Source organism: Thauera aminoaromatica S2, assembly GCF_000310185.1.
In the GTDB taxonomy this organism is placed as follows: Bacteria; Pseudomonadota; Gammaproteobacteria; order Burkholderiales; family Rhodocyclaceae; genus Thauera; species Thauera aminoaromatica.
In genome coordinates, this window is sequence record NZ_AMXD01000006.1 from 1 (window position 1) to 57,671 (window position 57,671).

The following is a 57,671-nucleotide window of genomic DNA, read 5'->3' on the forward strand; positions in this document are numbered from 1 at the left end:
TCGCTTCCGGACCTTCCCGGCTGCAGATCCAACCGGCCAGGATAGTTGTCGTCGACCGGTCAGGTTAATTGTCGCCGGCCACGGTGGCGGTGACCTCGATGAGTCTCACGTCTGCCAGCTTGGCTGGATCCAGCAACACGGGGCGTTCATCTTCAATGCACCGGTCATCCCATGTTGCACGCCTACTGCCTTGCATTAGCGGGAACCAAGCACCTTTGCCCACCGTTTCGTCGGTTGCGTCATCGTGATTGATCTGGTTCGCTCGCTGAGCCGAGAGCCTGAAGTTGTCCCAAGAGAATGCGAGCCAAGGGTAGCCGTCGTCGCTATCGGTGTCGGAGCGCTTGGCCTGCTTTTTCGGACGATAGTGGTCAACGTCCATGAAGGAGTGGACGCAGTCACTCTCGGAGTACCAGCACTTGCCGTAGGACATCTTGGACAGGTAGCGAGCGAACGCACGCCAGATGCGCTTCTTCTTCTCAATGAATGCAGCACGTTGTTCAGCAGGCAACGCCTCCAGCTCCGCTTGTGCTCGCTCGGCGACGCGCAACACCTTCTCCGGAATGAGTTTCGGGTCTCGGCGCACGAAGATCACGACTTCGCCTCCGACACCATTAGTTGCTGAATTAGTGTCTTCATTGCGCGCTGCCGCGCTTCAATGTCAGCCGCGGTGAGCGGCGGCCGGTCGGCGTAGCGCACGTCGTGCCAGGCCCGCAGGAAGTCTTGGTAAAGCGGCTCACGATCCTCATTCAAGAAGCCCAGGCGCGCCAGTTGATCGTTCAGCTCAATCAGCCTTCGCTGCTGACCATCGTCCCGCTTGGGCGCTTGCACAAGCTCATTGCGCTCGTCCACCAGGCGCTGAGTTTCGACGTCTAGGCTGGTCGCCAGACCGAAGATCTCGGTCAGCGTGGCCGTGAAGCCCATGCCTCGCGGGTCGGCGTAGGGCGCGGCTGCGGTCACGCGGCCATCGTCGGTTTGGGCAATCACTCGCACCTCGTCTCGCGACAACGCCGAGATCGTCAGCGGGTTGTGGGAGGTCAGCACGATGTGGCAGTGGTCCTTCTCGGCCGCGATGCCCGTCCAGTCCTCGATCAGCTTCAGATAGCTGTGCTGCCAGTGTGGGTTGAGGTGCGTGTCGGGCTCGTCCAGCAGGAAAAGCGCGCGCTTGCCGCGTGAGACGCGGATGAGGCCCAGAACCATTAGCAGCTGCCGTTCGCCGTCGGACAGGTCGGCAAAGCCCACGTCGCCGCTGGTGTCGTTGCTGCGCGTAACCCAAACCTGGATCTCGCGCACCAGGTCGGAGATGTCCATCGCCTCCAGAGCGTAAAACATCTCGCGCTCGTTCTTGAATTGCTCGGCCAGCTGCTGCAGCCGCGCCAGCGATGGCAGGAAGGCAGCGAACTGTGGCTCCACCTGCTTCTTGTCGCGGTAGTCGTCCACTGCGTTGCCTTCCAGCGCAAACGGGTGAAAGGCCAGTTCCTTGAAGCGGCGCGCGGCGCGGCCAGCGGGTCCGCCGGCGCCCCACAGGTCGTCGGCGCTGGTCTTCCGGCCCTTGGCGAACCAGGGTTCGCGGAACAGTGCCAGCAGCGAGTGAAAGCCGGTGATGCCCAGGCGACCGGCCAGCTCGGCGGTGACCTTGGGGTCTGGAAAGGCGAACAGCGCCAGCATTGCCAGCACGCCATGGATGGGTCGGCAGTAGAAGAGGCGTCGGGCTTCCTGTGCCTTGGCGACCTTCGCTTCGTTGTCCTCGAGCTTGATGTCGTCGTAGTAGCGCCGCTGGTGGCTGTCGAACAACGCCTCCAGTCGGCGGCTGCCGCCGGAGTAGTAGCCGAACACCAGGTCCGGAAACCACTCCGTCTTGCGCTTCTCGAACTCGGTGCGCTTAACCTCCTGCCCGTTGACCCGAATCGCGGGTTCGTCGGGAAAGTTGCTCAGGCACACGCTGGGCGGATTCGGGACCGCCGGCCCCTGCGGCTGGATGCGGTAGGTCACCCGGTAGTGAAAGCGCGGCTCGTTGCGCCGCAGGTCCACCCAGCGGAAGACCTGGGTGATGGCCTCGATGAGGTTGGACTTGCCGGCGCCGTTCTGGCCGATCAGCACCGTGGTGAGCTGGCGCTCATCGAAGTCCAGCTCCAGCCCGCGAAGGTTCTTGAAGCCGTCGATGCTGACCTTATCCAGCCGCATGCCCGGGCTCCAGCGTGGTCTGGTTGTCCTTCACGTGGCCTTGCGCCACCTCCCAAGCGAGTTGCTTGTAGAAGTCGGCGACGGGCAACTCGGCCACCTTGAACAGTGCTTCGGCGCTGGCGGGCGTGCCGATGCGGTGCAGGTGCGCGGCCAGGTAGGGCTGACCCGTCACGTCGTCGTCCTGGCGGCTCTTGGTCATGGCGGCGGTTTCCTTCGGGGCACGGGGTGGGCGGCCGCGGCGCGGTGTGGTTGCCGAGGCGGCATGCGGGGGCGCTGCGCGTTGGGCGGCAATACGGGCCAGCAAGACGCTGGCCGGCTCGTCGGTGGGATCTTGCGGAACCAAGTCGCCGCGGAAGGCTTTGGCGAGAGTGAGCGAGGGAAGCTTCCGTGTCTTGCCTGTTGCCGCAGCGACGCGAGAATCGATGGTGTCGGCAAAAGCGAACAGTTCTCCAACTCGATGAACGATCTGAGCTTGTTCGGGCCCTTCTGGCAGGCGTAGTGGAATTCCGCGCACCTTGGACAAGTTCAGATTTGGCTGCGCGCCGCCTTCCGCAAGCGCGCGCGTTTGCTCGTACTGCGACAAGAGTGCAAGCTTGACGAAGGCGGCGTTGGCTTGCTGCTCATCGACAGTTATCGCAGCGCAGGCCTGATTGATGGTCGCGTCAATTCGAAGCTCGCTGACTTGCCCACGAGTCTTCCCTTCACCGTACATAGCAATGATCAGTGTCCCGGGGCGGTAGACCCTGAGCCTGTGTGCATCGATTGCCGCTTTAGTCACGTACTGGTCGGCAGAGTCGATGTAAGGGCGACTCGTGGCCGCGCTTGTCACCCAAGGGGTCCCGGTCTCTGCGTAGAAGTTGCTGTTTGATCGAAGAGGGGTGGATCCAGTCCCAACTTCCGCGACGTCAGCAATCGTCCTCGCCGACCAAGTATCTAAGCCCACTCCTTGTTCGGCCCGCCAGACTTCAGTCAGGTCGCCAGAAAGCGCAGACGAGAGAACCAGCTTTCGAAACCGCTTGAGCAACGCCGGAATGGCCTCCAGGCGGTCCTGACAGGCCTGGATACGCGCCAGCAGGGCCTCGAGTTGGTCGGCGATGCGGGCCTGTTCTGCCAGCGGCGCAACGAGGACAGGATACTTGGCTACGCGACTTGGCTGGGCGCGGGTCAGGGAGCCGCCTACGCCGGAGACCTCGCTGCACAAGAGCGACCGGAATGACGGTTCGCTGAAGTAGTGCTTCGCGAACCGCGGCACCATGGCGTCAGATCGGAACCCGATCCACTCTGACGAGGCAATTTGCTCGTGATCGCGACGGGTACCGACTGTCCAAACACGATTAATGCGGGGGTTGATCTTGCAGACCAGGACGTCACCAGGCCTGACGGTCTGCTTCGTCGAGCCGATCGCACGTCCCGGTAGCTGCTCGGGGTGCTTTGTTGGGAAGCTCGGCACGCTGTAGAGCTCAAAGACTTCGTCTGGCCGTGTCGCGGGGTTTACCGTGCTGCCGCTAAACGAGTTGAGTTCACCGAATGACGCGACGTCCCAGCCTGCGGGAAGATCGCTGGCCTGTGGAGCGGAATCGATCATGCGATTGCCCCTTCGCCATCTTCCGCCGAATCATCTGCAACTACGGCCTCCAAAACTGCGTCCGGGTCCTCGCCCAGCTCCTCAAGCAGTGAGCGCAACTCAGAGACCGCGGCGTTCAGCTCTTTGAGCGCAAGGCCAGCTAAGAGCGAGGGGTCGTCTCGCGACTGGTCTGTTGAGGCAGCGCCGCTGTCCTTCAGCCAACTGATATCCAGGCTGTCGCCCCGCTGTGCGATCTGCTCGCGCGTGAAGCGGCGCCAGCGCCCGGCCTCGCCGGTATCCTGGCGCGCGGCCAGCGCCGCCGGTCCGCCGCGCGGGTCGCTGCCGAACACATCTTCGAACTTGTCCCGCGGCTGGCTGGCCGGGACATCGGGCGGCGTGCGGAAGTAGTCGCGCGTGAAGGGCGTGCGCTTGCCGAAGGCGGGCATGTTGGCCCGCATGTCATACACCCACACTTCCTTGGTGTTGCCCTTGTCGGTATCGCCGCGGGTGAAGAACAGCACGTTGGTCTTCACGCCCTGGGCGTAGAAGATGCCGGTGGGCAGGCGCAGGATGGTGTGCAGGTTGCACTTGTCCATCAGGTCGCGCCGGATGTCGGCGCCGATGTTGCTCTCGAACAGCACGTTGTCGGGCAGCACCACGGCGGCCCGGCCGCCAGGCTTGAGGGCGCGGTAGATGTGCTGCAGGAAGGCGAACTGCTTGTTGCTGGTCTCGAAGGTGAGGTCGCCGCGCGTGGGCAGACCGCCGCCCTTCTTTGTGCCGAAGGGCGGATTGCTGAGGATGAGCGTGGCCGGAGGCAGGCCTTTGTGGTCATCGCTCAGTGTGTCGCCATAGGTCACGCCGCCTTCGATGCCATGCAGCAGCATGTTCATCAGCGCCAGGCGGTGCGTGTCCTGCACCAGCTCCATGCCGTGGAAGGTCTGGTGCCGGTACTTGCGCTGCGCCTCGTCGCTGAGGCTGTCGAAGTCGTTGTGCTGGCGCAGGTAGTTGTTGGCCGCGATCAGAAAGCCGCAGGTGCCGGCTGCAGGGTCCTGGATCACGTCGCCCAGCTGCGGCTTCATCACGCTGACGATGCTGTCGATCAGGTGGCGCGGGGTGAAGTACTGGCCGGCGCCGCTCTTCTTCTCGCCGGCGTTGCGCTCCAGAAGGTCTTCGTACAGGTCGCCCAGGTCGTCGCGGTCGACGCTGTACCAGTCCAGGCGGTCGATGTCGGTCACCAGCTTGCTCAGCGTGGCCGGCTTGGTGATGAAGGTGTTGGCGTTGGCGTAGATCTCCTGCACGGCACCGCGGCCATGCAAGCCGTAGTCCAGCAGCATCTCTTTGTAGAGGTCGAGCCGGTCCGGCGCCGAGGCACCGAGCAGATCGTCCCAGCGGGTGCCGGCTTGCTCTTCCTTGGGGGAGCCCTGCTTCTTGTCTTTGGCCTTCCAGATCCTGAGCCGCTCCTCCTGGCCTGTCTCCTTCATCATCTTCAGGAACAGCAGGTAGGTCAGCTCGCTCAGGTACTGGTGGTAGGTGACGCCGTCGTCGCGCAGCACGTGGCAAAGCGACCAGAGCTTGGCGCCGATGTCGAGTGCGGCAGTGGGGTTGGACATGGATCGAGAGTTCAAGAAGGAGGGTCAGCGGTTGGCAGCTTCGGGCGGCAAGGCCCAGAGCGCGTCGTTGAAGGCGTCGAGCACGGGCTGAAGTTGGCCGTTGAAGACCTTGTCCAGCCGGTTAAAGCCTCCACCTTCGCGCTTGAAGATCAAGTCGGGGTCGTCGATGGCGGAGCGGTCCACCAGCACATTGGCCTTGGTCTGCGCAGCGATGCGCTTGAGCCAGTCGCGCTGCGGTGTGCTCCAGGGCTTGCCTGCAGGCGGATGCGCCAGCAGATGCTGCAAGGCCCGGTCGACGCGCTCCACATAGGGGACCAGGGCATCGCCGATGGCTGCCTGGCGGATGTAGCCCACGATGCGCGCCGCGATGTCCTGGTTGGTCAGCTCGCGCCAGGCCGAGGCGAGGCTGGTTTCGGTGAAGCCGGCCTGGTCCAGCGCCAAGACCAGTTCGCGCAGCTGCGCGCGGGTCAACTCGCGTGGCCGTGTCAGCACGGTCACCAGCGCCGGAATCTGGTTGCCCTGCGTCTTGATGAACTCGCTGAAGGCGCGGATGTAGTCGTCGGGCTTCTTGCCCTTGCCGTAGCCGCGCTCGGCACGGTCGAAGGCATCGGTGTGCTCTGAAATGAACATCTCGCGCTCGGGGCCATCGCTTCGGCGGTCGAGCAGCTCGCCCAGTTCCGGGTTCTGCACGAACCACGCCGCCACATCGGCCAGTGGCATCGCCTTCAGCTTCTGGACGAAGGCCTGCACCGACATACCCGCCTTGGCCTCGAAGTCCTGCCGGTTCTTGTCGGTGAGGTGGCGCTTCTTGGCCTGCAGCTTGGCCAGGAACTGGTCGCGCACCAGTTCGGTGGCCGATTCATCCTTCAGTGTGGCCAGCTCCTGCGAAAGCTGAGTGAAGGTGATCTTCGGGTTTACGACGACGGGTTTCATGGCCGTCATGTCGCCAATGGCCTCGAAGATGCGGACCGCATCGAACACGCGGAAAGCGTCCTTCACGTCGGTGCCGCCAAAGTTACAGAGCCGCGTCGCGCGGCCCAGCATCTGGTCGAACAGGATGCGGCTGTTCACTTGGCGCAGGAACACCAGGTTGCAGATCTCGGGCACATCGACGCCCGTGGTCAGCAGGTCGACGGTGACAGCGACATTCGGCAGGCGCTCGTTCTTGTAGCGGCGGATCAGCTGCAAGGGCTTGTCGGCCGCGCCGGTGATCTTGATGACGGCGTCGTCCTCGACCGCGCCGTACTGCGCGGCGAAGGCCTTCTTCAACAAGTCCACCACCATGTCGGCGTGGCTGTCGCTGACGCAGAAGATCAAGGTCTTGCGGCGGGAGGCCGGGTCCAGTTCTTGTGCCAGGTAGGTGCAGACCACCTCGTTGAAGGGACGCGTGATGACCTTGCGGTTGAAGTCATCGACCTTGAGCTTGATCTCGTCGGGCGTCTTGAACAGCTCGATCTGCTGGCGGGCGGTGTTGTAGACCTTGACCTCTTCGCCGGCCTTCCACGCAATGCCCTGCCCGGAGAGCAGGGTATGCACCTGGATTGGTGGCTCGTAGTCCACCAGATAGCCGTCGACCACGGCTTCGCGGTAGCCGTAGGCGAAGACGGGCGTACCGAAGATTTGCGTGGTGTGAAGGGCGGGTGTGGCGGTGAGGCCGACCTTCACCGCGTCGAAGTAGTCCAGCACACGTCGGTACTTGGACACGTAGTCGTCGTAGCCACGGAAGCTCAGCTCGGTGTCTGACAGCTCACGGTCCAGCAGGTAGCCGCGGTGGCACTCGTCGACGATGATGCAGTCGTACTGGTCGATGGGCGGCGGCGGCGTGCCGTCGCTGGGGTACAGCACACGCTGCACCATGCCTTGCACGGTGGCCAGGTGCACGGCGGTGTCGTCGTCGGGCGCCTGGACCTCCAGCTCCTTGATGCCGAAGATGTCGGCAAAGGTCTGCAGGCGTTCCATGCGCGTGTCCTTGAACGCGTTGGCGGCCTGCTCGCCCAGGGCCGAGCGGTCGACGAGGAACAGGATGCGCCTGAAGCGTTTGGCCTTGAGCAGGCGGTAGATCAGTGCGATGCAGGTCTTGGTCTTGCCGGTGCCCGTGGCCATGGCCAGCAGGATGGCGCGCTGCCCATCGCGGATGCTGGCTTCGGTGGCCAGGATGGCGCGCTGCTGGTAGGGCCGAAGCGGGAAGCCGAAATCAAACGGCGCATTGGCGAGTTCGGTGTGCGCGCGGTCGTCGTCACGCTGTAGCAGGGCGTTGAGGCCTTCCGGCGTGTACCAGCCGTCGAGGGCGTGACCCAGGTTCGCGGGCCGACGCAGGTCGCAAAACCAGACGCCGCTTCGCTCCGCGAGCTGCCGCAAGTACGGGCGGCCGTTGGACGAAAACACAAAGGGAACTCGAAATTCCGCGTTGGCCCCAAAATTGCTCAGGGGCAGTTCCACCTCGGGCGATACCCGGAAGCCGCGGCTGTAGCGCTTGGCCTGCTGCAATGCGGCTGATACATCGATGTTCTTGCGCTTGGCCTCCACGATGGCCACCGGCATGAGGTCGATGAACAACGCATAGTCGGCTGGCCCGGTCTCGGTGGGCCATTCGGCGATGGCGAGGTTTTGACCGCGTTGGGGACGTATCCCCCTGGCAAATGTGATGCGAGCCGAATCGACCGTCCAGCCTGCGAGGGCAAGCTGTTGGTCGATGAGCCTGCGAGTGTCGCCTTCGCTGATCTGGATGACAGCGGCCGCCGAATCTGCTGCTGCCACGAACTTGGCAATGACTTGGGGCGGCGCGGCTGCAGCTTGGGCTTGGAGTACCTCCAGCCGCTGGAGCAGTTCGGCCTTTGCCGCTTCGGCCTCGGCAGCCATGGTTTCCCAGACAGCGCTGTCGTCCTCGGCTTGTCGGATCTGGACTTGAATCTGATCAAGCGCCTGAGCCGCATCTTTCTGTGCGGCGCGATACTGGCTCAGCTCGGCGCGAAGTGCATCGAGCTCGGTTTTCAGTTCTGCACTCTCGTTTGCCGGGGGCGCTGGCGGCTGGAACGGGCCTGACTTGAAGGCCGGGTCTTTGAAGGTCCGATGGAACCACACGCCGAGTTGCCAGCTAAGCCGAAGGCCCAGCAACGCCGTGCGATGGTCGCCACTCAAGCAATGGTTCGCGTCGTTACCTGCCTTGCGCACCTCGGCGAACAAGGCCCCAACTTCGCGTGGAACGATTCCCTTGTCCTGCAATCTCCGGAGCAGGTCGACCTGCTTCTCGTCAGGCGACGTATAGATTCCCACCTTCGACGCTGCGAGCTGCGCGAGCAGCTCCGTCAGTTGGCGAAGCTTCAGGAGGCAAGTGTTCGGGTCATCAGAAAAATAGCGCTCGGCGAGCATCCCTAGGCGCACCAATTGCTGGTCGTGCACCTTGAGATGTCCGAAATTCGATGGCATGTCGCCAAACATCGGTAGCCTTTCTCGGAGGCTGGCGTTACCTGCGAGATGCCGAGGAATGGCGCTGTCCGGGGGACGTGACCGGCGGCGTAACGATGCCGTGATCACGACAATAGCTGAGCACCATGACCTCCAACATAGACGCAACGCTGCGCCTCTCGACCTCCGCGGCCGTCGACAGCGCGGCTTTGACATCGGGCGGGACTCGGGCGCTGACCACCTCGGTCTTACTCACTGCCACGGCGGAACTCCTGTGTGAAAAACGCTAGCAGATTGCAAGGATAACCTATCCCCTTTCGCGATCGGCCCTGGGGTGTCCTGCTGCCCGTTTCATCGCCGGCGTCCCGAAGGGACTCAAATCCTCCAGCGAGGTCTTTCCAAGAATGACTATGCGCTGCATGGAAGCACATTCACGTCTTCGTGGCCGACTGCGGTCTTTGATAGGACAAGCCTGGTCGACGTCTTCCACGTCTGTTGCTCTCGTTCATCGGGTAGGTAGGCTGCCTTCGAGTCGCCAAACGGCTGAACGGGCGGTCACCGGCGTATTGTCGCCTGTTCCGACACGGCCCATCCGCTGCCGTGATGGGGGCGCTTCCAGTCGCCCCCATCACCACGTCCGAGTCACCACCCTCGCCGATAAGAATCGGGTTACTTGCTTACGCCACCAACCGCGGCGACGCCAGATTTCTACGAAAACTGAACGCCGCTAACAGCCCGATTGGGCGCGGCAGGCCGACGACAGCAACGGCCAAACAACCGCCATCCCGAGACCGCGCCGACCAGACCGGTCAACCTGGACGCCCGCGAGAATGAATGCCACGGATCGAACTCCGTCCTGACCTTCGTACCCTTCACCACCGTGATCAACACGAACGCCGGACCCGCGTCGCGTCACAAACATCCGCCTCGCCCCCGGGCGTTCTGCGGCCGTGGTCTTGTGAGGCTAACCCCTCACCCGAACAGCCGCCGATCCCACACCACCGCCTCCGGCGCACCCACCCTCACCCTGGAAAAATCCGGGTGCGCCGGGTTCACGACCGCATTGAACTCCAGCCGCGCCACCACCGACGGCACCACCAGCACCAGGCTTCGCCTCGACGCCAGCCCGTCGTCGCCGAACTGCCGCGCCGCGCCGCTATCTTCTGCATCCCAGCCGTCGGGCAAGCTCGCCTGCTCATGCCGCTCGACCAGCGCATCCTCGTCGGGCACCTCGGCGATCACGATCTGCTGCGTGCCGGGAATGCGTCCGATGCCGGCATGGGCGAGGATCTCGAGCATCGCGCAGGCGGAACTCAAAGAACCATAGATGGCGGGATGCCCCGGGCTGTTCCAGCGCCCGCCCAGCAGCGCGGCGCCGGTTCCGTCCCAGATCGGGTGACGCCGGTCGGCGATGCGGTAGACGCGCATCAGGCGGCGATGCCGTAGAAGAACCTCCACAGCAGGGTCTCGACCCGGCGCGCGCCCAGCTCGGTCATCGCGACCTCGAGCGGAGGCTGCCCGCCCAGCATCGCGTGCGGTGCGTGCAGGAAGGCGAGCGCGTCCTCGTCCGAGTTCCAGACGTGGCGGGCGGTGGCATAGACGCGGGCGAGGCGCTCGATCTTTTCGGATTCGGTGGGGCTGAGACGGTCGCGGCGGCGCTTGAAGGTGGCTTCGGGAACGACGCGGTGGAGCAGGATGCGGCGCTCGTCGGGGTTGCGCCCCAGGCGCTCGACGCCTGCCTTGAGGGCGGCCTTGGGGAGGCCTTCGGCGACTTGCTCGTCGAGTTCGGCAAACGAGTGCGGCGCCGGCGCGAGCGCCATCACTGCGGCGATCTGCTCAGGGGTGACGAGTTGCACGGCGGCGGCTCCGGTATCACATGACGACCTGAATATGGATCATGTGATACCGGATGTTCCGCGCAATTAAAGTCGAAAACTTCGCTTCAGCCCCGACGAGGACTCCATCGCCACCTCACGCAACGTTAGTCACGGGAAAAGTCGAAAACAAGAGCAAGCGGTGAGGCAGGCTTGCGCGGGTCTTGAACAATATAGTCGAAAACAGCCCTTTCGCAGTATCCGGAACCGCTGGCCGAGCACCCCAGTTTGCTTTCTTGGCCTGGCCGGGCGAACTCACCATGGACTTCCGCTTACGGTAGAGTAGAGATGTGGCGCGGTAGCAGTAGGTTCGGTTTGTCTGTTATCCGCCCCTTTCGTCTGGCGGTGCCCAAGTAACCTTGCCTTAACCCCGTTTCCACATCCCCCTCATCGAACCGGACGTGCAGATTTCCCGCATCCGGCTCTCAGACAAGACATCACGCCTTCGCCCACGCCTTGTTGCGCCCGCCCAGGCTGGCAAGACCGAAGTACCCGTAAAGGTGCGAGAGTGGATAATTCCCGCCCTTGCTTCGCCTGACCTTGTATTTGTTGCGCAACCACCGACGCAACCGCGTCGCCGTGTAGCTGTCGAGCGCACGATAGGCGCGGCTCACGGTCCCTACACTGAAGTAGTTCGCCCAGCCGCGCAGCGCACGGTTCAACTTGCCCACCAACTCCGTGGTCTCTTGCCAACCCGTTCTCAGATCGGTCAGCGCATGGATCTTCTCGACCATGCGCCGGATACTCTTCTTCGACGGCCACAGGGCAATCCGAGCCTTCCCTGTTTGCGCCGAGTACCGTCTTCCGAACGTGTAACCCAGAAAGTCGAACTCGCCTTCCGGGACCTTGCAGATTCGTGTCTTCTCCTCGTTCACCGTCAGCTTCAGTTTGCCCATGATCTGGCGCATTCGCTGCAAGGCTTCTTCCGCCTTGCCACGTTTGCATAGGATCACGAGGTCGTCGGCGTAGGTGACGATTCGACTGCCAAGGCTGCGCTCCAGCCCGAGCTTCTTCCACCCCAACACAAAACGCCGCATATACAGATTCGACAGCAACGGCGAGATTGGGGAACCTTGCGGGATGCCGCGCGCGTTGTCCTTGGCCTCGGTCGTACGCTTCTTCCTTCCTCGGGAATCAGTCTCTTCGACGGTACATTCCAGCCACATCTTGATCAGATGCAGCACACGCCGATCAACGATGCGTCGCGCAAGCGACAGCATCAGTTCGGCATGCGGAATGCTGCCAAAGTAGTCCGCGAGGTCGGCGTCAACGGCGTCCGTATGACCGCGGTACAGGCGTTCCTCTACCTCCTTCGCCGCCTGCTGGGCATTGCGGCCCTGCCGGTAAGCGTACTGCTCGGGAGGGAGATCGGCTTCGAAGATCGGCTCGAGCACCAGCATTGCTGCTGTCATGCAGACCCGATCCCGCAGGGTCGAGATTCCCAGTGGCCTGAGCTTGCCGTTGGCCTTCGGGATGAACACTCTCCGAATAGGGTCCGGTCGGTAGCTCTCCTCTTTGAGGGCAACCGCCAGTTCGTCCAGCCATCGCCGCACCCCATACGCTTCGACGTCGGCAAAGTCCTGACGATCCACGCCCGGCGCGCCCTTGTTTGAGCGGCACTGCGCATAGGCATGGGCCAGAATGTCTTGCCGGTAAATCTTGTCGTACAGGACGTAGAAACGATAGCCGGATTCCGACTTCGCTTTCGCGTGTAACGCCATCTGCAGTTTCTGAACACTGATCGGAGTTGATAGGTTGCCCAATCTCCACGTCCCTCACTACGTCTTGCGTTGATCTTGAATCAAGGCCCCTTCCCTCCACCGGCATTACCCGGCTTCCCCGGTACTACGGGCCTCTCCGCCACCCCAAGCCGCCCGGACCGTCTCTCACGAGCGTCCGGTTGGTCATCCCTGACCACGCCAAGGGGCTTCCCGTGTTGCGTGCGCTTTCCTTGTGTACATGCTGTCGCCACTACCCCGGCACAGCGACTGGCGGTCCTACCTTGCTCATCCGTCCAGCCGTATCAGCCTTCCCCGAAAGGGTCGTCGGGTCAGCCTGTGCATCGTCTTTTTCGAGGCTTACTCAGCGTTCACTCGCGTTACGGCCTGCACACTCGCGCTGCCACCGAATTTTGTGGCCCGCTTAACCGAAGGCTTCAGCCATTTCGTTACCTCCATGACTGCTCCGGTTGCTTCCGGCTGGAGCATTTCGCCGGGTGGGGCTTTCACCCACTGGAAAAGCGCCGCCTTTGCACGGCGCACACCCACAAGAGACACTCATGGCGTAGCTGGTCCTGTGGCAGGTCTCTGCGTGAAGCAGGCAGCCCAACGCACATAGGCCACGGGCCGCTACTGTTCAGCTTTGTTCGACGCCTGCCCCTTCCCCGTGCCGATGAAGGTTCGACCCGTGCCTGTGGGCAGGCGTTGGACAAAGCCCGGGGGAGGAAACCGCGAAACGAGGCGAGGCTGTTCAGTCGGGGCTCGGCGTTATGGGCATTTGAGCGCCGCCCAATCGCGCAGGTACGCGATGTGCGTGGTGCTGCGCCAGGCGCCGCGTGTTGCGTGAAGGCGTTGCCCGCCCTCGGTTGCGCGGGCGAGGTCCGCGCGGCGCGGCTTGTGATGTGAATGCCAGTGGCGGGCGCAGCGGGTCTTGACCAGGCCCGTCCGAACGGGTGCTGGCGGAAGGCTGCGGGCGTGGAAGCGATGCCCGATCATGAGGTCACCCCACGGAGTGGTGGCGCGCGGATCGTCGCACCCCGAGCAAAGGTTTCGATCACGCGCATCACCGATCCACAGCAGCGACACACGAAGCCGGTGGTGGGCGTGGTCGACAGCGCGGTGGCTTCCGGCGCCGAGGCGATGGTGCATGGCTCGTCTGGAGGCGTTGCGCCAAGCAGTTCCCGCGCACGTGCCAGGTGCTGCCGCCGTCCCGCGTTGGCGAGCAGTCCGTAGTGCCGGATGCGGTGGAAGCCGCACGGCAGCACGTGCAGCAGGAAACGGCGCATGAACTCCCCGGCGGTGAGCGTCATCGTCTTGTGGCGGGTGCGCCCCTCGGCGCGATAGTCCTTCCAGCGGAAGGAGACGCAGCCCCCGTCGAGGGAGACCAGGCGACGGTTCGAGATCGCCACTCGATGGGTGTAGCGCGACAGGTAGGCGAGCACCGCCTCGGGGCCGGCGAAGGGCCGCTTGGCATAGACGACCCATTCGCTCGTGCGCAGCGGCGCGAGCCAGCGCAGGAACGCGGCCATTTGTGCCAGCGGGGCGAACTCGCCGAAGAAGCTCAGCACGCCGGCGTGATGCGCCTTCGCCAGCTCTTCCAGGAAACGCCGCCGGAACAGCCGCGAGAGCACGCGGACCGGCAAGAAGAAGCCATGCCGGCAGGCAATCCAGCGTTGCCCGTCGGCCGACAGGCCGCCGCCGGGGACGATGCCGTGCACGTGCGGGTGGTGCGTCATCGCCGAACCCCACGTGTGCAGCACGAGCGTGGCGCCGATCGTCGCGCCGAGGTGCTTCGGATCGGCAGCGATGGTGAGCAGCGTCTCGGCGGCGACCTCGAACAGCAGCCGATAGACGAGCGCCTTGTTGGTGTAGGCGAATGCGCTGATCGGCGCCGGCAGCGTGAAAACCACGTGGTAATACTCGACCGGCAGCAGATCCGCCTGCCGGGCCTCGAGCCAACGCTGGGCGGCCCGCGCCTGACACTTCGGGCAGTGCCGGTTGCGGCACGAGTTGTAGCTGATGTCGATCTGCTCGCAGGCCTCACAGCGCAGCACATGCCCACCCAGCGCCGCAGTGCGGCACTGTTCGATGGCCGACATGACCTTCAACTGCCCGAGGCTCAAGTGATCGTGCTGGGCGAGACGCCACGCCGGCCCGAAGGCGCGGAAGATGTCCGCGACCTCCAGTGCGGAGCGGACCACGATGCGCCTACGCCGACTGCAAGGTCTCCAGCGGACTGACGACTTCGCGCAGCAGGTCGGTGGCGACCTGGGTGTAGATCACCGTGGTGTCGAGTTTCTTGTGGCCGAGCAGCGCCTGGATGATGCGGATGTCGACCTTCTGCTCGAGCAGGTGGGTCGCGAAGCAGTGGCGAAGCGTGTGCATCGACACCCGCTTGTCGATGCCGGCCGCCAGGGCGGCGGCCTGAACAGCGCGATTGAGTTGGCGCGGGCTCAGTGACTCGATCGGGTTGAGGCCCGGGAACAACCAGCCGCCATCGAGCATTTTGCCCTGCGCCCGGGCGACCCGCCACCACACGCGCAACCGCTCCAGCAGCAGGGGCGAGAGCATCGCGTAGCGATCCTTGCGGCCTTTGCCTTGCTCGACCCGCAGGGTCATGCGCCCGCTGTCGACGTCGCTGACCTTGAGCGAGACCACTTCGCTCGCTCGCAGTCCGGTCGCGTAGGCGAGCGACAGCGCCGTCTGGTGCTTGAGATTGTTGCAGGCGGCGATCAGGCGCGCGACCTCCTCGCGGCTGAGCACCACCGGCAAGCGCTGCGGCAGCCGGACCGGCTGCATTCGTGCCATCAACTCGCCGCGTTGAAGCGTGATATCGAAGAAGAACTTCAGCCCGCTGATGGCGGCGTTGAGCGACATCGGCGAGGTGCCGGTATCGACCAGGTGCAACTGGTAGTTGCGCAGGTCCTCCACCGTGGCGCTATCGGGCGCGCGCCCCAGATAGCGCGTGAACCGGCACACCGCACGGATGTACGCACTCTGCGTCTTGGGGGTGAGCTTGCGCATCCGCATGTCGTCGAGCATGCGCTGGCGCAAGGGGCTGACGGGACGAGTCGGGGTGTCCATGGCTTGCTCCTGTCGAAAATGAGGCCGATTGCCTCATCTCCCACCATGGCAAGCCTGCTGCCGATGGAAACCACGAACTTCGATGCTCGTCACGAGCGGTTCAGCACACCCCTACCGCGCGAGCGGTTTAGTCCCCTGGCCGTTATGAACAGCTATCCATAACGGTCATGGTAAGGCCAACGCTCGTCGTTCCGGCAGCTGACCGCACAAAGGTGGCGCCGCCATGCATTCGCGCGATCGCAGCTACGATCGCCAAGCCGAGCCCGTGGTTATGGTCGCGATGTTCGCGGGCCCCATCAACCCGATAAAAGCGGTCGAATAGACGAGGCAAATGCTCCGGGGGGATGACAGGGCCCGTGTTGCTGACAGACAGGCAAATGCGGCCATCTGCGTCCTGCTTGATATCGACCTCGATCACCGATCCGCGCTCTGCAAAACGGGTCGCATTGGCGAGCAGGTTCGAGAGCGCACGCCTAACCAACCCAGCATCGACTGTGCCCATGCCGTCACCGCGTAAGCGCGCAGTCACGCCGGCCTCCTGCATTGACGCTTCGTGGAATTCGATGACCTCGGACACCAGTTCGGCCAGGCTATCCACACGGTGGCGACGGGCGCGCTCCCCGCGATCGGCCCGGGACAAGAACAACATGTCATTGACCAGCCCCGCTAAAAGTTGAAGATCCTCGAGGTTCGATCCGAGCACATCGCGCAGTTCGGCGACATCGCGCTGACGACTCAGAGCTAGCTCGGTCTCACCAATCAAGGTCGCCAGCGGTGTGCGCAGCTCGTGAGCGACATCGGCGTTGAACCCTTCCAGTTGTTGATATGCGCGGTTCAATCGAACCAGGAGCGCGTTGAATTGTGTGACCAACGGCTGAAGCTCCTGTGCCTGGGCGGAGCCGTCAAGCGGCTGTCCAACGCTTTCCGGGCTTAGGGCCGCTGCTTGTCGAGCCAGGTCGCGAACAGGCAAGAGCGCTCTACGAACGAGCCATGCGCCGCCCACTGAGATGGCCGCCGCTCCACCAAGGGCGCTCGCGAGTAGCGTCCAGGCCAACTGCTCCAAAAGCAGCGCGTCGGCGCTGCTGTCGAGCATCAATTCGGCGCGCAGCATGGTTGTGGGCGACCATGGCACGGAGATTTCGAACTCATCCCGCCGCAGGATTGCGCCGGGGCTTGAACGCGCCGGAGTTGCGTACAGAAGAGCGTCAGATCCCTGGATCAGCCGTAACTCGAGGTTGGCATGGCCCACAAAGAAGTCGTCGAGCTTGTGACGCAGGCTCGGCAACGCGTCCCGCGTTGCAATCTCGCCGACGAGATGGCGCACTATGTCCCGCTTGTGCCGCAGTTCGTCCGTCTGCTTGTTGGAGAGATTTAGACTCGCGCCCACGTAAACGATCGAGCAGACCAAGCCGAGCCCCAGCGAGGCCAGCACGGCGAGCCACCACGATAACCAGCGGCTAAGCGAACGCGGATTGCGCATTCTCAGGGCTTCCGGTCCTCAAGGACGTATCCCATGCCGCGCACGGTATGCAACAACTTCTTCTCGAAAGCGTCGTCGATCTTGCCGCGCAACCGGCGCACCGCAACTTCGACCACGTTCGTATTGCTGTCGAAATTCATGTCCCACACCTGCGCTGCAAGCGCGGTACGGGAAAGGACCTGCCCTTGCCGGCGCAGCAGCAACGTCAGCAACGTGAACTCCTTGGCGGTCAGGTCGAGGCGCTGCCCGGATCGTGACGCCTTGCGCCGAACCAGGTCGAGTTCGAGGTCCGCCAAACGGAGCACCGTTGAATCCTGGCTATCCGAGCGCAAGGCACCGCGCCGCAACAAGGCCTGCACGCGAGCGAGCAACTCGGACAGAGCAAACGGCTTCACCAGGTAATCGTCGGCACCCGCCTGCAGGCCTCTGACCCGATCCTCGACCTCGTCCCGCGCGGTCAGCATCAGGACGGGTACGTGTTTGCCCCGACGCAGTTCTTGCAAGACGGCATAGCCATCCAGCCCCGGAAGCATGACGTCGAGGAGGACGAGGTCGTAATGCCCTTCGGTCGCGAGATAGCGGCCATCCGTGCCGCTGTGCGCGACATCCACGATGTAATTGCTTTCGGTGAGCGCCCTGCGTAGGTATTCGGCGAGCTTGGGTTCGTCTTCCACAACCAGAATCTTCATGCAGCGATTATCGCGGAGATGCCGAAACCATCACATTACGAAATCGTAATCTGGCAGTTCGCGATTCGACGAGGATGGACCCTTAAAGTCCGCGACGTGTTCGGTGCAAGGCGACGCCAAGCGGCTTATGCCGAACGCCACCTCTCACGTTGAACGAAGGAGTCTCGTCATGTCGAAAACCCGCACCACTGCCCTTTTTTCGCTTCTTGCTGCCGTCCTTGTCGTTCCTGCGGCTGCGCAAGCCAGCTCGCTGTGGCATCCCGCTCCCGGCGAGCAGGGGTTCACGTTCCATCCGGATCACTCCACGAGCACGAAAACCCGCGCCGAGGTGTTGCGCGAGCTCGAACAGGCAAAGGCCGATGGCAGCTATTTCTACCTGCAGCGTGGCCTCGCGGTGCCCTCGCGTGCTTCCGGACCCGGCAAGACCCGTGCAGAAGTCCTCAAGGAGCTGGTCGACATGACCCCGACAGAGCGCGCGTACATGAATGAACTGTACAGTGGCTCCTGAAGCCACCTATCGGCGCGAGACGTCGGGCCGTCCAGGCGTTTCGCCCAGCAGGTTCTCGTAAAGCGCCGTTTGGTCTGCCCATTGGTACCGTCGCTGTCGACGATAGCAAATCCTTATTGATAGAATCCGCGCCATGCGTCGTTGGCTTGCGATTTTCCTCTTGATCCTGCTGCCTGCCCAACTGAGTTGGGCGGCGGTGGGCGATTACTGCGCGCACGAATCCGGTGCCGCAGCCAATCATTTTGGTCATCACGCGCATCGTCACACCGAAGATGCAAAAGGCAAGGAAAAAGGGGGCTTGACGAAGGGCGCACACACAGACTGCGCATCGTGCCAGGTGGTGGGCTCTTCAGCAGTAACGAGTGAGCCCAGCGCGCTATTCACACAGCATCAGGCATCCCTCCCCATCGGCGTCACACCTGGGTGCTCACTTGCGGAGCATCCCGCAGAGCCCGAACGCCCTAAATGGGCCCGCCCAGCCTGATCGGCAGGGCGGTCGCCTTCATTCCCTCTTGATGTTCCTACCGCTTTGAGCGGTAGCGTCACGCGTCCATTGCGATCGGTCCGATCGCCCTCTGCCGATTCCCCGTGTCTTTACATCAACGGAGAATTGGATGTTTCAGCAACTTCGTCTCAAATGGCTGCCTGGGCTAATGCTCGGCCTTGCCGTCAATGGTGCCTGGGCGCAGCAGCCCGCCCCCCCGGCTCCAAGTACCGCCCTATCCCTCAAGCACGCTTTCGAGGCAGCATGGGCACGCCAGCCTGAAGCGCTGTCGCTCACGACTCAACAGGAAGCGGCGCAAGCGCGCCGCGACAGTGCCGACAGTTGGTTTGTCGAACCGCCCGCCCTAGAGGTAGCCGGAAAAACCGATCAGTTGGACAGCAATCGCGGGAGCCGTGAGTACGAGGTCGGCATCGCGGTTCCGATCTGGCTGTCGGGCGAACGTTCGAGCACTGCAGCCCTCGCCACTGCCGAAATAGCTGCCACGGCGAGCCGGGCTCGCGGCGCGCAGTTGCGCACCGCTGCAGCGGTACGCACAGCATATTGGGATTGGCAACGCGCGCGCGTAGATGTGACGCTGGCGAGGGCGGGTCTCGAGAACGCCCGCGAACTGGCCGCCGACGTGGCCAAGCGCATCAAGGCGGGTGATCTGGCGCGCGCAGATCAGCATCAGGCCGACGGTGTGCAAGCTACAGCTGAAGCCGCCGTCGCCGAGGCAGAAAGCGCCCTTGCAGATGCTGCACAGCAGTTGCGCACGCTCACTGGAATCGGGCCAGAACGCTCATCCGGCGGGGTGTCTGCGCCGGAGCCCGTCCCGTCCGCTGCGACACCGACACAGATTCTTGAGACGGCGCACCCTGCAGTGGCCGAGCTGCGTGATCGGGTCGACGTTGCGCGGCGCACGATGACCCTTGCCAGCGTTCAGGGCCGCGCGAATCCGGAGTTGAGTGTCACGACCACCCGCGAACGCGGCGCATCGGGTGAATCCTGGGAACAGACAGTCACGCTGGGCTTGCGCATTCCGCTTGGTTCCGGTTCGCGCAGCCGGTCCCGCGTTGCAAGCGCCAATGCAGAGGCCATCGAGGCCGAGGCGCAACTCCAGATCGAACTCGAACGTCTGCTGGCCGAAACAGAGATGGCGCACCAGCGCGTCGAATTGAGACGGCAGCAGGTCGCCGCTGCTGAACGGCGCTCCGACCTCGCACAGGCGTCACGCGGCTTCTTCGAGAAGGCGTTCCGCCTCGGTGAGGCCGATCTGCCGACCCGTCTGCGCATCGAATTCGAGGCGGCCGAGGCCGAACGCGAGCGCGCGCGCGCGCGTATTGATCTGGCAGCCGCCATCTCGGCCCAGCGCCAAGCGTTGGGCCTGCTTCCCGAATGAATAACAGGATCCCCAAAATGAAATCCACTCATACCCTCGCGGCATGGAGCCTCGCTGCCGTGCTTGCCGGGCTTGCCCCGCAAACGCTGGCCGGTGACGGACACGACCATGGAGAAGCGCCCGCGACCACAGCGGGCCCGGCATTGCCGCGATTTACCGCCGTCTCGGAACTCTTCGAGCTGGTCGGCGTAGTGAATGGCAAGAACGTCACCGTCTATCTTGACCACTTCGCTGACAACAGTCCGGTCAAGGACGCAAAGGTCGATCTGGAACTCGATGGGAAGGCCGTTGCGCTCTCGCCCCATGCCGACGGTGAGTTCGAGGCCACGCTCGAGGAGACGCTCAAGCCGGGTGTCGTCTCTGTCACGGCAACGGTGATTGCCGGTCAGGACGCCGATTTGCTCGCTGGTGAGCTCGACTTGCATGAGACCGCCGCCGAGGCGCACGAAGAGGTTGCCGAATTGGACATGAAACCCTACGCAATTGGGGCAGGCGCGGGGGGGCTTGTGCTAGGCCTCATCGGCTGGGTTGTGCTTCGCAAGGGGAATTCGCGTAATCGCTCGACTGGAGGTGCCGCATGAAGCTGAGCGTACTGTTTGCTGCGCTGGCGCTGGTATCGGCCAGTGCCTCGTGGAATGCCTTTGCTGGCGAAGGCCATGATCATGGCGATGAAGGTCCGGTTGTGGCAGGAGGCAATGGGCCACAACGGCAAGCCGATGGCAGTGTCTTTCTGCCCAAGCCGGCACAACGCCAGATCGGTGTTCGCACGTTGGTTACGGAAGCCGGCGAATTGCCGCGTACCACCGCGCTGGCCGGCAAGGTGGTCATGGACCCGAATGCCGGCGGAAAGGTGCAGGCCATGGTGGCTGGGCGCCTGGAGGCGGGCCCGCAGGGGTTGCCAAGCGTCGGTCAGGCCGTGAAGAAGGGGGACGTGCTGGCTTACGTCAGTCCTTCGACGGACCAGATCGAGCGGTCTAACCAGATGGCGCAATTGGCCGAGCTGCACGCGGCCAGGGCCCTTGTGGAAAAGCGCCTTGCGCGTCTGTCGGCGCGCGTCTAAAACTACCCAGCGGTGCGCGTTGAATTTTACCCAGGCACTTTAGTTGCCCGTCATGCAGCAACTGCTTTTCAGTTTAGTCGAGTTACCGTTCGTGAGTGTGCGCAGAGAAGCCCGCGAAGGGCGTAGCCCGAAGCGGGCTTCTCTGCGCGGGCGCCGGGATCAGAACGGCTCGTCCTCGGTGAGGGGGCCGCGCTTGCGCTGCTCGCGGTCCTTGATCCGCGACCGCGCGCTGGCCGAGCTCTGACGGAAGCGATAGGACTCGTTCCCGGTCTCGACGATATGGCAGTGATGGGTGAGCCGGTCGAGCAGTGCCGTGGTCATCTTTGCGTCGCCGAACACGCTGGCCCATTCACCGAAGCTCAGGTTGGTCGTGATCATCACGCTGGTGTGCTCGTACAGCTTCGAGAGCAGATGGAACAGCAGCGCTCCGCCGCTCTGGCTGAACGGCAGGTAACCCAGCTCATCGAGAATCACCAGGTCCATGCGCAGCAGCGAGAAGGCGAGCTTGCCGGCTTTGCCGGCCGCCTTCTCCTGCTCGAGCAGATTGACCAGATCAACGGTCGAGTAAAACCGCACCCGCTTGCCGTGCTGGGTGATCCCCGACACCCCCAGGGCCGTGGCCAAATGCGACTTGCCTGTGCCGGTGCCACCGATGAAGACGACGTTGTGAGCCTGCGCGGTGAAGTCGAGTGTGGCGAGTTCCTGAATCAACGCCCGCTCCACCTTCGACTGCTCGAAGTCGAACCCGGCCAGATCCCGATGCACCGGGAAGCGGGCCGCCTGCAGTTGATAGCGGATCGAGCGCAGGTGACGGTCGGTATGCTCGGCCTCGAGCAGGTGCTCGAGCAGCCAACCCGAACTCTGACACCCGAGATCACTCGTGGACACCAGCTCCGCCCAGGCGTCGGCCATCCCGTACAGGCGCAGGGCTTTCAGTTCGGCAAGCACATCACGCATGGCTCACCTCCGCACGCAGCCGGTCGTAACGCTGCGGGTCCGCCACCGGTGTTTCGCTCAGGGTCAGTACCGTGTCGACGGTCGGCGTGGCAGGGGCCGACTTCAGGCGATTGAGCACGTTCTCGATGTGCTCGGGGCTGGGGCGGCCCGCTTCGAGCGCCAACTCCACCGCCACGATGACCGCCCCCAGGCCATGCTGAGGCACGGCGGCGAGCACCTTCGCCATGACCCGATCTCCGCCTTCGCGCTTGAGCAGCAGTGCGCGCAGCGTCTGCAGTGGCGCGGGCATGTCGGCGAAGGGTGCGCCGTTCCTGAGCGCACCGGGCTTGCGCTCGATCAGCGGCAGATAGTGCTGCCAGTCGTAGCGCGCTTCGTTGCGCGTGAAGCTGCGCACGTGACGGGCCACGACGGTGTCGTGCGCGACGAGCTCGATCTGCTCGGGATACACCCGGATGCCGACCATCTGCCCCACCAACTCGCACGGCGCCGAATAGCGGCAGCGCTCGAACGTGACCAGGCAGGTGCTCGACACCTTGCCGAGCGTCTCCACGTAGCCGTCGAAGGGCGTGATCATCGGCATCAGGCTGGGCTGCTCCTGCTCGAGCATTTCCGCCAGGCTGAGGTCGTACTCCGGATGCTTGAGCTCATGCCACAGGCTGCGACACTTCGCCAGCAACCACAGGTTCAGCTCGGTGAAGGAACCAAAGCGCGTCTCGGCCGCCTCCTGCCAGATCCGCCGTCGGCTGTCCTGCACGTTCTTCTCGACGACGCCTTTCTCCCAACCGCTGGCGACGTTGCAGAAGTCCGGCTCGAACAGGTAGTGCGAGGCCATCGCCGCAAAGCGTGTATTGACCACCCGCGCCTTGCCTTTCTTCACCCGGTCGACGGCGGTCTTCATGTTGTCGTAGATCCCGCGCCGGGCTACGCCGCCGAGCGCGGCAAACGCCCGCGCGTGCGCATCGAACAGCATCTCGTGGCTCTGCGTCGGATACGCCTGCACGACAAAGGCACGGCTGTAGCACAGCTTCAGGTGCGCCACGAGCACCTTGCGCCACACCCCACCGATGACCAGATGCTCCTCGCTCCAGTCGAACTGGTGCGCCCCTCTCCCGGCTCGAACTGCAGCGGAACGAAGGCCTTCGCGACCGATGCACCGCCTTCGGCCTTCCAGCGCCGGATGAACTCGGTGACGCGGCTGTAATCGCCGTCGAACCCCTGCACCTGCAACTGCCCAAACAACTTCAGCGCCGTGCGCCGGTCCCGTTGCGGTCGCCGCGCATCGGTCTCCAACATCTTGACCAGCTGCGCCGCGTACGGCGCGATCTTGGTGTCGCCGACCCTGCGCTGGTACTTCGGGTCAACCCCTTCAGGCGCCTTCAGCCACTTGCGGATCGTCTTGCGCGTCAGCCCCGTGCGACGCTCGATCTCCGAGAGCGTGAGCCCCTCCCGGTAGTACAGCCTTCTGACCTTCCCCAGCAGATTCATGGTGATCATCTCCTCGGTTCCCCGCTCCTCGACGGAAGCGGCGGAGGTTAATCACCTGGGTACTTTTCAGCGCGCAGACCCCGCGAAATCTGGGTAGTTTTCAGTGCGCGTCAACAGTCAGCAGGACCACGCGATCGAACCGCTCGTGAGCGAGCAGCGCTGAAGCGATCGGACCGGGCCGCTCACGGTCATCAGCCTCGGCCGCTTGATGGTCCGCCGCCCCGATCCAGGCGAAGAGCCAGGATTCTTGCGTCATGGAGACATGATACGGTTACCGTACCTCCCAGGGAAATAATCTTCCCTTGAGAGAAGATCTCGCTCAGACTCAAGCAGAGTGAGCGGACGGAGAGAACGCCTCCCATCTCGTAGGAGAACGGCCCCGGGCCGACCGCCGACGCCCGCAAGGGCCGGGATCCCGACTGGGTTTTCGATAGCGAAGACTAATTATGCGAATATCCTGACAAAGCGCCGTACAAAGGTGATGACACTCATGACAAGAGCAACCTAGGTCTCGATCGAGAGTGATGAGTTCCGGTTCGCACTACCTGTCTCTGCCTGCAACCCGGTCAGGAAAGCATCGAGCAGCTCATGGCAGCGAATGCCGCGCACCTGGCGCGACTCGGGGATGCCGAAGTAGCTGCAGCTGAGGCCTGCGGAACATGCAAATTCAGAGAGCAGGGCGTCGTATTCGCTCGTCCGACTGCCCGACCCCATGCTCCCGAAAGTCACTAAGCAGGTGCTGTCTCCATGGGGGTGATGCCGCAGGAAGGCAATTGCGCGAGCCAGGCGATAACACCTCGGAGCAGGATAGCTGCGCTCGATGAATGCCAAACGCTTGCTCGGATCTTTCGGGATGAGTCCCATCGCCGGATGGGGAATCAGTTCCCCACAATCCTGAAGGTTCAGACCTTCCCGCTCTTCGTCCTCGCCGTGCGGGGGTGAGTCAACAGGATCATGAGGCTGCCTGGCATTCTGTAGATCCAGCTGATCCCGTCGCTGTTCTTCAGCCGCCAGCCTCCTCTCGCGTAACTGCTGCGCCAGGCGGGCCTGGTCGACATGGAAAACCCATCGCCGGATAGCGTCATCGGCCTTCAGTGCCAGCTCGAGTGACACAAGCGTCCAGCCGCCAAGCCGGTACATCCCGGAAAGGTCGAACTCCAGGGTCGAGACACCATAGCCCTGAAGCCGAACCTGCTTCAGATCATCAACAGCGTGAGTCACCCTGACTTCGCACCAAACCTGCTCGCCCTGTCCGTTGTACAGGACGACATCGGGCCGCACTGCACCGGCCCCGCGGAATGTGGAACGCGACTGCTCATCCGGCAACTCGGTGTGAACGACATCAAACGTGCGACCGGGGAGCGAATCCTGCAGGCCTCCATCCCGGACGATGAGGGCGGGAAGCTCAATCTGCCGCCAGGCGGCGATGATGTACCGGGCGGCCGCATGGAGTGCGCTCTCCCGCCCGCCCTCACAGGTCGCAGCAGCACTGCCCGCGACATAGTGGGAAAAGTGGTGCCGGTTCTTTCGGCCCTTTCTCGCCTGGAGGGTGGCGCCGCAGCTGGGGCAGATGCAGTCACAGGCGAGTCCGCGCTCGACCATCGTGATGTCGACCATGCGGCCCGTAGTGCGTGATAGGGCAAAATCAAGGCCTTCGTCATTTTTCATCGGAATGCTCCATGAGTACCAAGGACGCACCCATGCTCGACGCGACGCTTCAGCTAGACGAGGGCAGACTGAGGGAAGACTCTGGAAGGACGCCGGAAACCACCGACGTTTCAGCAATTTATGACCGTTCTGTGCTGTTGATGCAGGCCGCTGCCGTGGGTGCGGACGCTGCGTCTGGTGCCCGCGAAAGTGGCTGGAAGGGCGATTGGTTGGTGCTCTTGCAAGCACTCTGCAAACTGACGGTGACGCAAGCTTCAGCGGGCGATCCCGCCCCCCTTTTCACGGCCGAGCGTCTTCGTCAGGAGATCGCATCCCTCGTCGGAGATCCTGAGGCCCAGTGGTGGTCGGACGAGTCGGACACAGCCCGAAAGAAATTCACCAATGCCTGGAGAGCACTCGAGAACGACATCGGGCGCATCGAGGAAAACCTTTGTGGGCGCGCGATCAGCTCGCGCGTCGCCGGCATCGTTACGCTTTCTACGCCAACTCGGTTGGGTACCACGAACGCGATGGGCTACGGCTTGAGCGTCTCACCGATTGCCCTGCCGGCCACAGCGGCAGCCGAGCCACCACCAATCACCAATGCGCCTGTGGGCCAGCTGCCAGCAAACTGCCCGATAGACTACTTGGAGGAAATGGAGGCCTACCCAATCCCTGGCCTGAAGAAGCCGTTGAAGATCTCGCTCTCTGGCTGGCGCGCTGCACTGATCACCCTACCCGTGGTGATCGGACTCGCCATCGCCGGGCTACTGAGTTGGTTCCTGCTTGCACTTCTCGCATCCGACGTATCCCCGCGAGCACTGCTGCAGGCAGCGGTGCTGACCGGCGTCATCGGAGGACTGGTTGCCTGGTTGTGTCATCCCTTCTACACCCTGATCCATGACCGGATCGTCCGCGCACCCACCTTCCTCGAAGCGAGGCTACCCCTCGGGCACGTCCTGCTCATCCGCCGAGAAGGCGAGGACCGCGTCTTGCGCATGGTGCGCTACACGGCGACATGCCCGGTTTGCGAAGGAGAGATCACTATCGAGAAAGGGCGGCGACGGCTCCGCGGACGCCTGATCGGGGAGTGTGGTCGCAATCCGGTTGAACACGTCTTCTCATTCGATTTCATTACGAGAAAGGGCGAACGCCTTTGAGGAGAGACTCAGGAGAGAGCCCGCCTTGGCTCGGCCCACAGCCCTCCGTCCAGCCGAATCACGCGTTGCCCAATGCGCTTGCAACGGAGGCTGATCCACCTCGGGATAACCACCTCGAACTGCGCGTCGAGGGCCCATTCGACACCGTGTTGGCCCCGGTCTTCCCCCATGGCTACTGGTCGTGGCAATGAATTGAGATCTCATCGTTCATCAGCGACTACGCTATTACGAAAGGCGTAGCCGCGCCTTCTTGCGCGGTACCATACGGATTTGGCACACAACGGTGCCGACCCTTCGAAAGAGCATCCTCCATGACCCATCTTGCCGACTACAGCCTTCCTCAGCTCAAACAACTCCAGACGCGCATCTCCAAGGAGATTGAGAAGCGCGAAAGTAACACCAAGGCGTCCCTGCTGAAGCGCCTACGCAAGTTGGCCCAGGAAGAAGGCATCAGCCTGGAGGATCTGCTGGGTCGAGGCACGGAGGCGACCGCCTCGGCGACAAAGCGTGGGCGTCCCGCCGCAAAGACCGTTTCGGCGAAGAAGGAGCCGTTGGCGGCCAAGTACCGCAACCCCAACAATCTCGAACAATCGTGGTCTGGGCGTGGCCGCAAGCCGGGCTGGTTCGAAGCATGGGTGGCGAATGGCGGCACCATCGCTGCCCTGGAGCACGCCGCGAGCGTGGCGAAGAAGGGACGCCGTGGTGCGCTCTCCGTAGAGCCGGTCGCTGCCGAGCCAGTCCCCACAGCACCCGCTGCGACGTAAGTCAAAGCCGGATGCGGACGCGCCAGACTCGGCTGTTCTGATTCAAGCACCGTGTGCGGCAGATACGCGCTCTACGGCCCCATCTCACGCCTGAGTGAACGGTTCTCGGCCAGCATCGACGAAATGCCGGCCGAATTCGGGCCGCGCTACAACGCTGCCCCGATGCAGATGCTACCCGTCGTCCGCCAACGCCCCGGCGGTGAGCGCGTGGCGCACCTGCTGCGCTGGGGCCTAATCCCGGGTTGGGCCAAGGACCCGAGCATCGCCACCCGGCTCATCAATGCGCGCGGCGAGACGCTGGCCGAAAAGCCCGCCTTCCGCACCGCCTACAGGGCGCGCCGCTGCATCGTGCCGGCGTCCGGCTTCTACGAATGGAAGGCGATCCCCGGCGGCAAGCAGCCCTATTACATCCACCCCGCCAACGACGAACTGTTGGGCTTTGCCGGCCTGTGGGAACGATGGATTAGCCCCGAGGGCACACCGATCGACACCTTCACCGTCATCACCACCGCAGCAAACGAGACCCTGCAGGCGCTGCACGAGCGCATGCCGGTGATCCTGCAGCCCGGGGATTACGGCCCGTGGCTGAACCGCGACACCGCGCCGGAGCGGCTGGTCCAACTCCTTGCCCCCGGCCCGGACGCCATGCTGAGCATGCATTCGGTGTCGAAGGCGGTCGGCAACGTCCGCAACGAAGGCGCGCAATTGATCGCGCCCGAGCCCGTCCGGCAGCCGCGCTGACCCCGCGCAGTTATCCAGCCCTCCTGTGGATAAGGTTGGGGGTAGCGGCTGGGAAGTTGAGCCAAGCCCTTGTGCGGAAGGGGATCCGGTCGGCTGCTGTAAAAACGGGCGGCCGCGGCGACGCATGCCGCGCGGGGTTTGGACCCCACCGTGGCCAGGCATTCGGCCTGACCTGACGCCCACCATCTGGCTCGACTCGCGATCAACGACAGCTATGTGGTCACGGTTTCCAATAGCCGAAGCCGGCCACTAGCTGCCGGTGACCGTTACATTTCACTTGCGGGTCTATGGGGCTCGTCTAGATTGAAGCCATGGGATGACGGGGGCTCTTGTTGGCCATAAGGTCCCCGTCGAGCTGCCCGGTTGGATGTCTGCTCCTTTACCAAGGCCACCGCACTTTCTCGGCACCGTCTTCGGCGCCGCCCGCCAAGGTTTGCCGCTTCCAGCCCCGCCAGCCAGCACGACTGCAGCGTAGGGGCTGAACGATTACCGTCGATGATGCAGGTTGATCGTCCGTTCAAATTGACATCTTGGCTAATCTCATCTTGATTACACGGACGCAGGGTTGATTGTGTTTGCTGCCCACGACCTTGCCCGTCGACCCGAGCGCACACGTCTTGTCAAGGGGAATGGAACATGGCTGCATACTGGGATGAAGCATCGATGCAGCGCGCTCACGCGACGCCAAGCATTCTCGGGATCGGGGACTCGTGGTTCTGGTACCCCTTTCCCGGCGGCAGTTTAATCAGCTATCTGGGGCCGCTCGTCGACAAGAAGGAACATACCGTGCTGGTGTGCGGAATGAATGGAGCCGAGGCGTTCGACTACGTCGACGGAAAGTACAAGAACCTGATTACCGGTGCGCTTCGCCGGTATGGGCGCAGTCTTTCCGCGGTGTTCATCAGCGGCGGCGGCAACGATTTCGCTGGCTTCAACGATATGCGGCCGCTGCTGAATTTAGACTGCTCTAACGCCCAACGGGCCGCCGACTGCTTCCGGAACGGAGACGGTGGGCTCGGACGCTTTCTGGAGAGCATGGATCAGTACTACCGGAGGCTGATCGGGCTGATCTACACCCTTACCTCGCTCGACTGCCTGATCGTCATGCACTCCTACGATTACGCCATTCCGGATGGACGGGGCGTAATGCGCGGCAAAGGCTGGCTCAAACCCGCCCTTGTGGACGCCGGCGTGCCGGAGCCACTGCAGAGCGACTGTGTGCGTTATCTGATCGACGCCTTTCACGCGATGCTGACGGATATCGCCTCCACTGATCCATCACACCTGCTGATCGTAGACAGCCGCGGAACGCTTGCGGAGAGGGATTGGGCGAACGAATTGCATCCGAAGGGAGCGGGATTCAGGAAGATCGTCAGGGAGCGCTGGAAACCCGTGCTGGAATCGGAGAATTTGGCTTGACGCCGAAGATCGGACCGAAGGAAGACGAAAATGAAGACCGAACGAATCGCGTTCACCTCCTGTATCCGATACGAAGCATTTCCTAATCAACCCCAATGGCAGGATGTGAAGATGGCGAGCCCGGACCACCTGCTCTTGCTGGGCGATCAGATTTATATGGACTATGGGCTGTGGCCATTTTCACAGGAATGGAACGAGAAGCCGAAGACTTATTCCGACGCGGATTTCGAATCCATCATGTCTTCGAAGTATCGGGCTCAATGCAACGAGCCAAACTTTCTAGATTTGGCGAAACTTATAAGCTCGAGGAACGGCCGGATTTGCGCGGTTTGGGATGATCATGACTTTGCATGGAACAACGCTCGGGGAGCCGATGTCCCAGAATCCAAGAAGAAAATATCGCTTAAACTTTTCAAAGAGTGGTTTCCGCCAGTGCAAGAACGGCTTGGTGAAATCTTTCAAGCCTTTGACACTGAGTTGGCCAGAGTGATTATGCTCGACGTCCGCAGCCATTCTCGCAAGCCGAATAAGTTATCGCTCTTAAAGCATAAGTTTAGCAGCGAATCCGATCTCCTGGGTGAGGCGCAATTCGAGTTTCTGGAACGTGAACTGAATACCGAAGGCGAAAAACCCTTCACCATAGTCTGCTCCGGACTGACGTTACGCTATGGGGACGAGAACTGGATAAAGTATTCTAATGACTTCTTCCGGCTCATCGGTGCAATCAAGGACAGCAAGAAGCGGATCATCTTTCTCGGGGGCGACATACACAGGAATGCACTTGTCCCACCAAGTGAAACAATTCCATTTTACGAAGTCATTTCATCGGGCTTCGCGGTCAACTACCTGGGCCTCGGGATTCCGCAGGACGATCGAAACAATTGGGGTTTGCTGGATTTGTCAGAATCAGGGGCGGCAACGGTGACGCTATACTGCCATGGAGCCACGGATCTTAATACACCCACGCGTATCTTTTAGGAGCTGAATGCAAAACCATCCGGGGCGGTATTCCTCGTCGTGGCTGGAGCGTTATGGATGCATCGTGCTTGATGGCAGGCGGGCTTCTGTCAGGAAGCCAACTTCTGTGGCCTTGCGTTGCGTCGCTGGCTTCCGGCCCAAGTTTCCGTTTGAGCTTCGCCATAGCGTCTTGGGGCGTTGCTGCGCCAGAAGTGGACAGTGAGGGATGGCCCCGTAAAGCCGGCGCCCTCCATCTACATGCGATAGGCTGAATGCATTTCTTGGTTGCTGGACTTGCTGATCTGTGATCGAGGGCGGAACGGGCTGCTTGAGAAGGTAAAGGGCTTTTCTAAGCAGGATCTTCGTATACGTTTATTCCGATGCCACGGAGTTCAGCGGATGTTACGCAGCAAATCCGTAGCCCTCAAAAAGCTTGTCCGCTCACTGCTGTCCAATGTTTATCGCCGACAGGAGCAATCATGTCATCAGATGTACTTTGGGCGATTTTTATTTCAATGGGCGTTCTCGTTGCTTCTTTAAGATTTGGCCTATTTAGGCAGTCGAAGCTCAGTCCCATCACATACGATGCGGAGTCGTTCTTCGCAGTCCAGCGCCTCTTTTTTGCGGCAGGCGTGCTTCCGGTGCTGGCCTTCATGCTCATGCTTAGTTTCGCCGTCTACTTCAGAATAGGCCAAGAGGGAAACCCGATCAACGCCGGGCAAGAGGTCTTCGACTCGATGGTCAAGGTAATTCCTCCAGTCATCACATTGGTTCTTGGGTATTATTTTTGCCGGCAAATTGTTTCAACCAGAGCGATGGCTAAAAAAGCGCCTAGTGGGGCCGCTCAAACCTCGAAGGAAATAAAGAACAAAGAGGTCAACCCTGGGGGAGAACCAGAGTCCGCCCCCCTGCTCCGAAACCTCCTGTGTCCCCGCCGTTCCCACCATCAAGTACACCGTCTCAACCTGCTTCATCAGGTACCTAGACCAGTGAGGCGACCCCAAGTAGACCGGCCATGAAAAATATCAGCGCATCCGATTACGAGCGGTATGCAATTCTCTGTGAGCTTGCCTATCCTAGCGTCTTCAATCACAAACTCTACGGCTACGAAGAGCAGAAGATGATTCACGATAGATTTGGCAGAGCCTTTGGAAGAGTCCTTTGGAACGCTGCTGAAGTAGTTCTGTTGTTTCGCGGAACTCGCGATTTTTTTGCGGATTGGTACACAAACATCCGCGTGTTTCCAAAGCGCGTTCAAGTAGCGGATAAAAAATGCTTCGTGCATGGTGGTTTCATTGATGCGCTGGGAACATATGATAAAAGCCAGTCAAAACCAGCGTTTGAGTATCTCGTTGAAATCTTGACTCCTCTCTTGAGGAGCGACCGACGATTCGTCATAACCGGTCACTCTTTGGGAGGGGCTCTCGCCGTCTTGGGTGCAGCGAAGCTATCTGGCAGTTTTCCAGGTCGCATCAATGCCGTCTTTACGTTCGGACAACCCGCTGTTGGAGGCGACGAATTCCGAAAGGCATATCCGTTAAAAGAAATAACACATCGAGTTTGTGCCGGCATCGATATTGTCACTTTTCTTCCAGGGCCGTTCTTTAGGCATGTTGGAAGACAGCTCTGGATTCACGACGGTATTATTCATCAAGATGTTCATTGGGCTACAAGAATACTCAAAACATTACGACTCGCAGCGATACGTATCGTTGCTGATCACAGCATGAGAAGGTATGTTGCCTACAAACACCTCTTCGAAAGAGATGTGAAGTGATCTAACTTTGCGGTCGACTCGGACGCGACACAAGTGGCACCCCCTTTCACCTTGGGCGTGGAGTGACCGCTTTCAGCGAACACCGATGGGCGGAGTGGGTCGGCCTGAGACGGTCGTGGGTGGCCTTCCGAGGTGCTGCGTGGGTTCGGCCCTGGAGGTCTTAGTCCGGCCGAGGCTGTGTAAAAACAGCGGCGTTGGTATGATATAGGCATTTCTAGCCTGGTGTGATGCCATGAAGCGATTCGTCGAAGGACAGAGCCGCACACAGGGGGCCTTGCTGCCCGAGTCGCTGGACGACTTCGTTGCTGAGGCCAATCCCGTTCGGGTCATCGATGTCTTCGTCGATGAGCTCGATCTTCGCAAACTCGGCTTCACTGGCGTCGATCCAGCGGCCACAGGACGCCCCGCCTATCATCCGGCTGTGCTGCTCAAGCTCTACATCTACGGCTACCTGAATCGGATCCAATCGAGCCGGCGCCTTGAGCGCGAGGCGCAACGCAACCTGGAGTTGATGTGGCTGCTGGGCCGCTTGATGCCTGACTTCAAGACCATCGCCAACTTCCGCAAGGACAACCCGAAGGGGATCCGTGGCGTTTGTCGTCAGTTCGTGGTGCTGTGCCGCGAACTTGGACTGTTCGCCGAGGCTGTGGTCGCAATCGACGGCAGCAAGTTCAAGGCTGTCAATAACCGAGATCGAAACTTCACCAGCGCCAAGTTGCAGCGGCGAATGCAGGAGATCGAGTCGAGCATCGAGCGTTACCTCGTTGAGATGGACAGCGCTGACCGGCAAGAGCCCGCCGTGGCCCAAGCGAAGAAGGAACGGCTGGCCGACAAGATCACCACCCTGAAGGCCCGGATGAAGGAGCTCGAAGCGATTGGCGTCCAACTCGAGAGCACACCTGACAAGCAGATCTCCCTGACAGATCCCGACGCCCGATCCATGAAGACTCGAGGCACGGGCATCGTCGGCTATAACGTCCAGACGGCCGTTGAGACCAAGCACCACCTGATCGTGGCGCATGAAGTCACAAACGACGGGCTCGACCGGGATCAATTGAGCACGATGGGCAAGCTGGCTCGTAAGGCGATGCAGGTGGATTCCCTCACGGCGATTGCTGATCGGGGCTATTTCAAGAGCGAGGAGATCCTCGCCTGCCACAAAGCCGGCATCGTGCCGCTTGTTCCGAAGAGCGCTACATCCAACGCAAAGGCCCATGGGCGCTTTGATCGCGCAGATTTCGTGTATGACCGCGAGAACGACGAGTATGTTTGCCCCGCCGGCGAGCGCCTGATCTGGCGCTTCGCCAGAGTGGAAGGCGGGCTCATGATGAACCGCTACTGGAGTTCATCTTGCCCGCGATGCCCGATAAAGAGCCAGTGCACACCCAGCGACTACCGGCGTGTGAGCCGTTGGGCGCACGAGGAGGAGCTTGAGGTGATGCAGGCGCGGCTGGATAAGGCACCCGATAGCATGCGCATCCGACGACGGACCGTCGAACATCCCTTCGGTACATTGAAGGCCTGGATGGGCGTGACGCACTTCCTCACCAAGGGCCTTGAGCGCGTCCGAACCGAGATGAGCCTGCATGTTCTAGCGTACAACTTGAAGCGAGTGATGAAGCTGATGGGAAATGAAGCGCTTATGACGGCAATTCGGGCCTGATGGGGTTTTTTTACGTCACCTGACGTGCCAATTCAAGGCATCGAATGACTTGAATTGCACGAGGTGGCGAGAAGCCGCCGCCGGTCGTTGCGGCCGTAGCCGTTTTTACACAGCCTCGGCCAGGAGCTGCCGGTGTCCCTTACATTTCACCTGCAAGTTCATGGCGCTCGTCTATGTTGAACCAATGACATGGCGGTAGGCTTGTGTCGCATTCAGAAAAGGAAATGGCCATTGCGGCGGATTGTCTGGAAACGCCCGATCGTTGTTGGATGGATCGCTGTGGTTGCCGAAGCCTCTTTCGGACGAACGATGAGGCGGTGAAGACAGCCGCATGCCGATACCTGCAAGTTTCACGAAGGGGCAATTCATCATGGATGAAGATCAAAATCGTGCAGCGTTGATTGATAAGATAGAAACGCGGAAATCACACAGCGAAAAATGGGCTGGCTATGATTTCACTCTTGCTCAAACGTTTCTATGGCTAGCAATCTTGTCCAGTTTTTCTACGGCAATTTTGGCTGCAGCAGTGGAAGTGCCAAAACTTGTCCTAGGATTTCTTGCTGCCATACCGGGTCTCGCCATCCTCGTCGAGCAGAATTTTTCATTCGCTCGACGAGCACGTTGGCATTGGGAAATGGTCGCCAAACTCGATCAGTTAAGCAATCAGCTCCGATTTGAGGGAGCGAAGGTTGAAGATGTTTCGAGGCAACTCGGAGTGCTTGGCGTTGCGATGGAAGACAAGTTTCCAGCAATCAACCACGACGGACTCTCAGAAAAGCCACCTTCTCCCAAATGAGCCCCAACCTTCCGATCCATCGAACCTCCGGCAATCTCCGGGCAATCGCACCTTCATGTCATAACGCCAAGCAGCTCGGCGCGAAACTCGTCATTCGTCGCAGCCAGCATGCGCTTGGATTTGATGCTCGCCTTGCGCGTCGTGTTGAGCCGCAGCAGGTTCATCACGATGTGGCGGACGATGGCCAGGTTGTTGGCGGCGTAGCCGCTGCGAACGCGTGACTGATCCTCGTTGAACTGCACATCCAGGCACCAATGAAGCCGATTCTCGATCTCCCAGTGACTGCGTACGGCCCGAGCGATGCGCTCGGCGTCGGCGGGCAGGCTGCTGATGTAGAAGACGCGCTCGGTGCTGGTGTGTTCGCCCACGGTGCGAATGCGCTCGACCACCGCGAAACTGGCCAGGTCCTGCCAGTCCTCGGACTTGTAGAGGCGATCGATCGCGGCGTAGGCGCGGCATCGACGGATTTCGATGCGACCGTGGTCCTTGATCGTGGTCTCATGGATCGAGCTTGGTGTCAGCGGCTCTCGCGGATCGATGTCGGCAAACAGGATCGAATCGTGCAGGTTCGGATGGTTCTCCTTCACACACAGCACGTAATGCGCGCTGCGCTCGCGGATCGTGCGGGCGATCTTCGTCTGGGTGCCCATTGCGTCGATCGTCACCACGCAGCCCTCAATCGCCAGTTTGGCAAGCAGTTCGGGAATCGCGGTGATCTCATTCGACTTCTCGGCGGTTGCCGTCTGGCCCAGCACGACGCCCATGCCAGCCGCGAATGCGCTGACCAGGTGCAGCGGACTGGCGTCGGTCTTGCCCTTGCCGCCCGAGCGCCGGCTGGTCCTGCCGTCGATCGCGACGACCGTATCCCCGGCCAGCGCCGGCACCACCATGCCCACCCAGCGCCGGAACGCGGACTCGAACTCGTCCGGCGCGATCAGGCCGAACACGCGTCCGATCGTGTCGTGAGACGGGATGCCGTGCTCAAGCTGCATGAAACCTCGCAGCCAATCGAGCTTGGCCTCTGCCCACAGTTCGATGTCCACGAAGTCCTCCACGCCCGAGAGCACCGCGCACACCGCCGCCGTGAGCAACTCGGCTAGGTCGTGGCGGATCTGGCGCGCGCTGCGCGGGTCGGAAATCGCGACGAACACCTGCGTCAGCGGCATGACGTTTCCTGCCTTCATGGGATGCCCAAAAAGGTAGGAAACTACACAAGTTATGACGCTGTGAACAGGGGTCTCACAAGGTCATGAAAGTTAACAAGTTATGGATTTGAACTATGCAAAATCGGTGCGATTGCCCTGCCGGCAATCTGCACTTGCCTTCGTCCGGTGATTTCCGACGTTGAGCGACTGCTTTCCGCAAAGCCCAACGACGGCATCGGGTCGGCAGCACTCGGCGACGAACGGCTGCTTCCGGGAAGTGAAAAATCAACGACCGCTTTTCGGCGATGAACTCGAAGAGATGTCAGTCGCATTCCGACCCAGACCCGGCATCCGGACTTCCCCGAAGCCGCCGCTGAGCACAGGGGTCTTCTGTGAGTTTCGCTGCCACGAAGCTGCCGTTCGTGACCTCACGACTCCGGCCATTAGCAGTCAGCGGATCAACCACCTGAAAGCCGTCATTCGCGATTTCGGCGCAGCACTGCCTAGACGGAAGTCTGGCGGGTGACGCGCTACTCATCGATCATTGTAGGGAGCGCGAGAGTAGTATCGGACATCTCGAACATCCCGGGATTCATTGAACCCAACACGCAGGGGGATAAATGCCAGAGGCAGAGGCGAGCAAAGCGCGGTTCTCGTTCTTCAAGGGTGGCGACGATGTGGTCGCCCCAAAGGGCGGCGAAGATTTCGACTGGGAGAAGGGCGTACTGCGTGTGCGTGAAAACCTGCATGACGCCCTCAATGCCAAGAACCTGGCGTTCCTGTTCGGGTCAGGATGCTCTTCATTGGTGGTTGATGGCACGCAGCGGGGTATCGACACGATGGCGCCGCTGGCCAAGGAGTTCCTCGGAGCTGCTCCGGGCTTTGATGACACGCGGTTTCCCAGTGGAGCAGAGCGCGAGGCGCTGACGAAGTACCTCGGCTTCGATCTGAAAGCCGACGAGTTCGCATCGAACCTCGAACGGCTCATGGAGGTGCTGTACAGCTTCCAGTTTGTGCTGAAGCGAAGCGCCAGCGAGGAGATGGCAAAGGGTACGGCTGCGGTCGATTCGCTGATCGAAAAGGTGACTGCGTTTGTCACCCAGAAGTGTTCGGAAGCGCCCTTCTCCAAAGGTGACCCGGCGATCGTGGACCTGTATCAGGCCTTCTACCGGAAGTTGGTCTACAGGGACCGGACGCTGCCGCGGCCATGGATCTTCACTACGAACTACGACCTCCTTAGCGAAACGGCGCTAGACCGGCTCGGGATGCCATACTGCAACGGCTTCTCAGGGACCATCGAGCGCAGGTTCAATCCGACGACCTACCGGTACGCGCTGGCCGAGCAACTCGATCTCACGAGTCGCAAGTGGGCAGCGGTTGACAGCTTCATCTACCTGTGCAAGTTGCACGGTTCGATCAACTGGATCGAAGAGGGCGGAAGCCTGTTTCCGATCCGGGAGGTTCCTGCGGTTGCGGCTACCAAAGGCAGCCGGGTCATGATCTATCCGACACCCATGAAGCAGAACGCCAGCTTCGGGTCGCCGTACTCGGACCTGTTCCGGGAGTTCCAAGGACGGATCGTACGAGACCAGAGCGTCCTGTTCGTAGTTGGATACAGCTTCAGTGACGAGCACGTCAACAACCTGATCTTCCAGGCGCTCACCATACCGACATTCCGCCTGGTGGCGTTTCTGCCGCCCGACGCCGCAGGGGTAACGCAGAAGCTTCGTTCACTGCACGATCCCCGAATCTGGTTGATAGGTGGAGCTGGCCCGAAGGGTGGGACCAAGGCGCACTACTTCGACACCTTCGTCGAGAAGTTCATGCCTGAGTCTCCAGCCGACAAGGTCGATACCGCCGTGAAGAAGGTCCTGGAGGAGCTGATCGCACAGGGTGTCAGGACGGCACCAAACGAGGAAAACGGCCATGACGACTGATGACCGGCGCCGAGCGATCGGCAAGGTGGTGTCGGTGGCGGCCGACCGCCTGGTGGTGGAGCTGCATGGTGGGACTGCCAACTTCACTGTTGTCGGCTTCGACGATGTCCACTACGTCGCACGGCTCGGCTCGTTCGTCGTGATGCCGGCTCAAGCGGAGTACGTGGTCGCGGAGGTCGTCGGGTTGCGGGAGAAGGACGCTCCCTCGTCTCGCAGTGCGCAAGGCGAATCGACAGAACTAGACAAGGCAGGTTCAGCCAAGTACCTGGACCTGGTTCCAGTGGGCATGCTCCCCCAGAGGCGCGATGGAGCGTTCAGGTTCGGAGTTTCAACGTTTCCGTCCCTATATGCCGATGCGCTCTACGTGCTCGACGAGGAGCTCGACAGGATCTTCGAAGTCCAAAGCGCTACCGAGATCGTTCCGCCGCCGATGGGCAACGGCGAGGCGACCCGGTACAACGCGCTGTCGATCGGCACGTCGGTTGTCTTTCAAGACTACGCCGTCAAAGTCAGAGTCGATGAGTTCTTCGGCGGCCACTCCGCTGTTCTGGGCAACACCGGCAGCGGCAAGTCGTGCACGGTCGCCACCCTTCTCCAGTCGTTGTTCGAGAAGAGAGACGAGTTCTTCGCGAGAGGTGCCACGTTCCTTCTCCTGGACGTCAACGGTGAGTACCGTTCGGCGTTCAGCGAACTGCCTCAGTCTGTGAAACGGCGGTATCTGAAGCTCGAGGCTGATCCAAGTTCTCCGGCCGCCGCACCAGCGGACGCGGCAGAGACGACCGCTGTGTTTCGACTGCCTCACTGGTTCATGACGGTAGAGGAGTGGGAACTCCTGCTGCGTGCCAGCGAGCGGACGCAACAGCCAGTCCTGCGATCAGCGCTCGGGCTGGTAACGCTGTTCTCGGCCGAAGGGGGCAACCAAGAAGCGCTCGAGAAGCTCAAGAACCACATCCTCGCAAAGTGCCTCCTCTACGTGCTGAACTCGGCTGACAGCCCTGCGGCAAAGGCTGATCGCGTTACAGCCTTGCTGTCATCGTTCGAGACGGCAGCGTTAACTCTCAAAGCTGCGAAGCCTTTGCTTGGGCTCAATTTCGGGACGATGCCGGAGTTGCAACGGTTGATTCAGATGTTCGAAGCGCAACTGGATGAAGACGTCACGGTGCCGAACTACTCGAACAAGAGCTTTCGATTCGAGGACCTCGAGCAGGCGTTTGACCTGGCGCTTCTCTACGAGGAAGCGCACGGCAACATGCAGATCCGGGACTACTGCTCCCAGATGATCACGCGATTCAAGTGGATTCGGGAGCGCGATGAATTTGCGTTCCTGCGGGTGCCGCCTGAGCAGCTTCAGGAGCACGAGCGGAACGTAGCGCAGTTTGTCGAGCGATGTATTGGTCTTTCCCGGCTGGATGGCAAGTTCCAGAAGTCCGCTCAAGTAATCGTGCTTGACATGAACGAAGCGGGGGATGAGGTCGTCGAGGTAGCGTCGGCTGTCATTGCAAGGCTGATCTTCGACCGGCTGCGCCGAGCGGAACCGAGGAACCAGACGCCGATCAACCTTGTCCTGGAGGAGGCCCACCGGTACGTCGCGGAGCGTTCGTCGGGCTATGCGATCGATGCAAGTCGCATCTTTCAGCGGATAGCCAAGGAGGGACGGAAGTACGGCCTGTTCCTAATGGTCGCCTCGCAACGGCCAAGCGAGCTGTCGAAGACGGTACTGTCGCAGTGCTCGAACTTTGTCGTGCATCGCATCCAGAATCCTGACGACCTTCAGCACATCCGGCAGATGACCCCCTTCGTATCCGATAGCGTGATGAAGCGTCTGCCGTCATTGCCGAAGCAGCACGCATTGATCTTTGGCAACGCGGTCAATCTACCGACGACGTTCAAAGTCCGGGACGTGAAACCGAAGCCGAAGAGCGATGACGCAGCGATTCGGGAGTTGTGGTTTCGGCCAGCCGGCAAAGAGGCAGAACTGCAGGTACCAGAATGAGCGTGTTCTCGTGCTTGAGCGGTTTGTATGAGCGTCTGCTCTTGCTTCAGCCGTGAGGCGGCTGTGGGTCGAAACCGATCAGTAACGAAGAAGACCATTTAGGCGGAAGAATTTGTGCAAGAGAATGAAGTTTTGAGTCAAAGAGCGACGGGAGTTACGTCAGTGAATCAATGGTCAGATTGGCTTCCTTTCCCGGATCCAAGGAAGTGTGAAATACTTATAGCGCCATACGGGCCGGGTGTGTATGAACTTCGAAATCGAGAGACGAATGAGTTCGTTCTTCGCGGCATGGGAAGCAATTGCGCGTACCGAATGAGCAGTCTTTTACCTGCGCCTCTTGGCCAAGGCGCACGGAACAACGCAAATAAGCGGCAATATGTTCTCTCTCATCTGCCAGAAGTTGAGTATCGATGCATTGCATGTGTATCCCCCAGTGAGGCCAAGGCGCTCGAGAGAGAGCGCAAGAAGGAGCAGCCATGTTTGTTCAATACGTGAAAACGATAATATCGTATGACATGTCGCGCAGTTCGGCCGCCGGCTCTCTTGGCGTTAGGTATGCAACATGAAGGTTCCATTCATACCCGCCGATAAACTGAAGAGACAGTACGGTGTGTTCGGTCACTTTTACTCACTCCAGCTCCCGGCTGTCGCGCCTCAAAAGTGTCGAAGTGTTCTCGAGATTTCAGCAACAACAGCTGGAAATAGCCCGATAGCAGATGCCGTGTTCGTAATGATGAACCCAGGCTCATCTCGACCCGTCCAGGAAACGAGTCACTCCGTCAGTTCAGACCAAGTATCGGGGATGTTGGCGAACCTTGTGCCTACAGTTCCGGATATGACGCAATATCAAGTTATGCGCATCATGTATTTCAAGGGCTGGCAGAATGTCAAAGTGATCAACCTTTCTGATCTTCGTGACCCTCAAAGTGGTGCCTTCGCAGAACGTTACGTCCAGCTTGAGAAGGATTCGGGTACCACGGTTCACTCAATCTTTTCCCCCGAACGCGCGGCTCAGCTAAAGCGGTATCTATCGCGGAAGCCTGGGGGGCCTATCGTTTGTGCGTGGGGTGTAAGCGACGACCTCAATCCTCTCATCGAACGGGCAAGTAAATCACTGGCGCAAGAGATGGGGGTTACGGGCTTGGAAAAGCCAGGAAATGCAGGAAGATATTTCCATCCGCTTCCCTCGCTCCAGCGTCAGAGGGAGCAATGGGTAATTGAAATGTTGGAGCGATTGAATGCCTAGCAATTCGTTGCAAAGAACACCTAACTTGCTGCGCGAACGGGGTTCGTCCCGTGCTGCGCACTCCAGCTCGCGGTGAGCACGAGCGTTGAACGACAGCTTTCCTCAAAGCTCAACGGCTGCAACGGGTCGTTAGGGTAACTTGCTAGTTTCGGAAACCGGCCATTCTTATCGCATACAGCCGAGCGGAATCGAGCGACACCATTGGCCGAACTGCTGTGTGACGGTGATTTTCAAGTCGATTACCAGTTGCTAAGCGTTCAGCCACTTCCAAGCTGGATCCAAGAGTCGATCCCGTCTGACAAAACAGTACTCAACTGCCGCCCTCTGAATGACGAAGACGCAAAGTTTATGAGCACCACCTAGATCTCATCAGAACGATCAACGATCTCAAGCTTGAACTGCCAGCCCTCGAACGCCGACAGCATACGCCCGAAGTCATTCCATGAGATTTCACGGCCATCAATCACGAGCAGAGGGGTCCGCTCCACCGCAGACTCATCCCAATCGATACGCCCCCGCACCGTCTGCTCAGCGATCTCAGTTTTCTCGCCTTCAGTCGCCAGATGCCTGATCGAGAGCAAACGGCGAAGTCGTGCGATCAGCTTCGCAAGCAATGCAAGTAGCTCTTGCTCAGGATTCCCGATTACCTGGCACTGATAGCCTGACGGGCGACCATCGCGAAGTTCAAAGGCATCCAGAACAACGATGTTCCCATGAAGACGCGTTCGGAAGAAGAAACGATGCGTTTCCCCTACGCTGTCCGTGAGGTCGATCGGCTCGAGCGGGATATCTTCAAAGTGCGCAAGACCCCCTAGCCGGGCAACGTCCGCGTTGAAGCATCGAGTACAAAGCTGGCGACAGCTTCCTTCGGCACCGCGATAACTGACGATGTCGTAGTGCGGCGTAAGCTGGCCACAGCTCTCGCATGGAATCGTGTCTTGGTCCATCACGCCCCCTCGATGTGCCTTCATTTTTGAAGCTTGCTCCGCCGGCCAGTTGCTGGCGATACCCAGGCTGATCGCCGGGCGCCGTGGCGTCAGAGCACGCCCGAAAAAAACGCCCGAGGGACTCCCCGGGCGTTTTCGACTTTATTGACCTGTTCTCGACTTTATTGCCACGTTGTCGACTTTATTTGCGCGGAACACCGGATATCAAGTACTACGTCTTCACTCGACAGTGACCGACTTCGCGAGGTTGCGGGGCTTATCCACGTCCGTCCCCTTCACCAGCGCCGCGTGGTACGACAGCAGCTGCAGCGGGATCACGTGCAGCACCGGCGACAGCATGCCGTAGTGCTCGGGCATGTGCAGGATGTGCACGCCTTCCGACTCGGGGATCTCGCTGCCCGCGTCGGCGAAGACGTAGAGCTCGCCGCCGCGCGCGCGGACTTCCTGCAGGTTGGACTTGAGCTTTTCGAGCAGCTCGTCGGCCGGGGACACGGCGATCACCGGCATGTCCTTGTCCACCAGGGCGAGCGGGCCGTGCTTGAGCTCGCCGGCGGCGTAGGCTTCGGCGTGGATGTAGGAGATCTCCTTGAGCTTGAGCGCGCCTTCCATGGCGATCGGCCAGTGGCTGCCGCGGCCCAGGAAGAGCGCGTGCTCCTTGCCGGCGAAGCGCTGCGCCCACTGCTCGATCTCGGGCTCGAGCTCGAGCACCTTCTGCACCGCGACCGGCAGGTGGCGCAGCGCGGCGAGGCGGCGCTCCTCGTCTTCGGCGGACAGGCGGCCGTTGATCTTGGCGAGCGCGAGCGTGAGCAGCGCGAAGGCGGCGAGCTGGGTGGTGAAGGCCTTGGTGGAGGCGACGCCGATCTCGGGGCCGGCGCGGGTGATGAAGCGCAGCGCGGTCTCGCGCACGATGGCGGATTCGGGCACGTTGCAGATCGCCAGCGTGCGCTGCATGCCGAGCGCCTTGGCGTGCTTGAGCGCGGCCAGGGTGTCGGCGGTCTCGCCCGACTGCGAGATGACCACGACCAGGGTGTCGGGGTCGGGGACGGACTCGCGGTAGCGGTATTCGCTGGCGATCTCGACGGTGACCGGCAGCTTGGCGATGGATTCGATCCAGTAGCGCGCGACCAGGCCGGCGTGGTAGCTGGTGCCGCAGGCGAGCACGAGCACGCGGCGCACACTGTCGAAGACTTCGCCCGCGCGCGCGCCGAAGTGCTGCGGGGTGATGCCGGCACCGCCGGCGATCAGCTCCAGCGTCTGCGCCAGGGCCTGCGGCTGCTCGAAGATTTCCTTCTGCATGTAGTGGCGGAACTTGCCGAGTTCGACCGCGTCGGCCGACAGGCTGGAGATGTGCACCTCGCGCTCGACCGGGCTGCCGTCGGAGCGGATCACGATGTAGCTGTCGCGGCGCAGCTCGGCGAGGTCGCCGTCTTCCAGATAGACGATCTTGCGCGTGACCTGCAGCAGCGCGGCGGTGTCGGAGGCGGCGTACATGCCGTCCTCGCCGATGCCGAGCAGCAGCGGCGAGCCGCGGCGCGCGACGATGACGCGGAAGGGGTCGGCCTCGGCGACCACGCCGATGGCGTAGGCGCCGACGAGCTCGTTGGTGGCCTGGCGCACGGCCTCGAAGAGGTCGGTGTTGGCCTGCAGCTTGTAGTGGACCAGGTGGGCGATGGCCTCGGTGTCGGTCTCGGACTCGAAGACGTAGCCCTTGCCCTGCAGGTCGGCCTTGATGGATTCGAAGTTCTCGATGATGCCGTTATGCACCACGGCGAGGCCGCCCGAGATGTGCGGGTGGGCGTTGCGCTCGGAGGGCACGCCGTGGGTGGCCCAGCGCGTGTGCGCGATGCCGATGTGGGCGGAGAGCTGGCGCGCATCGGCGAGCGCGGCGAGCTCGGCCACGCGGCCGCAGGAGCGCAGGCGGGTGAGCTCGCCGGCGAGCACGGCGAGGCCGGCCGAGTCGTAGCCGCGGTACTCGAGCTTGCGCAGGCCCTCGAGCAGGACCGGGACGACGTTGTTGGTTGCGATTGCGGTGACGATGCCACACATGGCGGGGCTTCCTTGTCGGTCTTTGGATTCGGTGCGGAGGGCGGGGCGGGCGGATCGGCTGGCGGAGGGGCTCAGCGCGGCTGCTTGACCGGGCGCTTCCAGTGTTCGAGGCTGATCTGCTTGCTGCGCGACACGGTGAGCTGTCCGGCGGGGGCGTCCTTGGTGAGCGTGGTGCCGGCGCCCAGGGTGGCGCCGCGGCCCACGCGCACCGGCGCGACGAGCTGGGTGTCGGAGCCGATGAAGACCTCGTCCTCGATGATGGTGCGGTGCTTGTTGGCGCCGTCGTAGTTGCAGGTGATGGTGCCGGCGCCGATGTTGACCTTGCTGCCGACGTCGGCGTCGCCCACGTAGGCGAGGTGGTTGGCCTTGGAGTGGTCGGCGATGACGCTGTTCTTGATCTCGACGAAGTTGCCCAGGTGCACGTCGGTGCCGAGCACGGTGCCGGGGCGGGTGCGGGCGTAGGGCCCGATCACGCAGGCCTGGCCCATGGTGGTGCTGTCGACGTGGCTGAAGGGCTCGAGCCGGGTACCGGCGCCGATGCGGGCGTCGCGGACGACGCAGTTGGCACCGATGCGTACGCCGTCGCCGAGCTCGACCTCGCCTTCGAAGACGCAATTGACGTCGATCTCGACGTCGCGCCCGACCGTGAGCGTGCCGCGCACGTCGATGCGCGCCGGGTCGATCAGGGTGACGCCCTCTTCCATCAGGCGGCGGGCGATGTTGCCCTGGTGGATGCGCTCGAGCTCGGCGAGCTGCATCTTGTTGTTGACGCCCAGCGTCTCGGCGAAGGCGTCGGGCTGCACGGTCGTCACCTCGACGCCGTCGGCCACGGCCAACCCGATGATGTCGGTGAGGTAGTACTCGCCCTGGGCGTTGTCGTTGCCGATGCGGCCGAGCCAGGCGCGCAGGTGGCGGACCGGGGCGACCAGGATGCCGGTGTTCACCTCGCGCACCTTGCGCTCCGCGTCGGAGGCGTCCTTCTCCTCGACGATGCGCACCACCTTGCCGGCGGCGTCGCGCAGGATGCGGCCGTAGCCGGTCGGGTTGTCCATCTCGACGGTGAGCAGCGCCAGGCGCGCGTCGCCGGCGGCGGCGACCAGGCGGCGCAGCGTGGGCACGCCGATCAGCGGCACGTCGCCGTACAGCACCAGGGCCACGTGCTCGTCGTCGAGGTGGGGCAGCGCCTGCTGCACCGCATGACCGGTACCGAGCTGCGGCTCCTGCCGCGCCCAGGCCAGGTCGACGGCATCGAGGCGCTCGCGCACCACTTCACCCCCATGGCCGTACACCACGCAGACGCGCTGGGCGTCGAGCGTGCGGGCGGCATCGAGCACGTGGGCCAGCATCGGCTTGCCGGCGATGGGTTGGAGGACCTTGGGCAGGACCGAGCGCATGCGCTTGCCCTGGCCGGCAGCGAGAACGACGACTTGCATGGTTGATTCCGTGGCGAAATGAGGAGATTCGACAGGTTTCGGGCGCACAACCGACCCCATCCGCGCCCGCAGATCGTAAAAACGCGCGGAGTCTAGCACGCGACCCGCGCAGCCAATCGTGAGCAATCGCATGGTGCGGGCATGAAAAACATCCGCGCCGCAAGGAAACGTGCGTGTGATTGACGCATTGCACAATTCGATCGTTTTAGCGCATGTGGCAGTCACATACAAGGTCTAGAATCGCGTGTTGCAATGCATCCAAGAACGAGAGTTGCCATGAAAGCTCCTGCCGCACAACAGATGATCCAGAACCGCACCTTCGACGAGATCCAGGTGGGCGACTTCGCCCAGCTCGTCCGCACGCTGCGCCCCGAGGACATCCACCTGTTCGCCGCCATGTCGGGCGACGTCAACCCGACCCACGTCGATCTCGAATACGCACGCTCCAGCCAGTTCCGCGAGGTCGTCGGCCACAGCATGTGGGGCAGCACGCTGATCTCCACCGTGCTCGGCACCGAGTTCCCCGGCCCCGGCACGGTGTACGTGTCGCAGGGGCTGAACTTCTGGCGCCCGATCACGATCGGCGACACGCTGACGATCACGGTCACCTGCAAGGAAAAGTTCGAGCACAACCACCACATCATCTTCGACTGCCTGGCGGTGAACCAGGACGGTCTCAAGGTGATCGACGGCATCGCCGAGGTGATGGCGCCGACCGAGAAGATCTCGCGCGCGCGCGTCGTGCTGCCCGAGGTCACCGTGTCCGACCGCGAGCTGCGCTACCGCCACCTGCTGTCGGTGTCGGCCGGCCTGTCGCCGATCCCGATCGCGGTGGCCCACCCCTGCGACCGCGAATCCCTGCTCGGCCCGGTCCAGGCGGCACGCGCCGGCCTGGTCGAGCCGATCCTGGTCGGCCCCGAGTCGCGCATCCGCGCCGTGGCCGAAGAACACGAGATCGACATCAAGGGCCTGCGCATCGTCGACACCGAACACAGCCACGCCTCGGCCGAGGTGGCCGTCGCCCTGTGCCGCGACGGCGGCGCCGAGGCGCTGATGAAGGGCTCGCTGCACACCGACGAGATGATGAGCCAGGTGATCAAGCACCTGCGCACCGGCCGCCGCATCAGCCACGTCTTCCTCGCCGACGTGCCGACCTACCCGCACCCGCTGATGATCACCGACGCGGCGATCATGATCGAGCCCACCCTCGAGGATAAGGTCGACATCATCCAGAACGCGATCGAGCTCGCCCACATCCTCGGCCTGCCCGAACCCAAGGTGGCGATCCTGTCGGCGGTCGAGACCGTGACCTCGAAGATCCGCTCGACGATCGACGCCGCCGCGCTGTGCAAGATGGCCGACCGCGGCCAGATCAAGGGTGGCCTGCTCGACGGCCCGCTCGCCTTCGACAACGCGGTGTCGCTGGTCGCCGCCAAGACCAAGGGCATCAAGTCGGTCGTGGCCGGCAACGCCGACATCCTGGTGGTGCCCGACCTCGAGTCCGGCAACATGGTCGCCAAGCAGCTCGAATATCTCGCCAACGCGCTGATGGCCGGCGTGGTGCTGGGCGCGCGCGTGCCGATCGTGCTGACCAGCCGTGCCGACACCGCCGAGACGCGCACCGCGTCGTGCGCGGTCGTGCAGCTGATGGCCCACAAGAAGCGCGAGGCCCTGAAGGCATGAAGGCCGTCCTCGTTCTCAATGCGGGCTCGTCGAGCCTGAAGTTCGCGCTCTACCCGGTCGACGGTGACGTGGCCGCCGCGCCGGCGGTGTCCGGCCAGGTCGAAGGCATCGGCGCCAGACCCGAGGTCACCTTCAAGACCGCCGCGGGCGAACGCATCCAGGAGCCGGTGGTGACCGGCGGCAGCCAGGGCGAACAGCATCGCGACGCGCTCGAGCACGTCTTCGCGCTGCTCGTCCGCCACAACCCGGCGCTCGACATCGTCGCCGCCGGCCACCGCATCGTGCACGGCGGCGAGCACTACAGCGCGCCGACCCGGCTGGACGAGGCGGTGCTGCGCACGCTCGACACCTTCGTGCCGCTCGCCCCGCTGCACCAGCCGCACAACCTGCGCGCGGTGCGCGCGGTCGCCACGCTGATGCCGCAGGTGCCGCAGGTGGGCTGCTTCGACACCGCCTTCCACCGCACCCAGCCGGCGGTCGCGCAGGCCTTCGCGCTGCCGCGCAGGCTGTCGGCCGAGGGCATCAAGCGCTACGGCTTCCACGGCCTGTCCTACGACTACGTCGCGCGCCAGCTGCCGGCAGTGGTCGGCGAGCGCGCCCGCGGCGCGGTGGTGATCGCCCACCTCGGCAACGGCGCGTCGATGTGCGCGCTGCGCGACGGTCGCAGCGTCGCGTCGACGATGGGCTTCACCGCGGTCGAGGGCCTGATGATGGGCACCCGCACCGGCAGCCTCGACCCCGGCGTGATGCTCTACCTGATGGAGCAGAAGGGCATGGACGCCAAGGCGCTCACCAGCCTGCTCTACAAGGAATCGGGCCTGCTCGGCGTGTCGGGCATCAGCCAGGACATGCGCACCCTGCTCGCCTCCGACGCCCCCGAGGCCAAGGAAGCGGTGGACCTGTTCTGCTACCGCATCGCGCGCGAGCTCGGCTCGCTGGCTGCGGCGGCGGGCGGGCTGGACGCGCTGGTGTTCACCGGCGGCATCGGCGAGCACGCCGCGCCGGTGCGCGAGAAGGTGGCCGCGCTGGCGGCGTGGATGGGCATCGAGGTCGACCCCGCCGCCAACGCCGACCACGCCCGCCGCATCGACACCGCGGCCAGCCGCGTCGCGGTCGCCGTGGTGCCGACCAACGAAGAGCGCATGATCGCGCGCTACACGGCGGAGACGCTGGGGCTGTAGGCGGCGCGGGCGGCGCGCATCGGCCAGCGCCGGCGCGCCGCGCTTCATCCATCGGCCGGATCGCGACTTGCGTCGCTCCTACAAGATCCTCGCCGGATCGCGACTCGCGTCGCTCCTACAAGACCCTCGCCGGATCGCGACTTGCGTCGCTCCTACAAGACCCTCGCCGGATCGCGACTCGCGTCGCTCCCACAAGACCCCGCCGGATCGCGACTTGCGTCGCTCCTACGCCCCGCATGCGGGCACGGGGGTCGGGGGCGCTGTGGGAGCGACGCAAGTCGCGATCGCGGCCTCTCGACCCGCGCAGTCCGCCCTCCCCGCGCGATCCTTTCGCCCCAATCCACCCGGGTATTCCCGCCTTGGGCATACCCTGCGGCCGGTGCTACCGTCATGCTCCCCAGCACGACGGAGCACACCATGAAAAGGCAAACCCTCCTCGCCACCGCGCTCATGATGGCGGCGTTCGGCGCCCTGGCGAAGCAGCCGGTCGACACCGGCCACGGCGGCGCGGTCGCCACCATCTCGCACGAGGCCAGCCTGGCCGCGATGCAGATCCTCGACGCCGGCGGCAACGCCATCGACGCCGCGGTGGCCGCGGCGGCCGCGCTCGGCGTCACCGACCCGTTCAGCTGCGGCATCGGCGGCGGCGGCTTCATGCTGATCTACTCCGCGAAAGACCGGCGCGTGATCGCCATCGACCACCGCGAGGTCGCCCCGGCGAGCTTCCACCCCGGCGTCTTCCTCGACGCCGAGGGCAAGGAGATGGACTGGAAGGCCACCGTGCCCAACGGCATCTCGGTCGGGGTGCCCGGCACGGTGCGCGGCTGGCACGAGGCGCTGACGCGCTACGGCACGATGGGCTTCGACAAGGTGCTCGCGCCCGCCATCCGGGTGGCCGAAGAAGGCTTCGCGGTCGGCCCCAACTTCCACCGCATCAACAAGATCAACGAGGCCAAGTTCGCGCGCTTCTCCACCGCGTCGGCGCTCTACCTGCAGGACGGCAAGGCGCTGCCGGTGGGCACGCGTTTCCGCAACCCCGAGCTCGCGCAGACCTACCGCGATATCGCGCGCGGCGGGGTGAAGGCCTTCTACGAGGGCCCGATCGCGGCGAGCATGGTGGCGGCGGTGAACCACCCGCCGGTCACGCCCGGCACGAGCGTGATCGCCGGCGGCCTCACCATGGCCGACCTGAAGGACTACGAGGCGCGCATCCGTCCGCCGATCCGCTCGACCTATCGTGGCTACGAGATCCACGGCATGCCTGCGCCCTCGAGCGGCGGCATCGCGATCGCGCAGGCGCTCAACCTGCTCGAGACCTTCGACCTCGCCGGCAAGCCGCGCGCCGAGATCGAGCACCTCTACCTCGAGGCCTCGCGCCTGGCCTTCGCCGACCGCAACGCCTACGTGGCCGACGAGGAGTTCGTGGATGTGCCCAAGGACGGCCTGCTGTCGAAGGCCTACGCGCGCGAGCGCGCGCGGCAGATCGGCGCCCGCGCGGCGCCGGGCAAGGTCGCGGCGGGCGACCCCTACCCCTTCGAGGACGACCGCTCGGTGCCGCTGCGCCCGCAGCCGAAGCCGCTCGCGCAGGAGTCGATGCATACCACCCACCTCACGGTGTCCGACCGCGAGGGCAACGTGGTCGCCTACACCTTCACCATCGAGGACTGGGGCGGCAGCGGCATCGTGGTGCCGGGGCGCGGCTTCCTGCTCAACAACGAGCTCACCGACTTCGACTTCAGCGGCCCCCACCCCAACCTGCCCGAGGCCTTCAAGCGCCCGCGCTCGAGCATGAGCCCGACCATCGTGCTGAAGGACGGCGCGCCCGCGTTCACGATCGGCTCGCCCGGCGGCTCGACCATCATCACCACCGCGCTGCAGACCATCGTCAATCACGTCGACCTGGGCATGAGCCTGGCCGACGCGCTCGCCGCCCCGCGCATGAGCCAGCGCAACGGCGAGACGACCCTGGTCGAGACCCTGCTTGGCTTCCCGGGCAGCGAGCAGGCCAAGGCGCTGGAGGCGAAGGGCCACAAGTGGCGCGAGACCGACCAGATCGGCGCCGCCAACGCCATCCGCTTCAACCCCGACGGCACGGTGACCGCGGTCAGCGAGCCGCTGCGCCACGGCGGCGGCAGCGCGATCGTGCAGAAGCAGTGAGGCGGCACCGGCCCGGGCGCGAAGACCAGGCCGCGCGGCGCGAATCGCGGCCGCGGCCTGCCGGGGGCGCCTGCAGGGCCGGCGTCCTTGTCGAAACCGAACCTTCAGGCCGGCTCGCCGTGGAAGCGGAAGCCGCCGCGGCCATCGTGCTTGACGGCATAGAGCGCGGCGTCCGCGCGGCGCTGCAGTTCCCCGGCGTCGGCGTCGTCCTGCGGACCGAGGGCGATGCCGACCGAGGCGCCGATGTGCGCGACGCCCTCGCCGAGCTCGAAGGGCAAGGCCATGGCGGCGCAGATGCGCTCGGCCACCTCGGCGGCATCCTCGCGGCCGCCGACCTCGCCGAGGATCACCGCGAACTCGTCGCCGCCCAGGCGCGCCACCGTGTCGGAGGCGCGCACGCACAGTTCCAGGCGGCGGCCGACCTCGACCAGCAGCGCGTCGCCGGCGAGGTGGCCGAAGCGGTCATTGACGCCCTTGAAGTGGTCGAGGTCGACCAGCATCAGCGCGAAACGCTCGCCATGGCGTAGCGCGCTGGCGATCGCCGACTGCAGCCGATCCTCGAACAGGCGGCGGTTGGGCAGGCCGGTGAGCGCATCGTGGTTGGCGCGGAAGCGCAGCTTCTCCTCGGTCTGCTTGCGCGAGGTGATGTCGGTCATCGTGGCGACGAAGCCCTCGGGCGCGTCGGCCTCGCCGATCCGCACCGCCGACATCCACTGCACGTACAGGTCGCCGTCCTTGCGCCGGTTCCACACCTCGCCCTGCCAGCGTCCGGCGGCGGCCAGCGTGGCGAGGAGCTCGCGGAAGAAGGCCCGGTCGTGGCGCCCCGAGCCGAGCATGGACGGCTTGCGGCCAAGGACTTCTTCGGCCGCGTAGCCGGTGATTTCGCAGAAGGCGGGGTTCACCTGGACGATGCGCAGCGCGGCGTCGAGCAGCATGATGCCCTCGGCGGCACTGTCGAAGATCGCGCGGTAGCGCGACTCGCTCGCCGCCAGGCGCTGCTCGCTGCGCCGGTGCAGGTCGACCTCGCCGGCGAGGCGGCGGTTGGCCTCGGCGAGTTCGACGGTGCGCCGCTCGATCAGACGCTCCTGCTCGGCGTTGATCCGCCGCACCTGGACGACATGGCGCCGGTTGGCACGCAGCAGGCCGTGCATCAGGCCGGCGGCGAGCAGCCCGGCGAGCAGATAGACGAAGACCGCGCGCATGCGCAGCTGATCGCGCCGGGCGATCAGCACCTCGGCAGGCATCGTCACCGAGATGCCGCCGCGGATGTCGCCCACCTGGTAACCCTGCTCTGCATGACACTGCAGGCAGGGCTCGCGCACCAGCAAGGGTGCCATGTAGCGATGCGCCGGGCCGCTTCCGCCCTCGCCGCCGCCCTCCACCAGCGCCAGCACCTCGGTCTCGCCGGCCTCGAACCGCGCGAGCGCCATCGCCTCCCAGGCGTCGGGACGGTTCTCGGGTCGGATCGGCTTGAGGCTGGTGAGGTGCAGGCGCGCGCCCTCCGCGTGCAGGGCGAGGTCGGCGATCTGCCGCGTCATGTAGGCCGGGTTGACCATGGTCAGGCGCACGCCGTCGGTGGTCTGCAGGTCGCGCGCCGGGTGCTTCAGCCAAGGGTTCGGCTGGGTGCTCTCGTCCACCACGACATACACCCCGCCATGCCTGGCGTTCCACTCGCGGGTGGTCTGGATCAGCGAGAACAGCGCCGCACCGCGTTCGCGGGCGATCGCGACGACGCTGCGGTCGATCAGCCGCCATTCGAGCACCAGCAACGTTCCGAACAGCAGCGCGCCGCAGAGGTAGATGAGCGCGACGACGCGCAGGGGATGCGCATCGCCGGATGCGGACTCCGACGCCATGTCATCGCCTCCGGTGGTCATGCTTCATTCTATGGAGAAAGCGCGCATGGAAGCGTGACACCTTTCCTCACGCGGGGCAGGCGGGATGAAGCGGCGTGCCGTCCTCGGCCTCCTCGCCGAGGAAGCCGCCGCTCTGGTGCGCCCACAGCCGCGCATAGAGGCCGCCGCGGGCGAGCAGGCTGTGGTGGTCGCCCTCCTCCACGATGCGGCCCTTGTCCATCACCACCAGGCGATCCATCGCCGCGATGGTGGACAAGCGGTGCGCGATCGCCACCACGGTCTTGCCTTCCATCAGGCGATACAGGCTGGCCTGGATGGCGGCCTCGACCTCGGAGTCGAGCGCGCTGGTGGCCTCGTCGAGCAGCAGGATGGGCGCGTCCTTCAGCATCACGCGCGCGATCGCAATGCGCTGGCGCTGGCCGCCGGAGAGCTTCACGCCGCGCTCGCCGACGTGGGCGTCGTAGCCGCTGCGACCCTTGGGGTCGGTAAGGCCGAGGATGAACTCGTGCGCCTCGGCCCGCTTCGCGGCGGCGATCATGTCGGCGTCGGTGGCGTCGGGGCGGCCGTAGAGGATGTTGTCGCGCACCGAGCGGTGCAGCAGCGAGGTGTCCTGGGTGACCATGCCGATCTGCGCGCGCAGGCTGTCCTGCGTCACGCCGGCGATGTCCTGGCCGTCGATCAGGATGCGGCCCTGCTCGAGATCGTAGAAGCGCAGCAGCAGGTTCACCAGGGTCGACTTGCCCGCGCCCGAGCGCCCGACCACGCCGATCTTCTCGCCCGGACGGATGGTCAGCGTGAAGTCGTCGATCACCCGCCGCGCCTGCGGCCCGGTGGCGCCGTAGGCGAACACGAGCCGCTCGAAGCGCACCTCGCCGCGGCTCACCACCAGCGCCTTGGCGTCGCTACGGTCGACCACCGCATGCGGGCGCGACAAGGTGTTGATGCCGTCCTGCACGGTGCCGACGTTCTCGAACAGCGAGGCCATCTCCCACATCACCCAGTGCGACATGCCGTTCAGGCGCAGCGCCATCGCGGTCGCCGCCGCCACCGCGCCGACCCCGACCTCGCCCTGGCTCCACAGCCACAGCGTCGTGCCGCCGGTGGCGAGGATCAGCCCCATCGACAGGCTGTGATTGACGATCTCGATGCCGCTCACCAGGCGCATCTGCGCATGCACGGTGCCGAGGAACTCCTGCATCGCGCCGCGCGCGTAGCCGGCCTCGCGGCCGGCGTGGGAGAACAGCTTGACGGTGGCGATGTTGGTGTAGGCGTCGGTGATGCGCCCGGTCATCAGCGCGCGCGCGTCGGCCTGGGCGCGCGACACCTTCGACAGGCGCGGCACGAACCAGCGCAGCGCCAGCACATAGAGCGCCAGCCAGCCGAGGAAGGGTGCGAGCAGCCAGGCGTCGAAGCTCGCCACCACCGCGGTCATGGTGAAGAAGTAGATGCTCACGAACACCAGGATGTCGGTAAGGATCAGGCAGGTGTCGCGCACCGCGAGCGCGGTCTGCATGACCTTGGCCGACACCCGGCCGGCGAACTCGTCCTGGTAGAAGCTCATGCTCTGGCCGAGCATCAGGCGGTGGAAGCGCCAGCGCAGCCGCATCGGGAAGTTGCCCGCCAGGCTCTGGTGCTTGAGCAGGGTCTGCACCGCCACCAGCACGATGCTGCCGAGGATGATGGCCGCGAGCAGCAGCAGGGTGCCGCCCTCGTCCGCCCACAGGCGCGCGGGCTCGACCGCGGCCAGCCAGTCGACCACGCGGCCGAGCATGGCGAACAGCAGGGCCTCGAAGGCGCCGATGGTCGCGGTGAGCAGCATCATGCCGAGGATGAAGGGCCGCATGCCCTCGGTGCCCGCCCACAGGAAGGCGAAGAAGCCGCGCGGCGCGGGGCCGGGGGCGGCTTCGGGATAGGGGTCGACGCGGCGTTCGAACCAGCTGAAAGGCACGGCGGCTCTCCGTGATGGGTCCGGCCTGTGACCGGCCGGATGGGCCGCGGGTGCCCGCGGCAAAGCAAAAAGCCCCGCGCGTGGCGGGGCGGGGTTCGCGGCTGCCGCCACCCGCGCAGGAGGGCGGCGGGCCGGGCTTACATGGTCGGCGCGCTGCTGCGGATCAGGTGGTCGAAGGCGGACAGCGAAGCCTTGGCACCTTCGCCCATGGCGATGATGATCTGCTTGTACGGCACCGTGGTGCAGTCGCCGGCGGCGAAGATGCCCGGCACCGAGGTCTGGCCCTTGGCGTCCACGATCACCTCGCCGAAGCGCGACAGTTCGAGCGTGCCCCTGAGGAAGTCGGTGTTGGGCAGCAGGCCGATCTGCACGAAGATGCCTTCGAGCTCGAGACGGTGCTCGGCGTTGGTCTTGCGATCCTTGTACACCAGGCCATTCACCTTGTCGGCACCGGTGACCTCGGTGGTCTGCGCGCTCTTGATCACGCTGACGTTGGGCAGGCTGTAGAGCTTCTTCTGCAGCACGGCGTCGGCGCGCAGGTCGTCGGCGAACTCGAGCAGGGTCACGTGGGCGACCACGCCGGCGAGGTCGATCGCGGCCTCGACGCCGGAGTTGCCGCCGCCGATCACCGCCACGCGCTTGCCCTTGAACAGCGGGCCGTCGCAGTGCGGGCAGTAGGCCACGCCCTTGCCGCGGAACTCCTTCTCGCCGGGCACGTTCATCTCGCGCCAGCGCGCACCGGTGGCGACGATCACGGTCTTGGCCTTGAGGCTGGCGCCGTTCTCCATCTTCACCTCGTGCTGGTTCTCGCCCGGCACCACGCCGGCAACGCGCTGCAGGTTCATGACGTCGACTTCGTATTCCTTGACGTGCTCCTCCAGGCTGGCGACCAGCTTGGGGCCTTCGGTGTACTTCACCGAAATGAAGTTCTCGATCGCCAGCGTGTCCATGACCTGGCCGCCGAAGCGCTCGGCCACCACGCCGGTGCGGATGCCCTTGCGCGCGGCGTAGATCGCCGCCGCCGCGCCGGCCGGTCCGCCCCCCACGACAAGCACGTCGAAGGCCGGCTTCTCGGAGAGCTTCCTGGCGTCGCGCGCCGCGGCGCCGGTGTCGACCTTGGCGAGGATCTGGCCGAGCTCGAGGCGGCCCTGGTCGAACTCCTCGCCGTTCAGGTACACCGTCGGCACCGCCATGATCTGGCGCTCCTCGACTTCCTTCTGGAACAGCGCGCCATCGATCATGGTGTGGCGGATCTTCGGGTTGAGCACCGCCATCAGGTTGAGCGCCTGCACCACGTCCGGGCAGTTGTGGCAGGACAGCGAGATGTAGGTCTCGAAGTTCAGCTCGACGTCGAGGTTCCTGATCTGCTCGATCACCTCGGCCTCGACCTTGGGCGGGTAGCCGCCGGCCTGCAGCAGGGCGAGGATCAGGGAGGTGAACTCGTGGCCCATGGGCAGGCCTGCGAAGCGCACGCGCGCCTCGCCGCCGCGCGGTCCGACCGAGAACGAGGGCTTGCGTTCGTCGTCATCGCGACGCTCGACCAGGGTGATCAGCTTCGACTGCTCGGTGACGTCGTGCAGCAGCTCGAGCAGTTCCTTCGACTTCGGACCATCATCCAGCGACGCCACGATCTCGATCGGCTGCGTCACCCGCTCCAGGTAGGCTTTCAGTTGAGTCTTGATGTTGGCGTCCAGCATGATGGTCACTCCCCTTCTGTTTTGCGACCGCCGCTGTTTACGGCAGTCCGGATACGACGCAGCCGGCGCGTGGCCGGCTGCGGAGCTTGCGCCCCGGACCACGGCGGTCCGGGGAAAGGTGCAGCACTGCCTTAGATCTTGCCGACCAGGTCGATCGACGGGGCCAGCGTGGCTTCGCCTTCCTTCCACTTCGCCGGGCACACTTCGTTCGGGTGCGAGGCGACGTACTGGGCGGCCTTGAGCTTGCGCACGGTCTCGGTCACGTCACGGGCGATGGCGTTGTCGTGCACTTCCATCGTCTTGATGACGCCTTCCGGGTCGATCACGAAGGTGCCGCGCAGGGCCAGGCCGGCTTCCTCGATATGCACGCCGAAGGCGCGGGTCAGCTGGTGGGTCGGATCGCCGACCAGCGGGAACTTGGCCTTGCCGACGGCCGGCGAAGTCTCGTGCCAGACCTTGTGCGAGAAGTGGGTGTCGGTGGTGACGATGTAGACCTCTGCGCCGGCCTTCTGGAACTCGGCGTAGTGCTCGGCCGCGTCCTCGATCTCGGTCGGGCAGTTGAAGGTGAAGGCGGCCGGCATGAAGATCACCACGGACCACTTGCCCTTCATGCTCGCATCGGAGACTTCGACGAACTTGCCGTTGTGGAAGGCCTGGGCTTTGAACGGTTGAACCTGGGTGTTGATCAGCGACATCTGTAATCCTCCAGAAGGGTTGTTGGAACGGTTCGGTGCAACTCGATGGAGCAAAGTTTAGACCGGTTCCTTGAATTGCTCTAATTGATTATGGAGATCCAGTCGATTGGAGGTCCCTATGGACTCGCGATTACCGGAGTGCATCGTCGATCGCGCCGCCACCGCCCGGGACAACGTCCGCGGGCAGCGTGCAAACGACGATCGAATGTAACTGGGGACGGATGACGAAAGTTCAAGTGCCGGCGAGATGCCGCCGCACCGAGATCGCCGCGCCCAGCCAGCCGAGGAAGGCCGCGAAGGCGACGATCGCCAGGCTGGCCTCGGGCTCGGGCCCGCTCAGCGCGAAGACGGCGCCGTAGGTCTCGGCGAGCCGCGCCACCGGGGCGGCGAGCGCCTCGATGCCGAGCGCCATGGTGCCGAGCGCGACGAGACCGCCGAGCGCGCCCTGCAGGCCGCCGAACCAGTAGAAGGGGCGGCGGATGAAGGGATCGGTGGCGCCGAGCAGCCGGCTCACCGCGATCTCCTGGCGCTGGGTGAGGATCTGCAGGCGAATGGTGTTGAAGGTGACCACCACCAGCGCGAAGCCGAGCAGGCCGGCGAGCATCAGCACCGCCGAACGTCCAAGCCCGAGCAGCGCATGCAGGCGCTCGACCCAGGCCGAGTCGAGCTGCACGTGCGCCACCTTGGGCCAGGAGCGCATGCGCTCGGCCATGCGCTCGAACAGCGCCGGATCCTCGCGGCGCGGCGCGAGCACGAAGGCGTCGGGCAGCGGGTTGGCCTTGAGCCCGCCGAGCACGTCGCCCAGGCCTGCAGCCTCGAGCTGGCGCAAGCCCTCGTCGCGTGGCACGAAGCGGTAGCTGGCGAGTTCGCTCTCGCCTTTCAGGCGCTGCTCGATCGCGGCGACCTCGGCCGCGCCGGCGTTCATGTCCAGGAACAGGCTGATCTCGGGCGTGCCGGAGACGCCGCGCGCCAGCGAGCCGAGGTTGTCGAGGAGCAGGTAGCCGCCGCCCGGCAGCGACAGCGCGATGCCGACCACCAGTGCCGACAGCAGGGTGCCTACGGGCTGCGACACCAGCCGGTGCAGTGCGTGACGGATCGCACGCAGGTGCAGGTAGAACCAGTTGATCACGCCGCAACCTCCTCCTGCGCCGGCCGTCCGCCCGGGCGCGAGTCCTCGACCAGCTGCCCCTTGGCCAGCACGAGCCGGCGCGGCCGGCTGGCGGCGAACAGGCTGGCGTCGTGGGTGGACACGAGCACGGTGACGCCGGCCTGGTTGAAGGAGCGG

General features: G+C 63.5%; 43 protein-coding genes and 2 pseudogenes (1 of these 45 running past the window's edge). 18 read left to right on the top strand and 27 right to left on the bottom strand.

The genetic code is table 11. From position 1 onward, the window contains the following. Positions 1-64 precede the first annotated feature (64 nt). The 12 genes from C665_RS02290 to C665_RS02350 form a co-directional block, all read right to left on the bottom strand. Complete coding sequence (locus C665_RS02290; protein WP_004299229.1) at positions 65-592, bottom strand: hypothetical protein; 528 nt, start codon at positions 590-592, stop codon at positions 65-67. Continuing rightward, a complete protein-coding gene (locus C665_RS02295; RefSeq protein WP_004299231.1) occupies positions 589-2,181 on the bottom strand; it encodes an AAA family ATPase in 1,593 nt (530 codons plus the stop codon). The genes C665_RS02290 and C665_RS02295 overlap by 4 nt, the downstream gene beginning before the upstream one ends. After that, the gene (locus C665_RS19970) at positions 2,168-3,766 is read right to left on the bottom strand and encodes a restriction endonuclease subunit S (RefSeq protein ID WP_012586031.1); all 1,599 of its coding nucleotides are present in this window, start codon (positions 3,764-3,766) and stop codon (positions 2,168-2,170) included. Before C665_RS19970 ends, C665_RS02295 begins: the two co-directional genes overlap by 14 nt. Beyond that, positions 3,763-5,355 (bottom strand): class I SAM-dependent DNA methyltransferase, encoded by a 1,593-nt coding sequence (locus tag C665_RS02310; RefSeq protein ID WP_004299236.1) that lies wholly within the window; start codon positions 5,353-5,355, stop codon positions 3,763-3,765. Before C665_RS02310 ends, C665_RS19970 begins: the two co-directional genes overlap by 4 nt. 24 nt (positions 5,356-5,379) lie before the next feature. Further along, positions 5,380-8,793, bottom strand: coding sequence for a type I restriction-modification system endonuclease (hsdR, locus tag C665_RS02315; RefSeq protein ID WP_012586032.1), 3,414 nt, complete (start codon positions 8,791-8,793; stop codon positions 5,380-5,382). A gap of 939 nt (positions 8,794-9,732) precedes the next feature. Next, positions 9,733-10,188, bottom strand: coding sequence for an RES family NAD+ phosphorylase (locus tag C665_RS02320; protein ID WP_004299246.1), 456 nt, complete (start codon positions 10,186-10,188; stop codon positions 9,733-9,735). After that, on the bottom strand, positions 10,188-10,616 hold the full coding sequence (locus tag C665_RS02325; RefSeq protein ID WP_004299248.1) for an Xre family toxin-antitoxin system antitoxin: 429 nt from the start codon (positions 10,614-10,616) through the stop codon (positions 10,188-10,190). Before C665_RS02325 ends, C665_RS02320 begins: the two co-directional genes overlap by 1 nt. Positions 10,617-11,071: 455 nt before the next feature. Continuing rightward, the gene (gene ltrA, locus C665_RS02330) at positions 11,072-12,355 is read right to left on the bottom strand and encodes a group II intron reverse transcriptase/maturase (protein WP_004299250.1); all 1,284 of its coding nucleotides are present in this window, start codon (positions 12,353-12,355) and stop codon (positions 11,072-11,074) included. A gap of 989 nt (positions 12,356-13,344) precedes the next feature. Continuing rightward, positions 13,345-14,553: an IS91 family transposase gene (locus C665_RS02335; RefSeq protein ID WP_004299253.1), complete on the bottom strand. Its 1,209-nt coding sequence runs from the start codon at positions 14,551-14,553 to the stop codon at positions 13,345-13,347. Between the two features lie 7 nt (positions 14,554-14,560). Then, positions 14,561-15,436, bottom strand: coding sequence for a tyrosine-type recombinase/integrase (locus C665_RS02340; RefSeq protein WP_004265662.1), 876 nt, complete (start codon positions 15,434-15,436; stop codon positions 14,561-14,563). Between the two features lie 142 nt (positions 15,437-15,578). Further along, the gene (locus C665_RS02345) at positions 15,579-16,916 is read right to left on the bottom strand and encodes a heavy metal sensor histidine kinase (protein WP_004299256.1); all 1,338 of its coding nucleotides are present in this window, start codon (positions 16,914-16,916) and stop codon (positions 15,579-15,581) included. 2 nt (positions 16,917-16,918) lie between these two features. Then, complete coding sequence (locus C665_RS02350; RefSeq protein ID WP_002924878.1) at positions 16,919-17,605, bottom strand: heavy metal response regulator transcription factor; 687 nt, start codon at positions 17,603-17,605, stop codon at positions 16,919-16,921. A 169-nt stretch (positions 17,606-17,774) separates the two neighbouring features. Between C665_RS02350 and C665_RS02355 the strand changes: the two genes are divergently transcribed. From C665_RS02355 to C665_RS02370, 4 genes and pseudogenes are all read left to right on the top strand, one after another. Further along, on the top strand, positions 17,775-18,113 hold the full coding sequence (locus C665_RS02355; RefSeq protein ID WP_004248732.1) for a DUF4148 domain-containing protein: 339 nt from the start codon (positions 17,775-17,777) through the stop codon (positions 18,111-18,113). Positions 18,114-18,727: 614 nt separating this feature from the next. Further along, a complete protein-coding gene (locus C665_RS02360) occupies positions 18,728-19,996 on the top strand; it encodes a TolC family protein (protein WP_039921668.1) in 1,269 nt (422 codons plus the stop codon). 17 nt (positions 19,997-20,013) lie between these two features. Beyond that, entirely contained in the window at positions 20,014-20,577 is a 564-nt protein-coding gene (locus C665_RS02365; RefSeq protein ID WP_004299261.1) for a hypothetical protein, read from the top strand. After that, positions 20,574-21,041, top strand: a pseudogene (locus C665_RS02370) (efflux RND transporter periplasmic adaptor subunit); the annotation flags it as partial. The gene C665_RS02365 and the pseudogene C665_RS02370, both read left to right, overlap by 4 nt. A gap of 174 nt (positions 21,042-21,215) precedes the next feature. On the opposite strand, the gene istB reads toward C665_RS02370, so the two are convergent. From istB to C665_RS02385, 4 genes and pseudogenes are all read right to left on the bottom strand, one after another. After that, positions 21,216-22,013 carry an IS21-like element helper ATPase IstB gene (istB, locus tag C665_RS02375; protein WP_004265643.1) on the bottom strand — a complete coding sequence of 266 codons (798 nt, stop codon included), beginning with the start codon at positions 22,011-22,013 and terminating at the stop codon, positions 21,216-21,218. Continuing rightward, positions 22,006-23,498: pseudogene (gene istA, locus C665_RS02380) on the bottom strand (IS21 family transposase). The gene istB and the pseudogene istA overlap by 8 nt, the downstream one beginning before the upstream one ends. 100 nt (positions 23,499-23,598) lie before the next feature. Then, a complete protein-coding gene (locus C665_RS20550; RefSeq protein ID WP_004299266.1) occupies positions 23,599-23,754 on the bottom strand; it encodes a hypothetical protein in 156 nt (51 codons plus the stop codon). A gap of 248 nt (positions 23,755-24,002) precedes the next feature. Continuing rightward, on the bottom strand, positions 24,003-25,166 hold the full coding sequence (locus C665_RS02385) for a competence protein CoiA family protein (protein WP_004299268.1): 1,164 nt from the start codon (positions 25,164-25,166) through the stop codon (positions 24,003-24,005). A gap of 11 nt (positions 25,167-25,177) precedes the next feature. Here C665_RS02385 and C665_RS02390 point away from each other — a divergent pair, with 11 nt between their 5' ends. The 5 genes from C665_RS02390 (at position 25,178) to C665_RS19985 (ending at position 30,207) form a co-directional block, all read left to right on the top strand. Then, complete coding sequence (locus C665_RS02390; RefSeq protein WP_157277003.1) at positions 25,178-26,305, top strand: hypothetical protein; 1,128 nt, start codon at positions 25,178-25,180, stop codon at positions 26,303-26,305. A 311-nt stretch (positions 26,306-26,616) separates the two neighbouring features. Further along, on the top strand, positions 26,617-27,069 hold the full coding sequence (locus tag C665_RS02395; protein WP_004299272.1) for an H-NS histone family protein: 453 nt from the start codon (positions 26,617-26,619) through the stop codon (positions 27,067-27,069). A 51-nt stretch (positions 27,070-27,120) separates the two neighbouring features. Beyond that, the gene (locus C665_RS02400; protein WP_040828338.1) at positions 27,121-27,810 is read left to right on the top strand and encodes an SOS response-associated peptidase; all 690 of its coding nucleotides are present in this window, start codon (positions 27,121-27,123) and stop codon (positions 27,808-27,810) included. Positions 27,811-28,446: 636 nt separating this feature from the next. After that, on the top strand, positions 28,447-29,229 hold the full coding sequence (locus C665_RS02405) for a hypothetical protein (RefSeq protein WP_004299276.1): 783 nt from the start codon (positions 28,447-28,449) through the stop codon (positions 29,227-29,229). A 30-nt stretch (positions 29,230-29,259) separates the two neighbouring features. Continuing rightward, complete coding sequence (locus C665_RS19985; protein WP_004299278.1) at positions 29,260-30,207, top strand: alkaline phosphatase D family protein; 948 nt, start codon at positions 29,260-29,262, stop codon at positions 30,205-30,207. Positions 30,208-30,610: 403 nt separating this feature from the next. On the opposite strand, the gene C665_RS20555 is transcribed toward C665_RS19985, so the two are convergent. Then, complete coding sequence (locus C665_RS20555) at positions 30,611-30,847, bottom strand: hypothetical protein (protein WP_157277004.1); 237 nt, start codon at positions 30,845-30,847, stop codon at positions 30,611-30,613. Between the two features lie 354 nt (positions 30,848-31,201). Here C665_RS20555 and C665_RS19990 point away from each other — a divergent pair, with 354 nt between their 5' ends. The 3 genes from C665_RS19990 (at position 31,202) to C665_RS20560 (ending at position 34,422) form a co-directional block, all read left to right on the top strand. After that, positions 31,202-31,963, top strand: coding sequence for a lipase family protein (locus C665_RS19990; RefSeq protein ID WP_004299280.1), 762 nt, complete (start codon positions 31,202-31,204; stop codon positions 31,961-31,963). Positions 31,964-32,195: 232 nt separating this feature from the next. Then, positions 32,196-33,626, top strand: a complete 1,431-nt coding sequence (locus tag C665_RS02415) for an IS1182 family transposase (protein WP_004299282.1) — start codon at positions 32,196-32,198, stop codon at positions 33,624-33,626. A gap of 370 nt (positions 33,627-33,996) precedes the next feature. Then, positions 33,997-34,422 carry a hypothetical protein gene (locus C665_RS20560; protein WP_157277005.1) on the top strand — a complete coding sequence of 142 codons (426 nt, stop codon included), beginning with the start codon at positions 33,997-33,999 and terminating at the stop codon, positions 34,420-34,422. Positions 34,423-34,475: 53 nt separating this feature from the next. Here C665_RS20560 and C665_RS02420 read toward each other — a convergent pair whose 3' ends face one another. Then, complete coding sequence (locus tag C665_RS02420; RefSeq protein ID WP_083854667.1) at positions 34,476-35,606, bottom strand: ISAs1 family transposase; 1,131 nt, start codon at positions 35,604-35,606, stop codon at positions 34,476-34,478. A gap of 581 nt (positions 35,607-36,187) precedes the next feature. Between C665_RS02420 and C665_RS02425 the strand changes: the two genes are divergently transcribed. The 3 genes from C665_RS02425 to C665_RS20565 all read left to right on the top strand — a co-directional run bounded on the left by C665_RS02425 (position 36,188) and on the right by C665_RS20565 (position 40,743). Beyond that, positions 36,188-37,504, top strand: coding sequence for an SIR2 family protein (locus C665_RS02425; RefSeq protein WP_040828341.1), 1,317 nt, complete (start codon positions 36,188-36,190; stop codon positions 37,502-37,504). Next, positions 37,494-39,497: an ATP-binding protein gene (locus tag C665_RS02430; RefSeq protein ID WP_004299290.1), complete on the top strand. Its 2,004-nt coding sequence runs from the start codon at positions 37,494-37,496 to the stop codon at positions 39,495-39,497. Before C665_RS02425 ends, C665_RS02430 begins: the two co-directional genes overlap by 11 nt. 562 nt (positions 39,498-40,059) lie before the next feature. Then, positions 40,060-40,743, top strand: coding sequence for a DUF1643 domain-containing protein (locus tag C665_RS20565; RefSeq protein ID WP_157277006.1), 684 nt, complete (start codon positions 40,060-40,062; stop codon positions 40,741-40,743). Positions 40,744-41,102: 359 nt separating this feature from the next. Here the strand turns inward: C665_RS20565 and C665_RS20570 are convergent, their stop codons facing one another. From C665_RS20570 to glmU, 3 genes are all read right to left on the bottom strand, one after another. Then, entirely contained in the window at positions 41,103-41,690 is a 588-nt protein-coding gene (locus C665_RS20570) for a DUF7713 domain-containing protein (protein WP_040828343.1), read from the bottom strand. Positions 41,691-41,909: 219 nt separating this feature from the next. After that, on the bottom strand, positions 41,910-43,736 hold the full coding sequence (gene glmS, locus C665_RS02440) for a glutamine--fructose-6-phosphate transaminase (isomerizing) (RefSeq protein ID WP_004299294.1): 1,827 nt from the start codon (positions 43,734-43,736) through the stop codon (positions 41,910-41,912). Between the two features lie 71 nt (positions 43,737-43,807). Further along, complete coding sequence (glmU, locus tag C665_RS02445) at positions 43,808-45,169, bottom strand: bifunctional UDP-N-acetylglucosamine diphosphorylase/glucosamine-1-phosphate N-acetyltransferase GlmU (RefSeq protein ID WP_004299296.1); 1,362 nt, start codon at positions 45,167-45,169, stop codon at positions 43,808-43,810. A 276-nt stretch (positions 45,170-45,445) separates the two neighbouring features. On the opposite strand from glmU, the gene C665_RS02450 reads away from it, so the two are divergent. The 3 genes from C665_RS02450 to ggt all read left to right on the top strand — a co-directional run bounded on the left by C665_RS02450 (position 45,446) and on the right by ggt (position 50,190). After that, positions 45,446-46,852 carry a bifunctional enoyl-CoA hydratase/phosphate acetyltransferase gene (locus C665_RS02450; protein ID WP_040828345.1) on the top strand — a complete coding sequence of 469 codons (1,407 nt, stop codon included), beginning with the start codon at positions 45,446-45,448 and terminating at the stop codon, positions 46,850-46,852. After that, positions 46,849-48,033 (top strand): acetate/propionate family kinase, encoded by a 1,185-nt coding sequence (locus C665_RS02455; RefSeq protein ID WP_004299299.1) that lies wholly within the window; start codon positions 46,849-46,851, stop codon positions 48,031-48,033. Before C665_RS02450 ends, C665_RS02455 begins: the two co-directional genes overlap by 4 nt. 417 nt (positions 48,034-48,450) lie before the next feature. Continuing rightward, positions 48,451-50,190 carry a gamma-glutamyltransferase gene (ggt, locus tag C665_RS02460; protein ID WP_004299301.1) on the top strand — a complete coding sequence of 580 codons (1,740 nt, stop codon included), beginning with the start codon at positions 48,451-48,453 and terminating at the stop codon, positions 50,188-50,190. A 104-nt stretch (positions 50,191-50,294) separates the two neighbouring features. Here ggt and C665_RS02465 read toward each other — a convergent pair whose 3' ends face one another. The 6 genes from C665_RS02465 to C665_RS02490 all read right to left on the bottom strand — a co-directional run. Continuing rightward, entirely contained in the window at positions 50,295-52,046 is a 1,752-nt protein-coding gene (locus tag C665_RS02465; protein ID WP_004299302.1) for a diguanylate cyclase domain-containing protein, read from the bottom strand. A gap of 67 nt (positions 52,047-52,113) precedes the next feature. Continuing rightward, on the bottom strand, positions 52,114-53,994 hold the full coding sequence (locus tag C665_RS02470; protein WP_004299304.1) for an ABC transporter ATP-binding protein: 1,881 nt from the start codon (positions 53,992-53,994) through the stop codon (positions 52,114-52,116). Between the two features lie 137 nt (positions 53,995-54,131). Then, on the bottom strand, positions 54,132-55,691 hold the full coding sequence (ahpF, locus tag C665_RS02475) for an alkyl hydroperoxide reductase subunit F (protein ID WP_004299305.1): 1,560 nt from the start codon (positions 55,689-55,691) through the stop codon (positions 54,132-54,134). 131 nt (positions 55,692-55,822) lie between these two features. Then, positions 55,823-56,386 carry an alkyl hydroperoxide reductase subunit C gene (ahpC, locus tag C665_RS02480; RefSeq protein ID WP_004299307.1) on the bottom strand — a complete coding sequence of 188 codons (564 nt, stop codon included), beginning with the start codon at positions 56,384-56,386 and terminating at the stop codon, positions 55,823-55,825. Positions 56,387-56,618: 232 nt separating this feature from the next. Next, positions 56,619-57,515, bottom strand: coding sequence for a permease-like cell division protein FtsX (gene ftsX, locus C665_RS02485; RefSeq protein ID WP_004299309.1), 897 nt, complete (start codon positions 57,513-57,515; stop codon positions 56,619-56,621). Then, positions 57,512-57,671 carry the final stretch of a cell division ATP-binding protein FtsE gene (locus C665_RS02490; RefSeq protein WP_004299311.1) on the bottom strand. The gene runs 539 nt beyond the window's last position, so 160 of the gene's 699 nt are visible here — the last part of the coding sequence; its start codon lies beyond the right edge, outside the window; its stop codon occupies positions 57,512-57,514. Before C665_RS02490 ends, ftsX begins: the two co-directional genes overlap by 4 nt.

What these genes read in the sequence shown, in the direction of transcription:
- C665_RS02295 (WP_004299231.1), bottom strand. Translation starts at nt 2,181, where the DNA reads ATGCGGCTGGATAAGGTCAGCATCGACGGCTTCAAGAACCTTCGCGGG.
- C665_RS19970 (WP_012586031.1), bottom strand. Translation starts at nt 3,766, where the DNA reads ATGATCGATTCCGCTCCACAGGCCAGCGATCTTCCCGCAGGCTGGGAC.
- C665_RS02310 (WP_004299236.1), bottom strand. Translation starts at nt 5,355, where the DNA reads ATGTCCAACCCCACTGCCGCACTCGACATCGGCGCCAAGCTCTGGTCG.
- hsdR (WP_012586032.1), bottom strand. Translation starts at nt 8,793, where the DNA reads ATGTTTGGCGACATGCCATCGAATTTCGGACATCTCAAGGTGCACGAC.
- C665_RS02320 (WP_004299246.1), bottom strand. Translation starts at nt 10,188, where the DNA reads ATGCGCGTCTACCGCATCGCCGACCGGCGTCACCCGATCTGGGACGGA.
- ltrA (WP_004299250.1), bottom strand. Translation starts at nt 12,355, where the DNA reads ATGGCGTTACACGCGAAAGCGAAGTCGGAATCCGGCTATCGTTTCTAC.
- C665_RS02340 (WP_004265662.1), bottom strand. Translation starts at nt 15,436, where the DNA reads ATGGACACCCCGACTCGTCCCGTCAGCCCCTTGCGCCAGCGCATGCTC.
- C665_RS02345 (WP_004299256.1), bottom strand. Translation starts at nt 16,916, where the DNA reads ATGCGCAATCCGCGTTCGCTTAGCCGCTGGTTATCGTGGTGGCTCGCC.
- C665_RS02350 (WP_002924878.1), bottom strand. Translation starts at nt 17,605, where the DNA reads ATGAAGATTCTGGTTGTGGAAGACGAACCCAAGCTCGCCGAATACCTA.
- C665_RS02355 (WP_004248732.1), top strand. Translation starts at nt 17,775, where the DNA reads ATGTCGAAAACCCGCACCACTGCCCTTTTTTCGCTTCTTGCTGCCGTC.
- C665_RS02360 (WP_039921668.1), top strand. Translation starts at nt 18,728, where the DNA reads ATGTTTCAGCAACTTCGTCTCAAATGGCTGCCTGGGCTAATGCTCGGC.
- C665_RS02365 (WP_004299261.1), top strand. Translation starts at nt 20,014, where the DNA reads ATGAAATCCACTCATACCCTCGCGGCATGGAGCCTCGCTGCCGTGCTT.
- istB (WP_004265643.1), bottom strand. Translation starts at nt 22,013, where the DNA reads ATGCGTGATGTGCTTGCCGAACTGAAAGCCCTGCGCCTGTACGGGATG.
- C665_RS20550 (WP_004299266.1), bottom strand. Translation starts at nt 23,754, where the DNA reads ATGACGCAAGAATCCTGGCTCTTCGCCTGGATCGGGGCGGCGGACCAT.
- C665_RS02385 (WP_004299268.1), bottom strand. Translation starts at nt 25,166, where the DNA reads ATGAAAAATGACGAAGGCCTTGATTTTGCCCTATCACGCACTACGGGC.
- C665_RS02390 (WP_157277003.1), top strand. Translation starts at nt 25,178, where the DNA reads ATGAGTACCAAGGACGCACCCATGCTCGACGCGACGCTTCAGCTAGAC.
- C665_RS02395 (WP_004299272.1), top strand. Translation starts at nt 26,617, where the DNA reads ATGACCCATCTTGCCGACTACAGCCTTCCTCAGCTCAAACAACTCCAG.
- C665_RS02405 (WP_004299276.1), top strand. Translation starts at nt 28,447, where the DNA reads ATGGCTGCATACTGGGATGAAGCATCGATGCAGCGCGCTCACGCGACG.
- C665_RS19985 (WP_004299278.1), top strand. Translation starts at nt 29,260, where the DNA reads ATGAAGACCGAACGAATCGCGTTCACCTCCTGTATCCGATACGAAGCA.
- C665_RS20555 (WP_157277004.1), bottom strand. Translation starts at nt 30,847, where the DNA reads ATGAGCATGAAGGCCAGCACCGGAAGCACGCCTGCCGCAAAAAAGAGG.
- C665_RS19990 (WP_004299280.1), top strand. Translation starts at nt 31,202, where the DNA reads ATGAAAAATATCAGCGCATCCGATTACGAGCGGTATGCAATTCTCTGT.
- C665_RS02415 (WP_004299282.1), top strand. Translation starts at nt 32,196, where the DNA reads ATGAAGCGATTCGTCGAAGGACAGAGCCGCACACAGGGGGCCTTGCTG.
- C665_RS20560 (WP_157277005.1), top strand. Translation starts at nt 33,997, where the DNA reads ATGGATGAAGATCAAAATCGTGCAGCGTTGATTGATAAGATAGAAACG.
- C665_RS02420 (WP_083854667.1), bottom strand. Translation starts at nt 35,606, where the DNA reads ATGAAGGCAGGAAACGTCATGCCGCTGACGCAGGTGTTCGTCGCGATT.
- C665_RS02425 (WP_040828341.1), top strand. Translation starts at nt 36,188, where the DNA reads ATGCCAGAGGCAGAGGCGAGCAAAGCGCGGTTCTCGTTCTTCAAGGGT.
- C665_RS02430 (WP_004299290.1), top strand. Translation starts at nt 37,494, where the DNA reads ATGACGACTGATGACCGGCGCCGAGCGATCGGCAAGGTGGTGTCGGTG.
- C665_RS20565 (WP_157277006.1), top strand. Translation starts at nt 40,060, where the DNA reads ATGAAGGTTCCATTCATACCCGCCGATAAACTGAAGAGACAGTACGGT.
- C665_RS20570 (WP_040828343.1), bottom strand. Translation starts at nt 41,690, where the DNA reads ATGGACCAAGACACGATTCCATGCGAGAGCTGTGGCCAGCTTACGCCG.
- glmS (WP_004299294.1), bottom strand. Translation starts at nt 43,736, where the DNA reads ATGTGTGGCATCGTCACCGCAATCGCAACCAACAACGTCGTCCCGGTC.
- glmU (WP_004299296.1), bottom strand. Translation starts at nt 45,169, where the DNA reads ATGCAAGTCGTCGTTCTCGCTGCCGGCCAGGGCAAGCGCATGCGCTCG.
- C665_RS02450 (WP_040828345.1), top strand. Translation starts at nt 45,446, where the DNA reads ATGAAAGCTCCTGCCGCACAACAGATGATCCAGAACCGCACCTTCGAC.
- C665_RS02455 (WP_004299299.1), top strand. Translation starts at nt 46,849, where the DNA reads ATGAAGGCCGTCCTCGTTCTCAATGCGGGCTCGTCGAGCCTGAAGTTC.
- ggt (WP_004299301.1), top strand. Translation starts at nt 48,451, where the DNA reads ATGAAAAGGCAAACCCTCCTCGCCACCGCGCTCATGATGGCGGCGTTC.
- C665_RS02465 (WP_004299302.1), bottom strand. Translation starts at nt 52,046, where the DNA reads ATGGCGTCGGAGTCCGCATCCGGCGATGCGCATCCCCTGCGCGTCGTC.
- ahpF (WP_004299305.1), bottom strand. Translation starts at nt 55,691, where the DNA reads ATGCTGGACGCCAACATCAAGACTCAACTGAAAGCCTACCTGGAGCGG.
- ahpC (WP_004299307.1), bottom strand. Translation starts at nt 56,386, where the DNA reads ATGTCGCTGATCAACACCCAGGTTCAACCGTTCAAAGCCCAGGCCTTC.